The sequence below is a fragment of the Lacticaseibacillus parahuelsenbergensis genome (genome assembly GCF_030770265.1).
Classification (GTDB): domain Bacteria; phylum Bacillota; class Bacilli; order Lactobacillales; family Lactobacillaceae; genus Lacticaseibacillus; species Lacticaseibacillus casei.
This window is the reverse complement of sequence record NZ_CP132482.1, coordinates 692060-748671: the sequence shown is the minus strand read 5'-3', so window position 1 is coordinate 748671 and position 56612 is coordinate 692060. Positions and strand designations below refer to the sequence as shown.

General features: G+C 48.6%; 59 protein-coding genes and 2 tRNA genes (2 of these 61 running past the window's edge). 27 read left to right on the top strand and 34 right to left on the bottom strand.

The window, feature by feature from the left end:
• The 10 genes from LACPH_RS03545 to ruvA all read right to left on the bottom strand — a co-directional run.
• Window positions 1-1295, bottom strand: partial view of a DRTGG domain-containing protein gene (locus LACPH_RS03545; RefSeq protein ID WP_274784531.1) — the 5' portion only. Its footprint begins 19 nt before the window's first position; 1295 of the gene's 1314 nt are visible here — the first part of the coding sequence; it begins with the start codon at window positions 1293-1295; its stop codon lies off the left edge, out of view.
• A 116-nt stretch (window positions 1296-1411) separates the two neighbouring features.
• Complete coding sequence (dinB, locus tag LACPH_RS03540; protein WP_274784530.1) at window positions 1412-2518, bottom strand: DNA polymerase IV; 1107 nt, start codon at window positions 2516-2518, stop codon at window positions 1412-1414.
• A 282-nt stretch (window positions 2519-2800) separates the two neighbouring features.
• Window positions 2801-4288: a glucose-6-phosphate dehydrogenase gene (zwf, locus tag LACPH_RS03535; RefSeq protein ID WP_306387260.1), complete on the bottom strand. Its 1488-nt coding sequence runs from the start codon at window positions 4286-4288 to the stop codon at window positions 2801-2803.
• Window positions 4289-4317: 29 nt separating this feature from the next.
• On the bottom strand, window positions 4318-4962 hold the full coding sequence (locus LACPH_RS03530; RefSeq protein ID WP_274784522.1) for a metal-dependent transcriptional regulator: 645 nt from the start codon (window positions 4960-4962) through the stop codon (window positions 4318-4320).
• A 159-nt stretch (window positions 4963-5121) separates the two neighbouring features.
• Entirely contained in the window at window positions 5122-7728 is a 2607-nt protein-coding gene (gene adhE, locus LACPH_RS03525) for a bifunctional acetaldehyde-CoA/alcohol dehydrogenase (RefSeq protein ID WP_151466767.1), read from the bottom strand.
• Window positions 7729-8056: 328 nt separating this feature from the next.
• On the bottom strand, window positions 8057-8458 hold the full coding sequence (gene yajC / locus LACPH_RS03520; RefSeq protein WP_274784528.1) for a preprotein translocase subunit YajC: 402 nt from the start codon (window positions 8456-8458) through the stop codon (window positions 8057-8059).
• Between the two features lie 90 nt (window positions 8459-8548).
• Window positions 8549-9691, bottom strand: coding sequence for a tRNA guanosine(34) transglycosylase Tgt (gene tgt / locus LACPH_RS03515; protein WP_274784521.1), 1143 nt, complete (start codon window positions 9689-9691; stop codon window positions 8549-8551).
• Window positions 9692-10159: 468 nt separating this feature from the next.
• Window positions 10160-11251, bottom strand: a complete 1092-nt coding sequence (gene queA / locus LACPH_RS03510) for a tRNA preQ1(34) S-adenosylmethionine ribosyltransferase-isomerase QueA (RefSeq protein ID WP_274784520.1) — start codon at window positions 11249-11251, stop codon at window positions 10160-10162.
• A gap of 19 nt (window positions 11252-11270) precedes the next feature.
• Window positions 11271-12302, bottom strand: coding sequence for a Holliday junction branch migration DNA helicase RuvB (gene ruvB, locus LACPH_RS03505; RefSeq protein ID WP_274784519.1), 1032 nt, complete (start codon window positions 12300-12302; stop codon window positions 11271-11273).
• A 79-nt stretch (window positions 12303-12381) separates the two neighbouring features.
• Window positions 12382-12978, bottom strand: a complete 597-nt coding sequence (ruvA, locus tag LACPH_RS03500; RefSeq protein WP_049171578.1) for a Holliday junction branch migration protein RuvA — start codon at window positions 12976-12978, stop codon at window positions 12382-12384.
• Between the two features lie 91 nt (window positions 12979-13069).
• Here ruvA and LACPH_RS03495 point away from each other — a divergent pair, with 91 nt between their 5' ends.
• Window positions 13070-13666 carry a TVP38/TMEM64 family protein gene (locus LACPH_RS03495; RefSeq protein ID WP_049171580.1) on the top strand — a complete coding sequence of 199 codons (597 nt, stop codon included), beginning with the start codon at window positions 13070-13072 and terminating at the stop codon, window positions 13664-13666.
• Window positions 13667-13771: 105 nt separating this feature from the next.
• On the opposite strand, the gene LACPH_RS03490 is transcribed toward LACPH_RS03495, so the two are convergent.
• Both LACPH_RS03490 and LACPH_RS03485 read right to left on the bottom strand, forming a co-directional pair.
• Window positions 13772-14245 carry an S-ribosylhomocysteine lyase gene (locus tag LACPH_RS03490; RefSeq protein ID WP_010493679.1) on the bottom strand — a complete coding sequence of 158 codons (474 nt, stop codon included), beginning with the start codon at window positions 14243-14245 and terminating at the stop codon, window positions 13772-13774.
• Between the two features lie 113 nt (window positions 14246-14358).
• Window positions 14359-15492 (bottom strand): vitamin B12 independent methionine synthase, encoded by a 1134-nt coding sequence (locus tag LACPH_RS03485; protein WP_274784518.1) that lies wholly within the window; start codon window positions 15490-15492, stop codon window positions 14359-14361.
• A 576-nt stretch (window positions 15493-16068) separates the two neighbouring features.
• Between LACPH_RS03485 and LACPH_RS03480 the strand changes: the two genes are divergently transcribed.
• Window positions 16069-16530 carry a DUF3290 family protein gene (locus LACPH_RS03480; RefSeq protein ID WP_049171586.1) on the top strand — a complete coding sequence of 154 codons (462 nt, stop codon included), beginning with the start codon at window positions 16069-16071 and terminating at the stop codon, window positions 16528-16530.
• 9 nt (window positions 16531-16539) lie between these two features.
• The gene (locus LACPH_RS03475; protein WP_049171588.1) at window positions 16540-17187 is read left to right on the top strand and encodes a DUF421 domain-containing protein; all 648 of its coding nucleotides are present in this window, start codon (window positions 16540-16542) and stop codon (window positions 17185-17187) included.
• Window positions 17188-17195: 8 nt separating this feature from the next.
• Here LACPH_RS03475 and LACPH_RS03470 read toward each other — a convergent pair whose 3' ends face one another.
• Window positions 17196-18041 carry an alpha/beta hydrolase gene (locus tag LACPH_RS03470; protein ID WP_274784517.1) on the bottom strand — a complete coding sequence of 282 codons (846 nt, stop codon included), beginning with the start codon at window positions 18039-18041 and terminating at the stop codon, window positions 17196-17198.
• A 78-nt stretch (window positions 18042-18119) separates the two neighbouring features.
• A complete protein-coding gene (locus tag LACPH_RS03465) occupies window positions 18120-18917 on the bottom strand; it encodes a hypothetical protein (protein ID WP_191978412.1) in 798 nt (265 codons plus the stop codon).
• A gap of 218 nt (window positions 18918-19135) precedes the next feature.
• Between LACPH_RS03465 and LACPH_RS03460 the strand changes: the two genes are divergently transcribed.
• Together LACPH_RS03460 and nrdI are read left to right on the top strand one after the other, a co-directional pair.
• On the top strand, window positions 19136-19960 hold the full coding sequence (locus tag LACPH_RS03460; RefSeq protein WP_049171593.1) for an aldo/keto reductase: 825 nt from the start codon (window positions 19136-19138) through the stop codon (window positions 19958-19960).
• A 168-nt stretch (window positions 19961-20128) separates the two neighbouring features.
• Window positions 20129-20602 (top strand): class Ib ribonucleoside-diphosphate reductase assembly flavoprotein NrdI, encoded by a 474-nt coding sequence (gene nrdI, locus LACPH_RS03455; RefSeq protein WP_010493666.1) that lies wholly within the window; start codon window positions 20129-20131, stop codon window positions 20600-20602.
• Window positions 20603-20610: 8 nt separating this feature from the next.
• Here nrdI and LACPH_RS03450 read toward each other — a convergent pair whose 3' ends face one another.
• Entirely contained in the window at window positions 20611-21543 is a 933-nt protein-coding gene (locus tag LACPH_RS03450) for an alpha/beta hydrolase (protein WP_087911706.1), read from the bottom strand.
• 123 nt (window positions 21544-21666) lie between these two features.
• On the opposite strand from LACPH_RS03450, the gene LACPH_RS03445 reads away from it, so the two are divergent.
• Complete coding sequence (locus tag LACPH_RS03445; protein ID WP_274784516.1) at window positions 21667-22125, top strand: MarR family winged helix-turn-helix transcriptional regulator; 459 nt, start codon at window positions 21667-21669, stop codon at window positions 22123-22125.
• A gap of 87 nt (window positions 22126-22212) precedes the next feature.
• On the opposite strand, the gene LACPH_RS03440 is transcribed toward LACPH_RS03445, so the two are convergent.
• The 5 genes from LACPH_RS03440 to LACPH_RS03420 form a co-directional block, all read right to left on the bottom strand.
• A complete protein-coding gene (locus tag LACPH_RS03440) occupies window positions 22213-22884 on the bottom strand; it encodes an HAD hydrolase-like protein (protein ID WP_274784515.1) in 672 nt (223 codons plus the stop codon).
• Between the two features lie 82 nt (window positions 22885-22966).
• Entirely contained in the window at window positions 22967-24121 is a 1155-nt protein-coding gene (locus tag LACPH_RS03435; RefSeq protein ID WP_306387259.1) for a cation:proton antiporter, read from the bottom strand.
• Between the two features lie 24 nt (window positions 24122-24145).
• Complete coding sequence (locus LACPH_RS03430) at window positions 24146-24670, bottom strand: GNAT family N-acetyltransferase (protein WP_274784513.1); 525 nt, start codon at window positions 24668-24670, stop codon at window positions 24146-24148.
• A gap of 157 nt (window positions 24671-24827) precedes the next feature.
• Window positions 24828-25175, bottom strand: a complete 348-nt coding sequence (locus LACPH_RS03425) for a hypothetical protein (protein ID WP_010493652.1) — start codon at window positions 25173-25175, stop codon at window positions 24828-24830.
• Between the two features lie 52 nt (window positions 25176-25227).
• Window positions 25228-26151, bottom strand: coding sequence for a proline iminopeptidase-family hydrolase (locus LACPH_RS03420; RefSeq protein WP_274784512.1), 924 nt, complete (start codon window positions 26149-26151; stop codon window positions 25228-25230).
• Between the two features lie 166 nt (window positions 26152-26317).
• Here LACPH_RS03420 and LACPH_RS03415 point away from each other — a divergent pair, with 166 nt between their 5' ends.
• The gene (locus LACPH_RS03415) at window positions 26318-28666 is read left to right on the top strand and encodes a cation-translocating P-type ATPase (RefSeq protein WP_306387258.1); all 2349 of its coding nucleotides are present in this window, start codon (window positions 26318-26320) and stop codon (window positions 28664-28666) included.
• Between the two features lie 88 nt (window positions 28667-28754).
• The gene (gene ndk / locus LACPH_RS03410; RefSeq protein WP_274784510.1) at window positions 28755-29195 is read left to right on the top strand and encodes a nucleoside-diphosphate kinase; all 441 of its coding nucleotides are present in this window, start codon (window positions 28755-28757) and stop codon (window positions 29193-29195) included.
• Window positions 29196-29298: 103 nt separating this feature from the next.
• Here ndk and LACPH_RS03405 read toward each other — a convergent pair whose 3' ends face one another.
• Window positions 29299-29649, bottom strand: a complete 351-nt coding sequence (locus LACPH_RS03405) for a hypothetical protein (protein ID WP_047107345.1) — start codon at window positions 29647-29649, stop codon at window positions 29299-29301.
• A 136-nt stretch (window positions 29650-29785) separates the two neighbouring features.
• Here LACPH_RS03405 and pepF point away from each other — a divergent pair, with 136 nt between their 5' ends.
• Complete coding sequence (pepF, locus tag LACPH_RS03400) at window positions 29786-31600, top strand: oligoendopeptidase F (RefSeq protein ID WP_306387257.1); 1815 nt, start codon at window positions 29786-29788, stop codon at window positions 31598-31600.
• 422 nt (window positions 31601-32022) lie between these two features.
• On the opposite strand, the gene LACPH_RS03395 is transcribed toward pepF, so the two are convergent.
• A complete protein-coding gene (locus tag LACPH_RS03395) occupies window positions 32023-33606 on the bottom strand; it encodes an ATP-binding cassette domain-containing protein (protein WP_306387256.1) in 1584 nt (527 codons plus the stop codon).
• 114 nt (window positions 33607-33720) lie between these two features.
• On the opposite strand from LACPH_RS03395, the gene LACPH_RS03390 reads away from it, so the two are divergent.
• Window positions 33721-34695, top strand: coding sequence for a helix-turn-helix domain-containing protein (locus tag LACPH_RS03390; protein WP_274784507.1), 975 nt, complete (start codon window positions 33721-33723; stop codon window positions 34693-34695).
• Window positions 34696-34732: 37 nt separating this feature from the next.
• Here the strand turns inward: LACPH_RS03390 and LACPH_RS03385 are convergent, their stop codons facing one another.
• The gene (locus tag LACPH_RS03385) at window positions 34733-35242 is read right to left on the bottom strand and encodes a flavodoxin domain-containing protein (protein WP_274784506.1); all 510 of its coding nucleotides are present in this window, start codon (window positions 35240-35242) and stop codon (window positions 34733-34735) included.
• A gap of 227 nt (window positions 35243-35469) precedes the next feature.
• On the opposite strand from LACPH_RS03385, the gene LACPH_RS03380 reads away from it, so the two are divergent.
• The gene (locus LACPH_RS03380) at window positions 35470-35967 is read left to right on the top strand and encodes a thiol peroxidase (RefSeq protein ID WP_274784505.1); all 498 of its coding nucleotides are present in this window, start codon (window positions 35470-35472) and stop codon (window positions 35965-35967) included.
• 179 nt (window positions 35968-36146) lie between these two features.
• Here the strand turns inward: LACPH_RS03380 and LACPH_RS03375 are convergent, their stop codons facing one another.
• Both LACPH_RS03375 and LACPH_RS03370 read right to left on the bottom strand, forming a co-directional pair.
• A complete protein-coding gene (locus tag LACPH_RS03375) occupies window positions 36147-37133 on the bottom strand; it encodes an AEC family transporter (RefSeq protein ID WP_087911694.1) in 987 nt (328 codons plus the stop codon).
• A 4-nt stretch (window positions 37134-37137) separates the two neighbouring features.
• The gene (locus LACPH_RS03370; RefSeq protein WP_274784504.1) at window positions 37138-38805 is read right to left on the bottom strand and encodes a malolactic enzyme; all 1668 of its coding nucleotides are present in this window, start codon (window positions 38803-38805) and stop codon (window positions 37138-37140) included.
• Between the two features lie 349 nt (window positions 38806-39154).
• Between LACPH_RS03370 and LACPH_RS03365 the strand changes: the two genes are divergently transcribed.
• Window positions 39155-40039 carry a LysR family transcriptional regulator gene (locus tag LACPH_RS03365; protein ID WP_274784503.1) on the top strand — a complete coding sequence of 295 codons (885 nt, stop codon included), beginning with the start codon at window positions 39155-39157 and terminating at the stop codon, window positions 40037-40039.
• Window positions 40040-40118: 79 nt separating this feature from the next.
• Here LACPH_RS03365 and LACPH_RS03360 read toward each other — a convergent pair whose 3' ends face one another.
• Window positions 40119-41054, bottom strand: coding sequence for a magnesium transporter CorA family protein (locus tag LACPH_RS03360; RefSeq protein WP_274784502.1), 936 nt, complete (start codon window positions 41052-41054; stop codon window positions 40119-40121).
• Between the two features lie 83 nt (window positions 41055-41137).
• Here LACPH_RS03360 and LACPH_RS03355 point away from each other — a divergent pair, with 83 nt between their 5' ends.
• From LACPH_RS03355 to LACPH_RS03330, 6 genes are all read left to right on the top strand, one after another.
• Window positions 41138-41494: a DUF488 domain-containing protein gene (locus LACPH_RS03355; RefSeq protein WP_191978419.1), complete on the top strand. Its 357-nt coding sequence runs from the start codon at window positions 41138-41140 to the stop codon at window positions 41492-41494.
• Between the two features lie 8 nt (window positions 41495-41502).
• Window positions 41503-42063 carry a 5-formyltetrahydrofolate cyclo-ligase gene (locus tag LACPH_RS03350; RefSeq protein WP_274784501.1) on the top strand — a complete coding sequence of 187 codons (561 nt, stop codon included), beginning with the start codon at window positions 41503-41505 and terminating at the stop codon, window positions 42061-42063.
• A 190-nt stretch (window positions 42064-42253) separates the two neighbouring features.
• Window positions 42254-43216, top strand: a complete 963-nt coding sequence (locus tag LACPH_RS03345; protein ID WP_274784500.1) for a hypothetical protein — start codon at window positions 42254-42256, stop codon at window positions 43214-43216.
• 220 nt (window positions 43217-43436) lie between these two features.
• The gene (locus tag LACPH_RS03340; RefSeq protein WP_274784499.1) at window positions 43437-44054 is read left to right on the top strand and encodes a flavin reductase family protein; all 618 of its coding nucleotides are present in this window, start codon (window positions 43437-43439) and stop codon (window positions 44052-44054) included.
• Window positions 44055-44075: 21 nt separating this feature from the next.
• On the top strand, window positions 44076-45023 hold the full coding sequence (locus LACPH_RS03335) for an AEC family transporter (RefSeq protein WP_049172475.1): 948 nt from the start codon (window positions 44076-44078) through the stop codon (window positions 45021-45023).
• Between the two features lie 31 nt (window positions 45024-45054).
• Window positions 45055-45516: a hypothetical protein gene (locus LACPH_RS03330; RefSeq protein ID WP_274784527.1), complete on the top strand. Its 462-nt coding sequence runs from the start codon at window positions 45055-45057 to the stop codon at window positions 45514-45516.
• A 100-nt stretch (window positions 45517-45616) separates the two neighbouring features.
• Here the strand turns inward: LACPH_RS03330 and lexA are convergent, their stop codons facing one another.
• Entirely contained in the window at window positions 45617-46243 is a 627-nt protein-coding gene (lexA, locus tag LACPH_RS03325) for a transcriptional repressor LexA (RefSeq protein ID WP_049172471.1), read from the bottom strand.
• Window positions 46244-46369: 126 nt separating this feature from the next.
• On the bottom strand, window positions 46370-46564 hold the full coding sequence (locus LACPH_RS03320; RefSeq protein ID WP_010493614.1) for a hypothetical protein: 195 nt from the start codon (window positions 46562-46564) through the stop codon (window positions 46370-46372).
• A gap of 475 nt (window positions 46565-47039) precedes the next feature.
• On the opposite strand from LACPH_RS03320, the gene LACPH_RS03315 reads away from it, so the two are divergent.
• Entirely contained in the window at window positions 47040-48206 is a 1167-nt protein-coding gene (locus tag LACPH_RS03315) for an AI-2E family transporter (RefSeq protein WP_274784498.1), read from the top strand.
• Window positions 48199-48678 (top strand): hypothetical protein, encoded by a 480-nt coding sequence (locus LACPH_RS03310; protein WP_049172467.1) that lies wholly within the window; start codon window positions 48199-48201, stop codon window positions 48676-48678. The genes LACPH_RS03315 and LACPH_RS03310 overlap by 8 nt, the downstream gene beginning before the upstream one ends.
• Window positions 48679-48766: 88 nt before the next feature.
• Here LACPH_RS03310 and LACPH_RS03305 read toward each other — a convergent pair whose 3' ends face one another.
• Window positions 48767-49129 (bottom strand): hypothetical protein, encoded by a 363-nt coding sequence (locus LACPH_RS03305; protein WP_010493605.1) that lies wholly within the window; start codon window positions 49127-49129, stop codon window positions 48767-48769.
• 265 nt (window positions 49130-49394) lie between these two features.
• On the opposite strand from LACPH_RS03305, the gene LACPH_RS03300 reads away from it, so the two are divergent.
• On the top strand, window positions 49395-50420 hold the full coding sequence (locus LACPH_RS03300) for a zinc-binding alcohol dehydrogenase family protein (protein WP_274784497.1): 1026 nt from the start codon (window positions 49395-49397) through the stop codon (window positions 50418-50420).
• A 41-nt stretch (window positions 50421-50461) separates the two neighbouring features.
• On the opposite strand, the gene LACPH_RS03295 is transcribed toward LACPH_RS03300, so the two are convergent.
• Window positions 50462-50761: a hypothetical protein gene (locus tag LACPH_RS03295; protein ID WP_010493601.1), complete on the bottom strand. Its 300-nt coding sequence runs from the start codon at window positions 50759-50761 to the stop codon at window positions 50462-50464.
• A 153-nt stretch (window positions 50762-50914) separates the two neighbouring features.
• On the opposite strand from LACPH_RS03295, the gene LACPH_RS03290 reads away from it, so the two are divergent.
• The 5 genes from LACPH_RS03290 (at window position 50915) to LACPH_RS03270 (ending at window position 53030) form a co-directional block, all read left to right on the top strand.
• Window positions 50915-51220: a SemiSWEET family transporter gene (locus LACPH_RS03290; protein WP_010493599.1), complete on the top strand. Its 306-nt coding sequence runs from the start codon at window positions 50915-50917 to the stop codon at window positions 51218-51220.
• A gap of 173 nt (window positions 51221-51393) precedes the next feature.
• Entirely contained in the window at window positions 51394-51714 is a 321-nt protein-coding gene (locus LACPH_RS03285) for a PadR family transcriptional regulator (RefSeq protein WP_274784496.1), read from the top strand.
• A gap of 34 nt (window positions 51715-51748) precedes the next feature.
• Complete coding sequence (locus LACPH_RS03280; RefSeq protein ID WP_274784495.1) at window positions 51749-52759, top strand: permease prefix domain 1-containing protein; 1011 nt, start codon at window positions 51749-51751, stop codon at window positions 52757-52759.
• Between the two features lie 100 nt (window positions 52760-52859).
• A tRNA-Ala gene (locus tag LACPH_RS03275) sits at window positions 52860-52932 on the top strand.
• A 25-nt stretch (window positions 52933-52957) separates the two neighbouring features.
• Window positions 52958-53030 (top strand) — tRNA-Ala (locus LACPH_RS03270).
• A 142-nt stretch (window positions 53031-53172) separates the two neighbouring features.
• Here LACPH_RS03270 and LACPH_RS03265 read toward each other — a convergent pair.
• Genes LACPH_RS03265 through LACPH_RS03255 form a run of 3 tightly spaced genes read right to left on the bottom strand, consistent with a single transcriptional unit; the run spans window position 53173 to window position 55233 of the window.
• Window positions 53173-54279, bottom strand: a complete 1107-nt coding sequence (locus tag LACPH_RS03265; RefSeq protein WP_274784494.1) for an L-lactate oxidase — start codon at window positions 54277-54279, stop codon at window positions 53173-53175.
• Between the two features lie 51 nt (window positions 54280-54330).
• Complete coding sequence (locus LACPH_RS03260; RefSeq protein WP_274784493.1) at window positions 54331-54990, bottom strand: nitroreductase family protein; 660 nt, start codon at window positions 54988-54990, stop codon at window positions 54331-54333.
• Window positions 54991-55008: 18 nt separating this feature from the next.
• On the bottom strand, window positions 55009-55233 hold the full coding sequence (locus LACPH_RS03255; RefSeq protein ID WP_306387255.1) for a hypothetical protein: 225 nt from the start codon (window positions 55231-55233) through the stop codon (window positions 55009-55011).
• On the opposite strand from LACPH_RS03255, the gene LACPH_RS03250 reads away from it, so the two are divergent.
• Window positions 55222-55602: an iron-sulfur cluster biosynthesis family protein gene (locus LACPH_RS03250; RefSeq protein WP_025012277.1), complete on the top strand. Its 381-nt coding sequence runs from the start codon at window positions 55222-55224 to the stop codon at window positions 55600-55602. The genes LACPH_RS03255 and LACPH_RS03250 overlap by 12 nt on opposite strands.
• A gap of 123 nt (window positions 55603-55725) precedes the next feature.
• Here the strand turns inward: LACPH_RS03250 and LACPH_RS03245 are convergent, their stop codons facing one another.
• On the bottom strand, window positions 55726-56612 hold the 3' portion of the coding sequence (locus LACPH_RS03245; protein ID WP_306387254.1) for a sensor histidine kinase. Its footprint extends 406 nt past the window's final position; only the last 887 of its 1293 coding nucleotides appear in the window; its start codon lies off the right edge, out of view; the stop codon is at window positions 55726-55728.

Sequence of the window (56612 nt, the reverse complement as noted above, 5' to 3'; positions counted from 1 at the left end):
TGACAGGTCACAACCGCCTTAGCCACCTGCACCCCATCGCTGAGGACGTCGACATCGACGGTGGCATCATGACGTGTCAGTTCAAGTACGCGTAGCAAAACGGTCACAATGCTTTCCAGTTGTACAGGGCGGAAAGTGGTCAGATTCACACCTTCAACCAACACATTTCGCCGCCCGCTAGCGTGGAGATAGCTTGTCGTGCAGCTATTGATGGCTTCGGCAAGAACCCCAAAACTCATCGTCCCCAAAGCATTGGTCATCGCCGGCACCGTTTTGAGTTCAAATCCACCACCGTACGGCTTTTGCGGCGTGATCGCCGTCAATTGGGCACTGACTTGATCCGCAATGGTATTGGACAATTCCCGACTATGCGCAATCCCGGTCAAACTGGAAAAGACTGCATTGCGCGTCACGATTCCGAGTAGATTCCAACTGTCATCGACCACCGGCATCGCATTCATGCCATTATCCTGCATCGTGTGTCCGACTGTGGTAACACTCAAATACGGTTTTACGGTTTGCGGATCTTTTTGCATTAACCGCTCGATCGGCACGGTTGGTTTTTTGCCAGCTGCCAATGCCGGTCGCATCAATCCAACTAGGCGACCGTTGCGGGTGATGACCGGTAGCGGATAGTGCGGATCCGTCATGGCCAGATAATCGCCCACTGTTGCTTCGACGCCGATCGTCTCGATCTGGGAAAGTGGGGTATAAATCGCAGCAACCGTTAAAATATCCTGCTTAATCGCTTGATCGGACAGCGCCCGATTAATCATTGTCGCCACGGTAAAAGTGTCATAAGCGGTCTGCAGCACTGGTAGCTGCTGATTATCTGCTAAAGCAATAATCGCCGGACTGGTTTCAAATCCCCCAGTGATTAACACTGCGGCACCGTCTTCAAGTGCCAGGCGCTGAACGTCTTCACGATTTCCGACAATCAGCAATGAATTACGCGTAATATATGGCCGCATGGCAGCCGGCGTCATCGCACCAATCACGAATTTATCGAGCTTCTTATCCATGCCGGCATGACCGCCTAAGACGTTAGCATCAATCAAATCAACTAACGTCTTAAACGTGACGGATTCAATTGGATTTAACGGTTTTTGCTCGATTCGTATCGTTCCGACCCGGGCAATTGTGGAAACGAAACCGGTATTCTCGGCTTCCTTAATCGCCCGATAGGCAGTACCTTCACTGACCTTCAAATGTTTAGCAATTGATCGAACCGAGATTTTCTTGCCGACCGCTAAATTCGCAATATAATCCAGAATCTGCTCATGCTTTGTTGCCATACCATCACCTCATTGCAATCTATCGTTAGTATACCATAGCTTTGGCTGTACTATGACAGTATGGGAACAGTACCATTCGGCCACAGGCGGCATGACAATGAAAACAGTTCCAATCCTCATCCTAATGGCAAATCAATATTTTCATACTGTTTAGGATCGAGGCCGGTCACGGTAATGCCCAGCAGGCGAATCGCTAACTTTGGTAACTTGACGCTCTGCCAAAGTTGCCATGCAGCGGCAAAAATATCCTGTTCATTTTCAAAATAATGATCCTGGGTTAAGCGTTTTGTCTGAGTGATAAAATCGACATCCCGAACTTTAAGGACAACGGTCTTGCCATGCATGCCTTTTTGATTCAAGGATGTCACCACCATCGCTGCCAATTTACGCAGCTGGGTCTGGACACTCGTGCTGTCAGTCAGTGGTGTGCCATACGTTCGTTCCTTGCCAATCGACTTGGCGGTCCGCACAGCCACCGGGCGATTATCGACGCCACGGGCATGTTGGTACAGCACAAAACCCATTTTGCCAAACATTCCCAGTAGCTGATCCTGCGATAACGCACGCAACGTTTTGCCATCAGTCACGCCTAAATCCGTTAATTTCGGCAACGTCTTTTTTCCGACGCCGCGAAACTGTTTAATCGGTAAGCGATCCAAAAACAGCAATGCCTGCTCCGGCAACACAACGGTCCGGCCGTTGGGTTTGTTATAGTCAGAAGCCTGCTTGGCAATAAATTTGTTGTAGGAAATGCCAATGGAACTGGTTAGTTGCGTAACCTGACTGATTTGATCCTGCAACCATAATGCCAGTGCAATGGTGCTGGGAAAAACGTGATTGGCCGTCACATCCAAATATGCCTCGTCAAAGGCAACCGGTTCAATCAAATCAGTGACTTGATGAAACAAGGCATGAATTTGGGCTGAGACAGCCTTGTATTTAGGAAAGTCCGGCGTTTTAAACACCAGTTCCGATCGTGGCACCAGTTGCAAAGCTTCATTGGCAGGCATGGCCGAGTGCACGCCATAGCGCCGAGCCACGTAATTAGCCGTCGTCACGACGCCTTTCCCACCGGTCGTGCGCGGATCACGGGCAATCACCAAGGCTTTGCGTCGCAGTTGCGGGTCATCGCGCATTTCAATCGAGGCGTAAAAAGCATCCATGTCGAGATGGATAATCTTTCGGGACATATCATTTTGTAAAGGCAATTCGAATAGTGCCATGTGTCCCTCCTTACGGTGATTGAAAAGCGATTGTGCTTACTTGGCTATGATTGGTGGACGGGAAGCTTTCTATGTTGGACGAATAAGTCTGGCTGAGTTTGGCTTTCTATAACGCGTTCGCTGGCGCAGAAGCCTGCGTGTAAGGACCTCGAACCCAAATGGCCAAAGACCAGCCGGTTCGAGGCCACTTACACTCCGGCTTCTAACCGCGCCAGCTCACGCTTACAAAAAAGGAACTCTGACCACTTCCCGGCCACAGTCCCTTCTCACTGTATATTAGTCTTAATCAGCCATTTGAACACGGTGCGGCTGCCAGAACCATTCGCGACCGTCGCGCGACAACAAATCAAACGCTGCCTGTGGTCCCATGGTTGCGGCCGGATACGTTGGCATGTTCGGTTCTTGCGACCACGCCGCCTGAATGGCATCAATGAAGTGCCACGAAGCCGACAATTCGGACCAATGGGTAAAGTTAGTCTGATCGCCTTCCAACACGTTGTTGATCAACCGTTCATAAGCCTCGGGTGCTGCAGCCGCTGCCTTTGGATCATGACGGTAACGCAATTCATCCGGTTCAATGGTGAGGCCAGTTCCCAACGCCTTGCCGTTTAGTTGTAACGAATAGCCTTCACTTGGCTCGATATAAATCGTCAAAGTATCCGGTTTGCTGTCGGCGGATTGGCCGAACAACGGCGCAGCGACTGGCTTGAAGGTCAGTGTCAGCTGCGTCGATTTGCGCGTCAAACGCTTGCCGGTGCGAATATAAATCGGAACGCCTTGCCACTGCGGCATATCCAACATAATTTTTCCGGCCACAAATGTCGCGGTTTGTGAATCAGCCGCCACGCCTTCTTCCTCACGGTATCCGCGAACGGCTTTCCCATCGACTTCAGCGCCGACGTACTGGGCGCGGACAAAATTGGCTTTTGCTGTTGCCAGATCATAGGGCTTCAACGCCGCAAACACTTTATCCTTTTCCGCCAAAATATCATTGGTCGTAAAGGATTTCGGCTTGTCCATGGTGAGATAAGACAGCACCTGCATCACGTGGTTTTGCACCATGTCCCGCAGTGCACCAGCCTTTTCATAATAGCCGGCCCGTTCCTCAACACCGACCGCTTCTGCCAACGTAATTTGAATGTTGTCGATATACTTCTTATTCCAGATGCCTTCAAAAATCGTATTGTCAAACCGAAACGCCAAAAGATTCTGAATCATCTCTTTGCCTAAGTAATGATCAATCCGGAAGATCTGATCATCGGCAAACGTTGCCGTTAACGAGTCATTCAGTTCTTTGGCACTGGCGTAGTCATGGCCAAACGGTTTTTCGATAATGAGCCGATTAAACCCGGCATCCGTCAACAAATGTTCGGACTTGAGATGGCTGGCAATGGTTTCAAAGAAGTCCGGTGCCATCGCCATGTAAAAGACCCGGTTGCCACCCGTCGCAAACTGATCATCCAACTTAGCCGCCAGATTTTTTAGCGTGATGTAATGATCCGCATCGGTGACATCATGGCTTTGATAAAAGAAATGTTGGGCAAACGCGTGTGCTTGCGCCGGCTCGGGGTTAAGCCCGGCAATCGCGGTTTCAACCACCTCATGGTAATGTTCATCGCTCCATGGTCGCCGGGCAGTCCCGATCACGGCAAAATGTTCAGCCAACACGCCGCGGCGATAAAGATTAAACAATGCGGGATATAGCTTACGCGAAGCCAGATCCCCTGATCCTCCAAAAATAATGATCACAGCGCGTGATTCTTCTGGCATGTATACGACCCTGCTTTCTCAAAACCTGATTACAATTCAACAAATATATGAGCAGCGCGATCAGCATCGACCGCCAATTCTTTTCCAGTCCGATCCAATTTAATGACCACCGCATCCAGCGTTTTAGCCGTCACTGTAAAGGCATCATCAAGTCGCAAATCAATTTTGACGGTGTAATCAATTAACGAGACTTCATCGATTACCCGCTCGATATGACCGCGTTGGCCAACTTCCATTGTACCCAAAGTGACGCGACTCTGCTGGATATAGTGGCCTTCCGCATCCGGAATCACGCCACCGTGCGGACAGTATTCGGGATTTCCCAACATGGCAGACAGCCGTTTTGCCATCTCCGGTGTCAGCGCATGCTCGAGTTTCTCCGCCTCCTGATGAACAGCGTCCGGCGAATACTTCAGGCACTTAACTAAAAACACTTCCCAAAGACGATGATTACGCACCAAAATAGCCGCTTTTTTCCGGCCTGCCGATGTCAATTGGATGCCCTGGTAAGGCGTGTGCGCGACCAGTTTTTCTTCACCCAGTTTATTGATCATCTCACTGACCGAGGCAGCAGAAACATGCATCCCCGCAACGATTTGCTTATTAGAGACCAGTTCGGTGTCACCACCGATCTCAAAAATCAACTTAAGATAATCTTCTTTATTCGGTGTCATTTTACGTCCTTACTTTTAATTTGCAGTCACTGTACTACATTATGCCATGACTTGCACAAAAAAACACGTCAATTTCATGACGTGTTTTGACAGATCGGCGCAAAAGGTTAATCTGATGAACCTTCGCCGATCATCGTGAAATGATTAGCATATGCTCGCCTAGAAAGTCGATTCCGTGCCTTCATATTCATCGAGAATGATGTGCTTCAAATCACTGATTAATGGTTCTTGTGGATTGGTGACTGTGCAGTTGTCTTCGTAAGCAAGTTCGGCAAGTCGATCAACCTGCTTGTCCAGATCGGCTTTTTTAACCCCTTGATCCTTCAGACTCAACTTGATGCCAACGCTGTGTGCCAGTTTGATGAAGGCCTGAACGTAGCTTTCTACCAGTTCATCGGTGGTTTTACCTGGCAAGCCAAGATAACGGGCAATTTCTGCATAATCTTCGTTAGCGCGGAAGTAACTGTACTTAGCCCAGATAGCGCGCTTCTTCGGCTGACTGGCATTGAAACGGATCACGTGGGGCATGGTGATCGCAATGCAACGGCCATGAGGGAGATGGAACGCCTGACCCAACTTGTGGGCAATACTGTGGTTAATTCCCAGCAGTGCGTTGGCAAAGGCCATCCCGGCAATCGTTGAAGCATCATGCATCTTGGATTTCGCAGCGATGTCGCCGTGATAACTCTTTTCGAGGTTTTCAAATACCAACTTGATTGCTTCGAGGCTCAAACCCTTGGTGTAATGGGTCGCCATGGTGGATACATAGCTTTCAGTTGCATGGCAGAGAACATCGAGACCGGAGTCGGCAACAACCACTGGGGGTACGGATTCAATGAATTGACTGTCCACAATTGCGATATCCGGGGTCAGCGCATAATCGGCTAAGGGATACTTGATGCCTGCTTTCGAATCTGTGATAACCGCAAATGGGGTAACCTCAGAACCGGTACCGGAAGTCGTCGGGATGCAAACCAGTTTGGTCTTGTTCAGTTTCGGGAAGGTGTAAGTCCGCTTACGAATATCCAGAAACTTTTGCTTAGCCCCGAAGAAGTCGGCATCTCCGGCATCATTGAATAAACACATACCCTTGGCAGCATCCATCACCGAGCCGCCACCGATAGCAATCACGGTGTCTGGACCAAATGATCGCATGATATCGGTTCCTTTGAAGACAGTGTCAGTTGATGGATCAGGTTCAACATCAACGAAGGTCTGCACCTGAACCGGATTTTCCCGGCGTGCCAGCACATCTTCAATGATCTTCACGAAACCCAGCTTTTCCATGCTGCGGTCGGCAACGATGAACGCCCGCTTAATGCCTTCCATGTGTTCCAGATAGCGAACCGAGTTTTTTTCAAAATAAATCTTTGGCGGCAATTTCATCCATTGCATATTGTTGCGCCGTTTTGCCATGGTCTTGATATTCAGCAAATCAACTGTCCCCACATTGTGCGAAATCGAGTTGCCGCCGTAAGAGCCGCAGCCCAGCGTCAGGCTAGGAATCATTTCGTTATAAAGGTCCCCGATCCCGCCGACAGAAGATGGCGTGTTGATCAAGATCCGGCAAGCCTGCATGGCATCGGCATACTTCAAAGCCAAGTCTTCATCTGCCGTATGAATAACCGCTGTGTGCCCTAACCCGCCAATGTCCAGCATAGTTTCGCATTTCTTGAAGGCATCTTCATGTCCGTCAGCTTTGACCATGGCCAAAACCGGACTCAGCTTTTCGCGGGAAAGTGGATACTTCGCGCCCACGCCTTTAAGTTCAGCAATCAGAATCGTGGTACCTTCCGGAATTTGAATACCGGCCCACTCAGCAATCTGCTTCGGACTTTGACCAACAATGCGCGGATTGACGCTTTGCTTTTCAAGATTGATCACGGTGCTTTCAAACTTCTTCATGTCCTTAGGTTGGACAAAATAAGCGCCTTGGGCTTCGAATTCTTTCTTCACGGCATCGTAAATGCTAGAATCAACAATCGCTCCTTGTTCGGAAGCACAGATCATACCATTGTCAAAACTCTTGGAAAGTACTAGGTCATTGACGGCCTGTTTGATGTTGGCACTGGCTTCGATGTATGCCGGGGCATTCCCTGCACCAACCCCTAAAGCAGGCTTGCCAGAAGAATAGGCGGACTTAACCATGCCCGGGCCACCTGTTGCCAGGATCGTAGCAATGCCTGGATGATCCATCAGAGCCTTGGTCGCTTCCATGCTTGGTACCGGAATATACTGTAAAGCGCCTTTTGGCAATCCGGCTTTTTCAGCTTCTTCACGGATGACTTCCAGCGCACGCGCTGAAGACTTTTGGGCACCCGGGTGGAAGGCGAAAATAATCGGATTACGCGTTTTGATTGAAATTTCGGATTTGAAGATTGTGGTAGAAGTCGGATTGGTCACCGGTGTTACCCCGGCAATGACCCCGATCGGTTCGGCAATTGATACCAAACCGCGTTGCTTATCTTCATTGATCACGCCAACCGTCTTATTGTTCTTAATTGAATGCCAGATTTCTTCGGTGGCAAACATATTCTTGATGGCTTTATCTTCCCAAACCCCACGGCCGGTTTCATCAACGGCGAGTTTTGCCAATTCCATATGATGATCCAAGCCGGCAATCGCCATCCGATGAACGATGTGATCGATCTTTTCTTGATCAAAGGTTTTCATAATCTTCAAAGCTGAGTGCGCATTGGCAACCAGTTCGTCGATCATTTGCTTCACATCAACTTCAGTAGCAGTTTTCGCGGTATTTTTAAGCATGAGCTTACCTCCAAGCATTTCGCAGAATTTTTGTTAACCATTTCACAAGAAGATCATAACTGATTCATGTGAATTTGTAAACAACTTTGGTGAACTTTTTCACGAAAAATTTCCTTGCTCATTGCCATTAGCGGAGTACCAAGGGTTAAAAGCGCTTTTCACTTTGTATTTTTTTGAACTTGGTCGCCGGGAATTACGAGTAATTGACAATTTGATCAGAAATTACGTGCTCGTAGTCACAGAAAACTCTATGTAAGCGCTTCCGTTCTTGCTCAAAAAAAGAGCCAGCAAGTGCCCGCTCTTGTTTGATTCAGCAATGAATTGCCGATTAATCCTGTTTGTTGTCTGCTTCCGAAGTCGTATCGTCTGAGGCAGCTGCTTGGCTATCAGCCTCTGATGCAGTGTCATCAGCTGCTTTGGCTGCTCGTTGTTCATCCGTATTGGCAGCTTCTTCTGACTTGGCTGCCGGCGCCGGTGTTGCGGGACGAGAAGCTACGCCACGAACCGCGTTTAAGTTGAACGTCAGATAAATCCCGTCAGAATCGATGACAACTGTTCCTGCTTGCTGGTCAATGGAGTCGATAACCCCGTGCAGGCCGCCAATTGTCACAATTGGATCACCTTTTTTTAACTGATTCAGCATTTCTTGACGCTTCTGCTGCTGCTTTTTTTGCGGACGAATCATGAAAAAGTACATGAAGGCAAAAAAAGCAACTAACAGAACGATCATTGAAACATTACCATTTCCCAAATTAGGCACCTCTTATTTTTAGTTTGTCAATGCATAGTGTACCAGAATTTCGCGTTGTGCTCCAATAATCTAGAAATTCTTTGCCTTTTCCTTGTTATACCCGTAAGCTTCAAAAAAGTCTTCACGGAAAGCCAAGAGGTCGTCATTCGCAATGGCCTCGCGAACCTGCTGCATCAGGTGTAACAGGAAATACAGGTTATGGTAGGTCGTCAACCGAATGCCGAACGCTTCGCCAACGTGAATCAGATGGCGAATATAGGCGCGGCTGTAATTGTGGCACGCATAACAGTCACAATTAGGATCGAGCGGGCCAAAGTCATGGGCATACTTCGCGTTTTTGATGACAAGGCGGCCACGACTGGTCATGCAGGTGCCGTTGCGGGCGATCCGCGTTGGCAAAACGCAGTCAAACATATCAATGCCGCGCAATGCCCCGTCAATGAGCGCATCCGCCGACCCCACACCCATCAGATAACGCGGTTTATTCTCCGGCAGCAGCGGCGTTGTGAAGTCCAAAACGTGATTCATTTCATCCTTTGATTCACCAACCGACAACCCGCCAATCGAATAGCCTGGAAAGTCCATGCTGACCAAGTCCTTGGCACTTTGCTCACGCAGATCCCTGAAGCCAGCTCCTTGGACAATGCCAAACAACGCCTGCCAATCCGGATTCTTGTGGGCTTTTAACCCCCGCTCCGCCCAACGACTGGTTCGCGCCACACTTTTTTTGACGTAATCGTAACTTTCAAAAAATGGCGGACACTCATCCAGACTCATCATGATATCGGGACCCAGCGCATTCTCAATGGCAATGGCTTTTTCTGGTGACAGAAACATTTCCGCCCCGTTAAGATGGTTCTTGAACGTAACGCCGTCTTCCGTGATATGTCGGGTATCGGCGAGCGAAAAGACCTGAAAACCGCCTGAGTCAGTCAAAATGCCTTTATGCCAGTTCATAAATTTGTGCAACCCACCGGCTTCTTCAATTAGCTCTGGTCCCGGGCGCAACCACAGATGGTACGTGTTAGCTAAAATAACGGTGGCACCCATCGTATCTAGTTCCTCCGGCGCCATCGTTTTAACGCTTGCCTGCGTCCCCACTGGCATAAACATAGGCGTCGGAAAAGTCCCGTGTGGCGTGATTAATTCACCTAAACGGGCACCGCTATGCTTATCTTGATGGATGAGACGATATTTAACAGCTGGTTCCATGAACAAACTCCTTATTCATCGCAGTGCCTTCGCAGCATTGCTGTTCCATTTTCTCGTTATGCCAGTTTAACAGAGTTACTTGTGATTTAAAAGTAAGGGACTTGTTTTAAATCGCAAAACGAAATGCGCTCAAAGTTTGGCAGATTTAGGCCCGTTTGCTTTTTTCGGATCGCGATTCCTGTTAAAATAAACCTAAGGACGGGATCACCGTTACCGTAGTTTTCGCACTTCCCGGGTTTTGACCCGGCCATTGTGATCGTCTATGAATACGTTGTTCCACGCAGCGATGCGTTAAAAGAAAAATCGAGACATGTCTGTAGGTGTGTGTTGATGTGATCCCGTCCGTTATAAAGCCGGCTTGCGTTGGGCAAGCCGGCTTTTTGCGTGGTGTGGTGTTTGTTGAAAAAATGTTCTCTGATGCTTTCCGTAACGCGTTCGCCGGCTTCTAAAAGCGCCGGCTCACGCTCATCAATAGATGAACATGGCATCCCCAAAACTAAAGAACCGATATTTTTCTTCAATCGCATGCTTATAGGCATTCAAGATGGTGTCGCGACCGGTGAAGGCAGCAACTAGCATAACTAGGGTTGATTTTGGGAGATGGAAGTTGGTGATGAAGGCGTCGACGACTTTCCACTGGTAGCCTGGCTTGATGAAGATGTCGGTCCAGCCAGAGTCCGGTTTGATTTCACCGTCGAACTTGGTGCCGATAGCTTCGAGAGTCCGAATCGAGGTTGTCCCAGTTGCGATGATGCGGCCGCCATTGTCGCGAACCTCATTTAACGTTGCCGCGGCTTCCGGGGTTAAGCGGTAAAATTCGCTGTGCATTTTGTGGGCTTCAATATTTTCTTCAACTACTGGCCGGAACGTGCCGAGGCCGACATGCAAGGTCAGATAAACTAATTTGACGCCTTTATCCTGCACTTTTTTCAGCAGCTCTTTAGTCCAGTGCAACCCGGCTGTTGGGGCTGCTGCGGATCCTAGTTCCTTAGAATAAACTGTCTGGTACATCTCCGGATCGTCAAGTTTTTCTTTGATGTAAGGCGGGAGTGGTGTTTCGCCAAGCTTGTCCAGAATTTCCATGAAAATGCCATCGTAATCAAAATGAATCATGCGGCCACCATGACCATGATCCAGTTCTTTGGTGACCGTTGCCTTCAACAAGCCGTCACCAAAGTCAATCACGGTGCCAACCGGTGCCTTACGCGCTGGCTTCATCAAAGTTTCCCAGTCATCGCCGGACGTGTTGTTAAGTAACAAGACTTCCATATGTGCGCCGGTTTCCGGCTTAACACCATAAAGCCGCGCCGGCATCACCCGAGTGTCATTCATGACCAGTGCGTCCCCTGGTTTGAAATAATCCAAAATATCATAAAAATGCCGATCCTGCATGGCACCGGTGTCAGCATTCAGTACCAGTAACCGACTGGCATCGCGTTCCTTCAACGGTGTCTGCGCAATTAATTCATGTGGCAGATCATAATCGAAATCCGAAAGTTGATAATTTTTATTTTCTACTTGACGATAACGTTTTTTGTCTTGCACCTTGTTCGCTTCCATTCATTTTAATCGTTTTGACTTACTGCGCCCGGTTATCAGGTTCCGGCGCCGTCATCCCCATATGCACAAATCCGGCCGGCGTCACCATGCGGCCGCGTGGTGTCCGTTTTAAATAGCCAATCTGCAGCAAATAAGGTTCGTACATTTCTTCAATGGTGGCCATTTCTTCGCCGATGTTCGCGGCGATCGTGGATAAGCCGACCGGACCGCCTTGGTAGTCGCGGATCATGAACATCAATAGTTTTCGATCAATTTGATCGAGTCCTTGCGCATCAACCTGTAATTGATCCAAGGCATGATCGACCATTTGCAAATCAACCGGACTTTTACCGGCAACTTCCGCAAAATCGCGCACCCGTTTCAGGAGACGATTGGCAACGCGCGGTGTGCCCCGCGACCGCCGCGCAATTTCATGAGCACCTTCAGCATCAATCGCCATGTTAAAAACCGTTGCCGACCGCTTGACGATTTCGCTCAAGTCGTCAGGCGAATAATACGCCATATGTTCGCTGATGCCAAATCGATCCCGCAATGGCGCTGACAGCATGCCCGCACGCGTCGTCGCACCGATTAGCGTAAACGGCGGCAAGGGAAAATGAACCGGATGCGCGGTTGGCCCTTGACCCACCACGATATCAATATAGAAGTCCTCCATCGCCGAATAAAGCATTTCTTCAACGATTTTGGGTAAGCGGTGAATTTCATCGACAAACAGCACATCGCCAGGGCGCAGTTCATTCAACAATGCCACTAAGTCGCCCGGCTTTTCGATGGCCGGTCCGGAAGTCGTGCGAATGTTGACGCCTAGCTCATTGGCAATAACTAATGCCAATGTTGTTTTCCCTAGTCCAGGCGGCCCGTAAAGCAACACGTGATCCAAGGACTCTTCGCGTTGTTTGGCCGCGGTGATATAGACCTGCAGCTGATGTTTAACCCGATCCTGGCCAATGTATTGCGCCAGCATCCGCGGACGTAAGCTCTTTTCAATTTGCGCTTCGTTCAGGTCATCAATGTCGCCTGAAACTAGCCGATCCTTGTTTTCGTCTGCCAAAAAGGTTCACCCCCTATTCTTAACCTATTCATAAGTTCCTTCATGTTGTCGGCCGAGAATGGCTCCAGTATAATCAATGCTACGCACGTCCGCTTAATAATCGCAAGCCTTCGCGCAAATAGGCATCAGTCGTTGTGGCATCAAATGCCTTCAAAGCATCTGTGATACCGTCGACTGCCCGTTGGGTGTATCCTAAGGCAACCAAGGCCGCCAATGCATCGGCCAACGCCGGTGCCACGTCACTAGCTGTCGGCGTGATGGCGGCTGGCGACGGCTCGGCATCCGCTGAAATTTTTCCTTTTAGATCGAGAATGATCTGAGCGGCAGTTTTCTTGCCGATACCCGGAAACTTGGTCAGGAACTTAACGTCGTCCTGAGCGATAGCGGTTGCCAGGCCGCCGCTGGAGACATTCGCCAAAATAGCCAGCGCACTTTTCGGGCCAATCCCGGTGACGGTCAGCAACTGGTTAAACGTGCGCTTATCCGCAGCAGATTCGAAACCATACAAGGCTTGATCATTGTCGCGGATAATTAGTTGCACATAAATTCGCATCTGCTTACCGGCTTCAAAGTCATATGGGTTGGCAACCAGCAGACGAAACCCGATCCCATTGACATCAATGACAATGTAGGCCGGGGTAATTGCTTGAATCGTGCCTTCAAAATATTCGTACATATAGCTCTCCATTCAGTACATACGTTTGGTACGCTTGACTCATTGTAGCATAGATGTTTTCGTGATGATAAATCGTTTTGAGGTTTAGGATATGACTCCCAAAAATATTCGCCATTTGATTAACTTGGCAACTGTCATGGTTGTCATCGCTTTAATTGCCGTGACCATCTATTGGTACGATCTTGGCATTCTTTCCGATGTTAAGGTCTTACAAAACTATATTGCGCAACTCGGCCTAACCGGAATTTTGTTTTTTGTGATCATCCAGATTATTCAAGTCGTCATTCCGATCATTCCCGGAGGTGTCAGCACAGCTGCCGGCGTCATTCTTTTTGGCCCGTGGTTTGGCTTTCTTTACAATTACGTCGGCATTGCGATTGGCTCTTTTATCAACTTTTTCCTGGCCCAACGTTTCGGCAAACCGCTGCTGACTTATTTGATTTCCGAAAAAACTTACGACAAATACATTGGGTATACAAAAAATCAAACGCGTTTCGACCGATTATTTACGCTGGCAATTGTGTTACCGGTCGCACCTGATGATGTTTTGTGTCTGCTGGCCGGGCTCACAAAAATGACCTTCACTAAATTCTTCTGGATTATCGTACTAGGCAAACCCATTACGATTTTCGCCTATAGCATGAGCCTGCTATATGGCGGTCGCTGGTTGATCGATTTATTCAGTTAAACTAGTTACCATAAAAATGGCGCTGCCAAGTTCGCTTCACAAACTTGGACAGCGCCTTTTTTGCGCACACGGACGCGCAATCATTCGTTGATCATTTTGACAAACTCAGACAACCTGACGCACATATGGGTCGTCGGAAATGCCGCGGCTCAGAATCAGCTTTGCCCATTCCTTTGCAGAAAATAGACTGTGATCTTTGTAGTTGCCACAACTCTTGATATCAACGCCCGGTACATCATCCCAGGTAATATCATTGGCAATTGCTTCCAAACTGGACTTGAGAGCCTTGGCTACTTCGGTGGTGCTGTGCGTGCCCCATGTAATCAGATGGAACCCGGTCCGGCAGCCAAATGGTGAACAATCAATGACGCCGTCCATCCGGTCGCGCAACAATGACGCTAACAAGTGCTCGATCGTGTGCAAACCAGCTGTGTCGATGGCTGCGGTGTTGGGTTGAACTAACCGCAGATCATAATTCGAAATTTCATCGCCTTTGGTACCTTTTTCAGTCGTAATCAAACGTACGTAAGGTGCCTTGACTGCCGTGTGATCCAATGTGAAGCTTTCGACTTTTGCCATAACTCAAAGATCTCCTTCTCAATCGTTTACATATTCATCATATAACACAATAGCCGGAGGTGCGTAAAAAATTCGGTCACGATTCGACTTTCATCATCAAAGCGGCTGGCAAGTTAGGCATCGGCCCAAACACGATGGGCAATGCGTTGAACCAACGCCAACTTGGCCCATTGATCGTCTTCTGTCAGCTTATTGCCTTCTTCGGTCGACGCAAAGCCGCATTGAGTGGACAAAGCCAGATTGTCTAACGGCACGTAAGCAGTTGCGGCGTTGATGCGTTCGATCACCGCTTCTTCATCTTCTAATTCCGGAAACTTCGAGGTGATCAAACCTAATACAATTCGTTTGTTGGGATCCCCGTTCCAAAGTTGCGGCAACGGTTCAAACGACCCGGCCCGTTGACTGTCATATTCAAGAAACAAGCCGTCGTATGGCAAGTCCCCAATATCATCAGCCACATATTGATAGCCGCCGGAGAACAAAAACGTCGACTGGAAATTGCCGCGACAGATATGTGAGGTAACCGTCAAATCTTCCGGCAATTTCACCAAAACTGCTTTAATCACGCGGTGGGCCAGCTTAGCTAATGCCACAAAATGTTCATGTTTCTTCGGATCGTTTTCGGTGTCCTTCAAGTTCTGAATCAAATATGCCCAGTTCGTGTCATCGATTTGAAGGTACCGATCGCCTAAATCATAAAAGTGCTGGATCGTATCGACATAAGCCTGGACAATATCGGCTAAATAGTCGTCAAAGGTGTCATAGTACTTCGGCCAGTTATCACTGCGATGATCCCGAAACAGCAAGGCTGGACTGGGAATCGTCTGCTTAGGAAGTACCCCGTCCGGCACGATACTTTTAAGATACTCAAATGCCGCAAAGAACGGATGTTGCGGATTAAAGCTGACTTTTCCCGCTAAATGAACGTTTGCCGCCGCATTAATGCCGCCTTTAAAATCATGCTCATATTTCCAGGAGTCATCTTTTTCATAGCCATTTAAGCCCCAGAAGAAATCCAGATGCCAGTAACGGCGGGAAAATTCCCCATCCGTGACCGCATTGAAGCCTAATTCGAGCTGCTTTTTCACAATGTGATCAATTGCTTCGTGCTGAATCGCCAGCTCCTGATCCTGTTGAATCTCGCCGATGTCCAGTTGCTGATGCGCCACTTTCAATCTTTCCGGACGTAACAAACTGCCAACTAAATCGGCGCGAAAGGGTGCTTTGATTTTAACTTCTTCTGTCATGAGAATTCCTCCCGTTTTATGAAAATGACGATCCTCAAACAACATTGACCACGCGGCAACGAAAGAGGCGGCAATCGCGATAACGCGTTCTCTGGCGCAGAAGTCTGCGTGTAAGGACCTCAGGCACAATGGCCTAAGCCCGGGCCATCACGCCTGAGGCCACTTACACTCCGACTTCTAACCGCGCCAGTTCAAGCTCATAAAAAAAGGCGCCCCTTGATCTTTAAAGATCAAGGGGCGCCTGACGCGCGTTACCACCCTTATTCGTGTCGGCATAGTGCCAACACCTCACCAGTACCAAATTCGATACCTGGCATGGTAACGGATGCACCCGTTTCAATGGCGTGAACCACTGAAAAGCTATTTGGAGCTCATCTTCTCCGATTAACCGATCACCTGCTTCCACTGTCCAGGCTCGCTTGGGATCCGCGCTTCAGATACTCTTCTCCGCAAAGCAATGTTGTCTGTTTTGAGTTGCGATTATCATAACACCGTCATGTTTCGTGTCAAGAATAACTTCAAACAGGTTATCATTCTGTTATGATTTGACCAGATTATTATTTTTGGAGGCGTCTCATGGGAACGACTTTTTTTGCGTATTCAGCGCTGACTCATCAAGACAATTGGCAAAACACCTTGCGTTACAGCATCATCATCATCGGAGCTGTGGCGATCATTGCCTACCTGGTTTATTTTCTCCGTCACAAGCGCAGCAACAAATATCGTGACCTTCTAATCCTGGTGGCTCTCATCGAGTTGTTGACCATCGGCATTCAGATTCGCGATCTTCAGGCAAGTCGTACCGCCACTGCTGATTCACAGGCAGTCGCGACTTTATTGCGCAGCGTTGCCAAGCAGAAGCAAGTGCCCGTCAATCAACTATATGCCAACAGTAGCACGGTTCACACGGGAATGCTGGTAACGATTGGCAAGTCCACGAAAAGAATGTACACCGTCACGATCAACGCCGATAACAATAGTTACCAACTCACCAAGACGACTTTAATTGTCCCGCAAGTTCAATTTGTCACCAAGTAGGAGGCACACATGGCACTTTTTCAGGATTTATATTTTGTGACCGCAATGAAACTGCTCTTAGGCTTTATCGTGTTTGTTGTCCAGATTAAGCTCACCGGTAAAGGCAATCTAGCCCCGGCCACAATTGTTGACCAGATGCAAAACTATGTCCTCGGCGGCATTATCGGGGGTGTCATTTATAATACCGATGTCAGCATTTTGCAATTTGTCAACGTCTTACTGATCTGGACGCTCATCGTCTTCAGCTCGAAATACCTGACAAATCATAATCGCTGGCTCAAGCGGGCTATCGATGGCGAGCCGCTATTAGTGGTCTCACACGGGAACATTCGCGTCGAAACCGCCACGCAGGTTGGTTTATCAGCTAACGACCTCGCCTATCGCTTACGTACCGCTGGTGTGAAAGATCTGCGCGACGTTCGCCAAGCCTATCTTGAACAGAACGGACAGTTGAATGTTATTTTCAAAGGCGATGAGACCATCAAGTATCCGCTTATTTTAGACGGCCAGATTGATCCGGCAGCACTCGATGCGATTGACCACGATGAGGACTGGCTCAAAGCCCGCCTTGCCGAACAAGGCTATAAACCAGAAGACGTGTATATGGCAAGTTTCCTGGGTGGTAAAGTCGTCATTGCGCCTTATGACCGTGACTAGTCGCAAGTTTACCAGATGAACGAATCGACGGCTTTGGCTACTTGCGGATTCTCATGTAATGCACTGTGCTGGGCATCACGGCCAAAGTATTCCTTTTCCTGATAAGTGGCTGCTCGTGTGCTGACAAGATAACGCAAGGATCGCGAAGAGTTATTGGCTACGCGACCATCAGAATCGCTGCCATCGTGTAGATCACCATAAATATTCAATACCTTAACGCCCTTAGGAAAATGATCCCGTAAACGTGCCAATTCGCCGTAGTTCTCGTCCATGGGTGACGGGTAACCGTTTGCCGCCAACTTAATCTGGTGAGGTTGATCACCCATGCCAATAATGCCGTCAAAATGCCCGGCAATGGCAACATAGTGCTTCATTTTTGGCAACTTCCCTTGATCCTGATTGCGAACCGCGTAAAACATCACCGCCATGTTGCCCATTGAATGCGCCACAAAGTTAACATTGCGCACACCATAGCGCTGGTAAAGCTGCCGATTAATCGTTGTCAACCAATCAGCCAGTTTCACGACGTCAGGATTCTTGTTGTCTTGAAAGATCACCTGAACAATGGGCTTGCTGACACGATGTGGATCACCGGTCCAGTGAACTTTGCCGTTTTTAGCAACCGTTGCCGTCAGCACTTTGGTCGCACCGGTCCCCTCAGCCCGGCGAATCAACGTATTCGTCGACCCGGCACCGCCAGAATAGCCATGCAAATAAAGTGTCGCCGTGCGTCCAATCGTGGTTTCTTCTTTAGTTGGCGGCGTATCAGGCTGGTTGTTATACCAATACCACCCGGCACCGACAACAAGCACCACAACCAATAACGCCAACCAAAGCCACTTATCTCGTTTCATGAAACCTCCCTTTCTAGTGAGCGTGAGCCAGCCCGGTTTCTGGGCTGGCGAACGCGTTAATGCGATTCAATAAACCCGTCATGCCGCATTCACCGACTCACTTTCATCAACGGCCGGCCGCGGCAGGAAATGACTCAGCGCCGCGATCACCAATCCAATGACAATGGTCCAACCGGCCACGCGCTGCCACAACGGTGAATACGCAAGAAGCAAATCGCGCGCCAGTTCAGCATTGACCGGCATTCGGGCACTAATGGCACCTAAGAACGGGCTAGCGGTTGTTAAAACTGCCATAAAGCCGCCCATATAGCCCATGATGTAAGTGGAGCGACCCGTGACTGCCAAAAATCGGCGCCAAGAGTGGGCAGTTTTTAGCATAATCAATAAAACGATCACCATCAGGATCGCCGCCACAATGACCGCGGTTTGGGTCATGAGCACCAGTAACGGATAAGCCCGTCCCCAGCCTTCGGACATCACGAGCTGATTGATTTCGCGATCAAGGAAGGCTGTAAGGCTCGTCAGCACTTTCTTTTGATCAAAATTTTGCCCTTGATCGGCAGCGGCTTTCTGCAGGCGACTTGCTATGCTCTCTTTAATCGTATCCAGTGACACACGCATTTGATTGTCCGCACTGGCAGTCACCATTTTTGAAGCCAATCGTTGCGTGTCATCAATGGTCACCAACGTCGACTGCGGATTCAAAGTGGCGCCGTTCTTGTTCGCCGTGTCGATTAATTCTTTATTTAGGGATTGGGTCATCTGCACCAACCCTTTACTTTTAACAATCACATGTTCAGTACGTGCCGGTGTCCCAACCGTCAGCATCATTCCCGTGCTAAAGGCTTCAACAAAAAGAAGCACCCAGAAAATCATGGTGAAAAATGCAAACCAACTTCGGGAAATGGCTCGCCATTGTTGTGTTCTCGTTTTGACCACCTGCTTCCTTATATGGCATTCATTATACACGATGCACCATCGTGACTTGTACGCATCCTGACATTTGGACTACACTAAATGAAGCGGCAACGACATCACCTGTTATTGCACGATAAACCACCAGCGATTTCGTATTTCACAAGGAGGTTGTTTGCATGCACTATACGTTAAACGACGGCAACGTCTTGCCGGCAGTCGGGTTTGGGACATATAAATTAAATGGCACGAACGGCGTCAGAGCCATGGTCGGTGCCCTTAACTTAGGGTATCGCCTGCTCGATGCAGCGTTTAATTATGAAAACGAAGGTGCTGTGGGCGAAGCGGTTCGCCAAAGCGGCATTCCCCGCAGCCAATTGATCGTTGCATCTAAGTTACCCGGCCGTCATCACCGTTATCAAGAAGCCATTGACACCATCGAAGAAAGTCTATACCGCGCTGGTCTGGATTATTACGACCTTTATTTGATCCATTGGCCTAATCCAAAAGAAGGGCTCTACGTTGAAGCCTGGCAGGCACTGATTCAAGCCCAACGGTTCGGCTTAATTCGCTCAATCGGTGTTTCCAACTTCTTGCCGGAGCACATTGATCGACTGATTAAAGAAACCGGCGTCACGCCAGCGGTTAATCAAGTGGAGCTACATCCTTACTTTAACCAGCAAACCCAACGTGAGTATGATGACGCCCATAACATTCAAACAGTTGCCTGGAGTCCCTTAGGTCGCGGTGCCGTTTTAAAAGAACCTGTCATCAAGCAAATTGCTGCGGAACATGGTAAAAATGTCGGGCAGGTTATCCTGCGCTGGGATCTCCAACACCGTGTCTTGCCAATTCCAAAATCGGCGCATCTTTCCCGGCAACGCACGAATCTTGATATTTTTGATTTTAGCCTGACGAAGGAAGAAATGACAGCCATTGATCAGTTAAGTAAGCCTGATGGCCGCTTAAGGGATCAGGATCCGGCTGTTTATCAGGAGTTTTAATTTGTTCCCATAACGCGTTCGCCGGCGCAGGGGTCTACGTATAAGCGCGCCAGGTCACGCTCACCCAAAAGGAGTCGCGGCGTTTTCGACGACACCACGACTCCTTTTTCCGGCATTATTATGGCCACTAACCAGCAATTTTACTTTTAAACGAAAGAGGCAATCATCATGACTGAACCTATTCGCGTTTTATTTATTTCAATCTCCGGCAACACGCGCGCTTTTGCTCACCGCTTGGCTGACTATGCCGAAGCCCAGCACCAGCAGAATCCCGACAATCCACCGATTCAGCTGAAAGAAATTTCTGAAGCCACCCAGAGTGATGGAGAAACCAAGCCTTTTTTTGTCATGGTGCCCACGTATCTTGACGGCGGCAACGGTATCGACAATGGTGTCAAGGAACTGATGACCAATGCGATGGGCGATTACCTTGCTGAAGGCGAAAATGCCGAGTATTGCTTAGGCATCATCGGTTCGGGCAATCGGAATTTTAATGAACAATACTGCCTCACCGCCAAACGCTACGCTAAAGAATTCGACGCCCCGTTTTTAGCCGACTACGAACTTCGCGGCACACCAAGCGATGCGCAAAAGATTTACACGATCCTGACCCGTGTTGCTGCCAATGAAGCGCAGCATTAAACGCACACTCACCAGTTGGCGTTAAACCAGCCGACTACGCGTTTGGCGTAAACCTGGGGATGATCCGGAAAACTCCGCGCATGAGCAGCACCCTTAACCACCCAGAGCGCTTTTTTCGCCTTGGTGGCTGCGCGATAATTCTGGTAAACCATTTTAGTCGGGACAAATGTGTCTTTGGCTCCGTGGATAAAAAGAATCGGCCGTGTATTCTTGTGCAAAGCCGTGATCGCACTGGCATCAAAAACGTTGTAACCGGCTTTAAGCGTTGCGGTCAGTGCCACTGCCGGCACCAACGGCCATTTTGGCAAATTGAACATCGACTTGGCTTGATAAGCAAGTTCGTCAATAATGCTGGTGTAGCCGCAATCTTCGACAATGCTCTTGACTTGCGACGGCAGTTTCTCGCCGCTGATATACATCACCGTTGCGCCGCCCATCGAGACACCATACAAGGCAATTTGACTCTGTTTGCCTTGTTTTTTGATGATTTGATTAATCCATTTCAGATAATCTAGCCGGTCTGGCCACCCATAACCGATATAATTGCCTTCCGATTGGCCTTGGCCACGATCATCAGGAGCCAGAACATTGAAGCCGGCATCATGAAACATCTTGATTTGCGGCGCCATATATTCTTTGTTCGTCATATAGCCATGCGCCACCACAACGGTTTTGGTCGTTGGTTTAGCCGCCGGAACATAATCCGCCACCAGCTTAAGCTTGTCGCCCACCGCCTGCTGTGTCCAGGTTTCTTTATGTACGGATTTAAGCCACGCCTTCCCGTCCGTAATGATGCGACTCTCTTTGCCACTCAAAAAAGACTTCTTTGAGGGCACGAAGGCATATTGGTAAAAATAAAGACTGGCACCGATCAAGCCCACCACAATAACCCCAACAACTGATAGTAGCCCGATCAACCACGCTTTTTTATGTTTTCGCACGTTCTACAACCTCCATAAGTAGTTCAAGTCCTTTACATAACTAAAAAAGTGTACCGCAACTTTTCAGAATTTCAAGTTACATGTAGCCTGTGTTTTGTTAAGATAATGTCTGGAGGAAGAAAAATGACTGATAAACCCTTACTAGAGGCATATGTGGATGCTTATTTTTCAACATTCAAAAATATCAACGAACTAATCTCGGAACCCATGGCCCAATACCATTTGAGTTTCGAGCAATATCGGATTTTGTCCGACATTGCCAATGATCCCACCATCAGCTTGACTGCCATTGTTGCCAAACGCGGCGTAACCAAGCCGGCTGTTGCGCGGCAAATACGCGTGTTGCGCAACTTGAATTACGTGACGCAATCCAAGTTCGAAGCTGATCGGCGGCGTAATACACTGCAGCTGACACCGCTCGGCAAACGGGTAGAAGCCGCGATTACCAAAGAAGCCAGCGAGCGTTTCAACGAATGGGTGAACGCTTTAGGCGTACGCAAAGCCAAGCAATTTGTGAAACTTTTAAATGAAATCGGCGCAAAAGTCATCCAGCCGCAGCAGGCTGCCAAAAAAGAGCAGTAGGCTGCACCGTCTGGATATAAAAACGACGTCAAAGTTCGGAACACCGAACTCTGGCGTCGTTTTGTTACCTGCGGATGTACCACACGTTCAGGATTTGGCGTTAAGTTTGGTAACCTTTTTCAAGCCTTCCGGAATTGCTTCCGGCTTGTCGGCCAAGACTTTGGCGCCGGCATCTTGCAACTCCTTGGCTGAACCAAAGCCATAGGTAACGCCCAGCAGCTGAACATGATTATCCAAGCCGCCGGTCATATCGTTTGCCCGATCACCAATCATGACACTGACAGCCGGATCCGTTTGGGTCGCCTTCAGCGCATAAGCCAAAACATCAGTCTTTGTCACTCGCGTCTGCTCATCATCGCTGGCACCGTAAGCACCGGCAAAATATTGATCCAGTGAAAAATGCTTAACCAAACGATGCAACATGGTCTCTGGTTTTGCCGAAGCAATATAAAGCTGATCGCCTTGTTGCTTCAGATTAGCCATGGTATCCAGAAACTTAGGATAGAGCTTTGCCTGATACAGTCCTTCTTCCTCGTAGTAATGATGGAAAGCGTCAATTGCCCGTTTAACTTCGACATCATCCAATTCCGGCCAGACTTTCGGCAACATATCCACCAGTGCCGGACCAATAAATTGCACATACGCCGAATTATCCAAAGGCCGCAAGCCGCGATCCTGAACCATATATTTTAATCCCGCGACAATGCCGGCTTCCGAATCTGCCACGGTCCCATCAAAATCAAAAAATAAAGTTGCCATTGAAATCCTCCTTATTTTCAACCGCCCATAAGCGCCTCAAACCGTCATAATCGCTTATGTCTTGGTGAGCTTACCACTTACATTATACAAGTTCCTGTTCCCGATGGAGGGCATCCTTTAGAATCACGGGCGCAATTAGCGTTGTGAGGACAATGACCACGATAACCGCCGAATAATACTCGGCATCCATCAACTTAGCCTCAAAACCGATTTGAGCCACAATTAACGCCATCTCACCGCGGGACACCATGCCGGCGCCGACCACGTTACTTTGCAACCAAGTGGCCCCAGCCAAGCGATCGCCGAGGCCGCACCCGACCCACTTGGTCACCAAGGCCAACAAGGTCAAAATGGCGATAAACCCGATATCCCGGCCAAACGTATCAAAGCGCATGTTCAAGCCAACGCTGACAAAGAAAACCGGAATGAACACCGCATAGCCGATCGCACTCAGATTACTGTCAACTTCCTGCCGATAATGGGTCTGCCCAACCGCGACTCCGGCAAAAAAGGCGCCGATAACCGCGGACATCCCGACAAGATCCGCCACATAAGCCATCCCCAAGCAAATCAGCAGCGACATAATGGTAACAGCCGAAGACGGGAACAGTTTTTCCGCCAGCCCCATCAAGTACGGCGCCGCCCAGCGAACCACCAGATAAATCCCGATGAAGTACAGCAACTGTTCGACAATTTGCAGCCAGAACGGTACGCTGGCTGTTTTTTGTTCCCCTAACACCGCCACCGTGAAACTCAAAATCAAAACGGTCAGAATATCGTCGACCACCGCCGCACCCAAGATGGTCGCCCCATTGCGGCCATCCAGCGCATGCAGTTCTTTTAAAACCTCAACGGAAATCGAGACGGATGTTGCTGCAAAAGTGATGCCGAGAAAAAGGCTGCTGGTCAAATTGAATCCCCAAACGTGAGCAAAGCCGAACACGACGACCACAGGCACGATCACCCCGATCACCGCCACCAGCATGCCGGGTTTGAAGTATTTTTTCAGCAAATCCAAATCGCTTTCGAGCCCGGCCAAAAACATCAAAATAATAACGCCAATTTCGGCAAATAATGAAACCGTATGGCTAGGTGTTAGCCAACCCAATAATGCCGGTCCAATTAAAATTCCCGCTAACAACTCACCGATCACGGCGGGCATTTTCAGCAAGCGACTGATATGCGCCAGTATCAATGTTGTTACCAAGATGAGTGCTAAGTTGCCAATATCCTGCATATTTCTCCTCCATTTTGAAAATCGTCAACCCGTTGTCAGTCGCACCTCGTAAGCATTCCGTTCCGGCACCGGCTCATCCATGTACACAATCCCGCGAAAATCAAAGCCCATCCCGGTAATCGCATGTTGCATAATCACGTTTTGTGCGTGCGTATCGACCCGTAAGTCGGTAAAACCGCGGCGATAGGCTTCACTCATGATGTTGCTGAAGAAAACCCGACTCAGTTGTTTGCCGCGAATGCTGCCATCAAGCGCAAACCGATGGACGGCCAGGTACGGCACATCGGCCAGCCAGCCTTCCCCATCGATCCGGAGATAGTGCGGGTCCGGACCCACAACCAGCGCCGCCAGTCCGGCCACCCTGCCGTCAACCACAAGCACCCGGCCGATCCCGGTGGCAACGTCCTGCTCAATGGCTGCCTGATCCGGATAAGTGCCTTGCCATTGAGGAATGCCCTGATCGCCTAGAAACTTGCGAGCAGACGCAATCACCCGCATCATATCAGGAATATCGTTGGTCGTCGCCGCGCGCATGAAAATGGTTGACATCAGCTTCATCTCCAAAAAATAATTGTATTGCTTTATTTTCCCGCATCTGACCGCAAGTTTCAATCTGCCCGTCAAAAGTTAAGGCCCTTGCTCAAATTTAGTGACAAAAACGCCCCCGCAAAATAAACTGCGAGGGTCATTTTCGATGCTAACAACCTTAATGTCGGTGATGCATATGATGCTTCTTGTTCAAAGGCACCTCTTCATACTCCGGTGCAAAGACGTCATGGGCGCCGCGATGTTCTGGCGCCAACCGCCAGTTGTGGCGACCATGATGATGCTTGTGCATTTGTAACTTAAGACTCAACTGTTTGGTTCGCTCTTTTTCGATGCGCAGCTTCTGGTGACCGCGAATGATCATGATGCCGCCGCCTAATGCCAACGCAATTGGAATCAAATGCACGACGGCCATCGGGATCATCAGTTCCGGTTGTTCCTCAATCGCCTTATCAAACGCATGAACCGGTTCAAATAGATCATCTTTTAATTCATCAATGCTTGCCATGAAAGCACCTCCATTACCTAAGCAACTTTAAATTACCACTTTTATTATAACGTTAATTGTCACTTAAAGGTGCTTTTGCGTCGGTTTGCGTGAGCCACTGGCCTAAATGGCTGAAATAATCGGTCGGATTGTCCAACATCTGCCCGTGCCCGGCGTTTGGGGTAACATGCAACGTGGCATGTGGGATCGTTTGGGCCATCCGTTCCGCTGCGGTCAATGGCATGGTTTCATGCCCGCCAAATGTCAAATAAGTCGGCACCGTGATTCGGTGAATATCGGCCCGGCGATCCCAATTTTTAAGCGCACCGACCATCACAAATTCGTTGTCACCTTGAAAATAGTGATAGACCGGCGTTGCCAATGTTGAAATTAAGTGGCGTGACTGGGGATCGGCTGCGTGGTGCAGATAATGCTCGCCTAATTCGTTCACCAACGCCTGGTATTTGGCATCGTCAAACGCATGGCGGGCTTCGACTTGCTGCATATACGCAACGTCTTCAGGCGAAAACATCTTTTCGCGAATCTTGTTGATATTGACTAGGTATTCATCCAGATTATCAATCATCGAGCTTAGAATCAGCCCCTTAAGGTGTTCGCCATATTTCAACGCGTACTCGATAGCCAATACCCCGCCCCAAGACTGTCCAAGCAGGTAAAAGTGATCAATCCCCAGCTGCTGCCGGACATTTTCCACCTCATCGACGTAATAATCGATGTTGAGGAATCGTTTTTGATTGGCCGGATCCGAAAAGTCGGGTTGATCGGAAAAGAATGAACCCAATTGGTCGTAACGGGTGACGCGGACACCATACGGCGCCAGTTCTTGCGCAAAGCTTTCAAACACTTCGTTGGTGCCGCCGGGTCCGCCGTGCAAAGTCATCAGGCGAATCTGGCCTTGGCCTTGCGTCTGGGTCCATAGATGATAACCGTTTGGCAACGTTACAAAGCGGGTTCCGTTCGGATTTAGTTTTACCATGCAATCGCTTCTTTCCTGTCATTTAGCCTTTATTATGACGGTTGCCATGGCACCAGACAATAGCCGGCAACCGGTATAACTTCAAAGATTCGTAAAAACAAGTTTGATATTCGGCATCTCGTTGCATAGATTGGTAAAATAAATAAAAAGAACTGGAGGGCATGCGATGGCAGCGCAAAACATTTCACCTGATCAGGGTTTATCGGCACAACAGGTTCAGCAGCGGTTTGAGAGCGGTCAACACAACCTTCCGCTTAAGCCGCTGACCCGTTCCATTAGCCAGATTATCCAAGTCAACACGTTTACTTTATTTAATTTGGTCAATGTTGTTCTGGGCGCGCTCATCATCACCACCGGCAGCTACAAAAACCTGTTATTCCTTGGCGTGGCCATCATCAACACTGCCATTGGTACCATTCAGGAAATTCAAGCAAAGCGGCAGATCGATAAAATGTCCATCCTCGCCGCTGCTCATGCCACCGTCATTCGTGACGGCCAGCGCCAAAAAATCGATCTCGAGCAACTGGTCATGGATGATATGGTGCTTCTCAAACGCGGCGATCAAATTCCGGTTGACGGTACCGTTGTTGCCACCAACGGGCTTGAAAGCGATGAAAGCCCGCTGACTGGTGAGTCGCGGCCGATCACCAAAAAAGTGGGCGATCCGTTGCTTTCCGGTGCCTTTGTGGTTTCCGGCCAAGCTACCATGCAAGTGACCGCTGTCGGCAAAGATACCTTTGCCGCTAAACTTTCCTTGGAAGCCAAAGCCGAAAAAGCCAGTCAAAGTCAATTACTGGCAACAATCAATCGCATCATTCGGGTTTTAACCTACGTGCTCATCCCGATTGGTATCATTCTTTTTTCCGTTTCCATGATTCGCCGCGGCAATTATAATCGGGCTATTTTAACCACCAGTGCGGCCATGATCGGGATGATTCCGGAAGGTTTGGTGTTGCTGACCAATGTGGCGTTAGCTGTTTCTGCCCGCAACATGGCCGTCAAACGCGTGTTGGTTCGAGCCTTGCCTGCCATCGAAGCCTTGGCGCGTGTCGATACGATTTGCCTGGATAAAACCGGCACCATTACCAGCGGAAAACTTAAAGTTGCCAACACATTGCCGGCAACTGGCCACAACGCCGAAGATGTCACTAGTGCTGCGGCAGCCATCGTGTATGCCCTCAATGATGATAACGAAACCGCCTTAGCCATCAAAGCCGCAATCGACGCTGACGCCAACCAGCAGGTCACGCAAACCATGCCGTTTTCATCTGCGCGCAAATGGTCCGGTGCCGTGGTTGACGGACGTGCCTTGTTTATGGGTGCCCCGCAGTTTACTTTTGGTGAACAACTGCCTGCGGACATTGCGACCCAAATCAAACAAGCCGCTGCAAACGGCTACCGTGTTCTGGCGGTGGGGACCGTCAAAACACTTGCTCAGCCGCTGGTGAACCCAGAGTTGCTCGGGCTCATTTTGATCACCGACGAATTACGCCCGACTGCCATTAACACCTTTGATTTCTTCAAGAGTCAAGGCGTGGCATTAAAAGTGATCTCCGGTGATGACCCGATCACAGTTGCCAATATTGCCAAACAGGCACACCTTGAAGGCGCCGATCGCAGTGTCGACATGAGCACAATTGCTGCGGATGCCACTGAAACCGATTTTCAGGCATTAGTCAAGCAATACAACGTTTTTGGCCGCGTCACTCCGGATCAAAAGAAACAGCTCATCATGGCTTATCAAGCATTAGGTCATACCGTTGCGATGACCGGTGATGGGGTCAATGACGTCTTGGCCTTGCGTCAAAGTGACTGCAGCATTGCCATGGCTTCCGGTGCCGATGCCGCCAGCTCGATTGCGGATTTCGTTTTACTGGATTCTAACTTCGATGCCATGACCGGTGTGCTCAACGAAGGTCGCCGCGTCATCAACAACATCGAACGCGTGGCATCGATGTATCTTGTCAAAACCATGTACTCCGTCATCTTGGCCACCATTTTCGTCTTTTTGCCACTCGACTACCCCATTGTACCGATTAACCTCACCCCAGTTTCGGCCATCGGTGTTGCCATTCCTTCCTTCTTCCTGACGCTAGAGCCTAACTTTGAACGCGTCACCGGACAATTCATGCAAAAAGTCATGACCGTTGCCGCGCCAGCCGCCATCAGCGTGGTTATCTATACTCTGTTGCTAACCTGGATGGAATCTTTCCTGAACCTCAGCTTCGACACCACTTCAACAATGGTCGCTATGCTGATTGGCACGATTTCCCTTAATGTGTTGCTGGTCGTCGCCCGTCCTTTCAATCGGCTCAAGGTCGGCTTGCTGGCTGGTCTAAGCGCAGCGTTATTCCTGGTATTCTTTATTTTCAACCATGTCTTTTCGCTCGCCAGCTTGTGGCAGTGGCAACTCGCATTGATTTATGTACCCCTCATGGTCTCGACTGTACCGTTTTATCTGCTCATCCAGGAATTCCTTGGTCGGCGAGTGTTATCAAAAATCAATTGGCGCTAGACAAAAATTCCATCCGCCATTTGGTTTGACTCGTGTATACTGAATTTGGATGAATTTTCTGAAAATATTTAGGAATCGAGGCACACGCATGGCAGAGGAACAAACTTTAGTTTTGGTCAAACCCGATGGCGTCGCGAACGGGCACATTGGTGAGGTCATTACCCGTATTGAGCGGCGTGGCTTCACCATTGAAGCCTTAAAAGTCACTCAGGCAACAACTGCTCAACTGCACCAGCATTACGCCGCACTTGTCGGCAAACCTTTCTTTCCAAAGGTCGAACGTTTTATGACCAGCGGCCCGCTTGTGGCCATGATTGTCAGCGGCTTTAACGTTATTGAGGCCATTCGCAAAATGACCGGCGCCACCAACCCGGGAGAAGCTGCACCCGGTACCATTCGCGGCGATTTCGGCCGGGAATGGGCCGACCAGGCAATCCGCAACGTCATCCACAGCTCCGATAGTGAAGAAAGTGCACGGCGGGAGATCCCGATTTGGTTTGCGGATAAGCAATACGCACCTAAGCCATAGCCACCATGCGGGTACATACTAATAACCGAAAAAAGCCGCAGTACGATCTTTGTAACAATCGCACCGCGGTTTTTTTATGCCAACACGTTGACGACAGGCAAGCTTAATAATACGTACGCCGATTACCAAAATTCAGCTTGGCAATAATTGTATTCGGCTCCGTCTGATCCGGCGACTGGATCCACAGGCCGCGCGAAGCCAACTCCTTAAACAAGTAATTCGCGGCAGCAATTTCTTCAGCAGCCGGATCATCAATCGTTGCCCCGGCCTGATGGGCTTGGGCAATAGCGTCGTCAACGGACAATACCACTGTGTCGGCAAAGGTCGTTTCCAAAGTCGCATACAATTGTCCCAGTTTATCGTCAAGATAGGTCTCTAAAGCTTTGAAAAACTCCGCATGGTCGGCTTTTCGATCAAAGTAGCGCGCCACTAGCTGATTGTTGTCGATACCCATTCATAACACATCCTTTTTATATAATTCTACCATGAGCAGTTAGCCGAAAGAAATAATCGGTTCAGCAGGAGGCCGGCACGCACCTTAAGCGCGATCAATGCTATACTTTAGCCACCATGTGAAGGAGGCTTTTTATATGAGCGAAACTGAGTTACCTAAACGCCAGGCGGTTGATCCGAAGCTGACTTGGGATCTAACCCCGATTTTTCATGACGACTTTGCTTACGGTGAAGCGGTCAAACAGGTCCGCGCCTTGACCAAGGATTTTGTCCGCATGTATCAGGGAAAATTGACCGAACCGGCCGTGATTGTCGATGCATTGGCCGACTACGGCACGATTGTGACCCTTGATAGCAAAATTGCCCACTGGGGATTTATGCCGTATTCAACCGATACCACCGACCCTAAATTGCGGGAACGCCAGGCACAGGTCACCGCATTGGGCGGCGAAATCGGCGGTCAATTGAGTTTCTTCCAAGCCGAACTCACCCAGTTGTCCGAAACCGTGCTTGATGCCGTGGCCGACAAGGCGCCTGATTACGCCGGCTTCATTCGCCAAATCAAGGTGGCCAAGAAAGGTGCCTTGCCACCTGCTGCCGAAAAAGTTTTAGCGGAATTGTCCCCGGTCTTTCAGGCACCCAGCAACATTCGCGACCAAACGATCTTCGGCGACATGGACTTCGGCACGTTTACGGCTCACGGTAAAACTTACCCGCTTTCATTCGTGATGTACGAAGAGAATTACCAAAAGCATCCCGACACCGAAATCCGCCGCGCCGCCTATGCTCAGTTCAACAAGACGTTGCGCCGCTATGAAAACACCATGGCTGCCGGCTACTTAGCACAAGTCACCCGCGAAAAAATTACGGCAACCATGCGCGGTTACGATTCCGTCATCGATTACCTGCTCGCTGACCAAGAAATCAATCGGGAAATGTTTAACCGCCAAATCGATGTGATTATGCACGACCTAGCACCTATCATGCGCAAATATGTGACCCACGTTAAAACGCTTTGGGGACTGGATCACATCGGTTATACCGACCTGCAAATCGACATTGACCCGAGCTATGCGCCGACCATCACTTTGGCGCAGGCGCAGGAAATGATCAAAAACGCGACGGCTTTGATGGGCAAAGATTATCAGGATCAGATGATGCAGGCATTTTCGGATCACTGGATTGATTTTCCCGCCAATCAAGGTAAAGACTCAGGCGCTTACACGGCCGGGCCTTACGGTGTCCATCCATATGTTGAAATGACTTGGAGCAACACACTGCCAGCAGTGTACACGCTGATTCACGAGCTGGGGCACACAGCGCAGATGGTCCGCTCGCAGCAAGCGCACAATGTTCTTGATGCGGACTTCAATGATTACTTAGTTGAGAGTCCTTCGACTTTCAATGAATTATTATTGACCCACTATCTGGAAGAAACTGCCAAAGACCCGCGGATGAAGCGATTTGCTTTGTCACGCTTGTTGAATGACACCTATTTCCACAACTTTGTCACCCACTTGCTTGAAGCAGCTTTTCAGCGTGAGGTTTATACGCTGATCGACAATGGTGAAAGCTTTGATGCTGCGCGCCTTGATGCGATTAAGCGTAAAGTGTTGACTGACTTCTGGGGACCTGCTGTCGAGCTTGAAAAGGGCGCTGAGCTGACTTGGATGCGACAAAGCCACTACTACATGGGGCTGTACTCGTATTCTTATTCCGCCGGTTTGACCGTGGCCACTCAAGCGTTTCAAGCTATTGAGCAGCAAGGTCAGCCTGCTGTTGACCGCTGGCTCCGGTATCTGAGTTTGGGTGACTCACTCGATCCCACCGCCGCAGCCCGCGTTGCTGGCGTCGATGTCACCACAGACGCTGCCTTGAAACACGCTATCAGTTTCTTAGGTAATACGGTGGGTGAAGTCGTGGCTTTGAGTAAGGAAATTGGTCAGGATTAATTATAGATTTACACAAGAGGCTGAGCCATAATTCCGTAAGATCATTAACAGTTTAAGAAATTCCGAACGATACAGAAAAGGTTTAGCAATTGGTTCCAGGCCGCGCCAAACTCCGCAATCTCCGGCCAGCTGGGTCTGGAACGCTGTGGGCACGACTTAGAGCCTCTGCAAAACCGGCAGAGTCTCTAAGCTCGGCCTTGATGTAGGCGGGGCAAAAAGCGCTCCACCAACATCAATTTCACAGCTGAGCCCCATCTGGCCTACGATTGCTCCGCCTTGGCACTCATATCTTAAATAATCTCACCGAATTACCCCATAGAAACAAAAGATGAACATACTCTCGATAACGACAAGAGTACGTTCATCTTTTTAGCGTGGCTATGAATTATGGCTCAGTTTCTTCATACGATTAGGCAATCAACTCACACATCTGCATCAAGTCGAATCACCTGATCATATTTTTGCTGCCACGATTTGCTGATGTGATGGGCAACCTCGATTAACGTTGCCGGTCCCTGCAGTAAACGTGCGTGCAGTTGATCACTTAACGCTTCATCTAGCGCAGAGGTCACTTCATCAGCCAATAAAATCGGTCGGTGCCGTAATAATGCCCGGGCAATTTCGAGCCGTTGAATCTGGCCGCCTGACAGATTATGCCCACCGTCGCCAACCTGATAGTCCCAACCTTTTTGCGCAATCAAAGTTGTGAGCCCCGCGTCAGCCACCGCTTTGTCTAAATCGGCCTGTGAAAAATGACCGCCTAATGTCAGGTTAAAACGGACCGTATCATCGAACATAAAAGGCGATTGCTTGATCAATCCGAACAATCGGCTTAATTTTCCACGGGTTTCGTCAGTGATTTGCGTGTCCCCGAGCCAGTATCGGCCAGCAGCTAACGGTAATTCACCCGCCAATAATCGCAACAAAGTCGATTTGCCATAGCCAGACGGCGCCATGATCAAAACTTTTTGGCCAGGCATGATCGTCAGATTTCGGTCATTAAGAATTTTTTGGTTACCAATGACCACTGAAGCATCTTTTAGCTGAATCGTCCCGCTCGCCAAACCGACACTAGCGGATGAATGAGGTTTTGGCGTCGCCGGGTGAACTTTTTCAACCAGCGGCTTTGTCGTTTGCCATTTGTTTAACGCCTCAATCATCATGATCAAGGGATTGCGCATGTCGTTGGAAAGCTGAACGATCCCCATAAATAAAGCCAAGGTTGAAGCGCCTGCCATGACGCGATAGATGCCGACGCCAAATGGTAAAAGAACGCCAAACCAAAGTGCCAGCAACATTCCTAAGACGTTCATGTTACCCGTCAGGATCGACAACCTTTTCAGCTGGTCTTCCAGGCCCCTTGCCAGCCGGTCGATTCTTGTTTTGACCACTGCCTGTGCCTGATAAATTCTGATCGTGTCCCTGCCTGCCAAATAATTCTTGATGCCAGTTGTCCAGCGGCTATTTGCGGTCGACCAGTCTGCTGAAGCGGTGTGCAAAGCGCCTTGGGCAACCCGGGCCACCGCGAGCGGCACCAAATTGCCAATGAAAAAGGCCAAAGCCGTCATCCAGTCAAATGCGAACGCCCCGATCATGGCGCCAGCAAACACAATAATTTGGTTAATGATGGTCAGTTCACTATTAATCCCATTGGTTTCGATCATTTTCAAATCATTCGTCATAAAAGATAACGCCGACGTCTGAGTGCTGGTTAAATCTGCATCATCTACCAAATAAGCCGCCATCGTTGCTTTAATTCGTAAATTGACCTCACGCGTAATTGCGGCCTGTAAGTACATCACCAGCCAAGCAGCCGCTGATGCGCCAAAAAAGATCACGACACTTGGGCCAACCGCATGCCAGAGTTGCGTCATGGACCGAGCCGATGCCGCTTGAATGAGCATCGTCAAACAAAATGCGACACCGACATTCATCAGGCTATAAAATAAAGCAGCACCGGTATACATCACCAATTGCCATTTGCGGCCATATCGCCACGTTAACATATCAATCACTCCCATTACTTTAACTAACCGAATCTGATCAGATGGCTTGTTGTCTAATATACGCAGGTATATGCTGGGAGATATGATAAATGTCATATATGAAAGGTGATCACCATGGAAATCGGTTCGCTCCTTCGCCAAATCCGCACGAATAAAGCACTGACACTCGCTGACGTAGCAGATGAGAACATCAGCAGTTCTTATCTGTCAAAGGTTGAACGCGGCCAAAACGACATTACGGTCACTAAATTGATTCATTTACTGCGCCGCTTGGAAACCACTCCGGAAGAATTTTTATATCTTGCTGCTAACAGCTTGCGGCTTGGTTACGGCGATCGCGATCGACTTTTGGAGACGTATTTTGGCAAAACCACGTCGATGTCGATTGATCCTAAAAAAATCCCGCAAATTATTAAAGCTTTAAAACGCGAGGAAGAAAAAGCCCGAATCGTTTTTGAAAAGGCACCCTCACTAAAACATAAACTAGCCGTTAACGGGCGCGCGATTTTAGCTGTTCTATTCCAGTCATTGTTTGTTGAAGATCGCCACGAATTGCCGTTGCGCCCCGATCTGACCCATGTTGCGGAACAATATCTGCAACGGTTAGACAATTGGGGTGAGTTGGATCTGTACTTTTTCATGCTCTTCAGTATTGCCATGCCGGCTGCCACGCAACGCCGGTTGTTAACCATTGCCATCAAACGCAGCCATTACTATCGTCACTTCACAAACACCCCGTTGCTTTTACTCAATTTGCTGGAAAATCAGGTCATGTTGGAGATGACGAGGCAAGATAACCAAGCCGCAGCGCATTATTTAGCTCAATTAGAAAAAGCGCTCGACAAACAGCCGAGTGCTGAGTTCGCCTTGTGGGCGCGATTTCACCAAGCGGAGATGTATGTTAGAAATGGCCAGCACAAGCAAGCCGCAACCTTGCTTGATCAAAATATCCAAATGGCCACCACGTTAAAGTTACGCGATCTAGCTGACATGTTTTCTTATGCCCGGCCGATCATTCTGAACGAGCCACCAACATCGGTGTATAAGTATTTTCACATTATGATTGGCACCCTTGAGGAAACTACTTAAGCTATCATCAGCCCCACTCATTCATATTTACCACGAATCAAATTTGGACGACACCATGCGTAAACGGACCGTTCAGTAGGCTGGTCACATCGGCAACTAGTGGCTGAATCGCCTCTTGAACGGCAGGATATGACTCGCTTCCCCAGTGCTTTAACGCGCGGATTGCTCGCAGCCGCCGGAGAAAATTCATTTGGCTGAGCTTGGGATAGCCTTGCACATAATAAAAACTGGTTACTGGGCACTCATGCATAAGCTGATATTGCTTAATTTGCTGGCAATTCACATTGTCACGCCGAACCACGCCGCTGCCAAACACAATGACCATATCAGGCAGCATATCCTTGAATTGACGGAAAAAGGATTTCAAGCCGAGCACCTTATTTCCCACAAGATGCCCGCCGTAAATAATCAAGGTGCGATTTTTTAAGTCCGAGGCTGTCAAAAACTGCACATCAATCACTTCGCAGTGTAAGGTTTGCGCAATACTCAAGGCAAACCGTTGGGTAAAACCGGTTTCGGATGTGTAAACGACTAATGTTTGCTGCATCTGGCATCCCTCCTCGAACGCGTGAACGTTAATATGCATTATTACGGTTGGAATATCCCCGTTAATTTAACCTTACATAAATATTTATATTAGCGTCAATGTATATGCTGATAAATTTGCGCCAATTAAGTTGTGTCCGTGTCACTTATCCTCTAAGCATGATACACTGACTGTGTTGTCCTAAATCTCACCTGTTTCCATCGTATACAGGTAAAGGAGCGTTTTTTATGGAAATAACCCGACACGGCACGGTCATCACGACCAATGGCAATCCAACGGCACTAGGCGAAAAACTACCGGCATTTACGGTCACCGATGCCGAGGGACAGCCGGTTAAGACTGGTGATCTCAGTCACCGCCTGACATTAATCAGTGTTGTTCCCGACATCAACACACGGGTCTGCAGCATCTCAACTAAACATTTTAACCAGGATATGGATGAATTTGACGATGTTGATTTTTATACGATTTCAACCAACACCCCGCAAGAACAACAATCCTGGTGTGCGGCGGAAAATGTGACAAAAATGCAGCTACTTTCCGACCAGAACGCTAATTTTGGCAAGGCGATGGGGCTATTCGTTGCCGACAACCACACCGATGCCCGCAGTGTTTGGATCGTTGACGACACCGGAACGGTTAAATATCGGGAACTCATCACGGAACAAACACACGAGCCTGATTACACCAGCGCCTTAGCTTATTTAGAAGCGCATCAAGCTTAATTTTGGGCAAAAAAAAGAGCCGTTTCGGGCTCTTTTTTTCTTGCTGCCATAACGCGTTCCCCGGCGCAGGAGTCTGCATGTAAGGACCTCGGTCGCAATGGCAAAGACCGCCATCACGCGCAAGGCCACTTACACTCCGACTCCTAAGCACGCCGGCTCACGCTCAAAAAATGTCATGCTCATGCCAGTCCCTGAACCAGCATCATCAAAATCGGAACAACAATCACAAACAGGACTGTCGAAGTCGTCACAACGTTGGTGGCGTACTTCACGTCGGCGTGGGCTTCCGTTGCCAAAATCGGCAGTACGGCAAGACCAGGTGCGGCCGCCTGAATGATCAGGGTTTGTGCTTCGAGACTTGGCACATTGAAGCCTGCCTTCATGCCCAACAGAATCAACCCGGTGATCAATGCCGGAGCGATGACGAACCGGCCAATCAAAGCCACGATGGTATCGCGGTCAAACCGAATCGCTTTCAAGCCGGCATCAGCCAAAATAATCCCGATATAAATCAGCGATAGCGGTGTCACCAGACTACCAACGTAATTTAATGTGTTAACCGCAAATCCTAGCCAACCAACGTGAATGAACGGAATTTTCAGCAACAGGAAGACCAAGGCTACCAAGAAACCAACCAGTGGCGCTGGCAATAATTTCTTCCAGTTAAAGCCTGCACCGCTTTTTTCTGCCTTCTCCTGCGTCGGGTCATCCCATGCCATGATAAAGGCGCCGACTGTCCAGGTTGAGACTGTGTTCACCACGTAATACATCAGGAAGTACGGCACCGCTTTATCACCAAACAGTGCAAGGTTCAGCGGTAACCCGATAAAAATGGTATTGGCATTCACAAACATGTTGATGAACGTTCCACGACGCCCTGGCCGAACTTTAAGCAACCAGACCAGTAAAAAGGCAATCAGATAGCCCAGAATGACGGCACCAAAGCCATAAACCAACCCTGATGACAGGCTTACCAGTTTATCGAGAGTCAATCGTTGCAAGACAGAGATAAAGATTGACGCCGGCAAGGCAATTTTCATCAACAAGTCAGAAATAGTTTTCCCAAACTGATCATCAAACCGCCCTTGCCGCCGCAAGACATAACCCAGGACAATCAGTAAAACGATGGTCAGCACGCTTTGAATCGATGTACTTAATGCAGTCACAGTTTTATTCCTCCAAGTCTAGTTCGAGTGAATTCGGCAGTGGCCGATATTCCGGTTTCCAAGTCATGTCAGCAACGGCCTGTTTGGCATCGCTGATCGGTTCTTGATTCAGTCCATTTTTAATGGCGTCTTCCGCAACCGCAATCGCGACCGTCTGACTAAATTGATCCAGTTTCGACACCGGCGGCAAAACCGCTGCGCCTGGCTGGTCAGGATCCACAATGCCGCCTAAGCTGTGCGCTGCAGCAGAAATCATTGAGTCCGTGAGCAGTTTGGCCGTGGATGCAATCGTGCCTAAACCTAATCCCGGATAAACCAACGCGTTATTAGCTTGGCCGATCGCATAGCTAACACCCTTATACGAAACATTGGCAGCTGGAACGCCAGTGGCAATCAAGCCCCGTCCATCGGTCCACTTAATCAAATCTTCCGCCTTGGCCTCAGCCAGCTTGGTTGGGTTTGATAATGGGAAAATAATTGGCCGTTCCGTATGTGCAGCCATTTCCTTCACAATGCTTTCGGTGAAAGTGCCGGGAACCGTCGAAGTACCGACCATCACTGTTGGATGCACTGCTTTGACAACCGCTTCGAGATTCGTGAGCTCATCCGCATTGGCAAATTCACTGCGCGAACGGGCAAACGGCTTTTGCTCCGGGGTTAAATCGGTCATATCGTCAAACAGCAAGCCTTGCTTATCGACGAGGTAAAAATGCTTCTTAGCCTCTTCAGGACTCAATCCTTCTTCAATAAACGCTTCATACACGCGTGCCGTAATGCCAGCGCCTGCTGTTCCGGCCCCAAAGCTCAAATAAACTTGATCGGTTAGTTTTTGCTTGGAAATATTCATGGCACCCAAAAGTCCGGCTAACACGATGATGCCTGTGCCCTGAATATCGTCGTTGAAGGTTGTGATTTTATCTTTATATTGATTCAAAATATCAGCGGCATTGCTGCGGCCAAAGTCTTCAAAATGCAGATACAAATTCGGGAATAACTTCTCGGCAGTTGCAACAAATTTGTCCACAAACTGATGATATTTCTGGCCATAAACGCGCTTATGACGATTACCCAGATAAAGCTCGTCATTCAGTAGCGCTTCATTATTGGTACCCACGTCCAAGACAACGGGCAGGACCTGACTCGGATCGATGCCGGCTGCGGCGGTATAAACCATCAGCTTACCCACAGAAATATCCACACCTTGGGTACCCCAGTCGCCAATCCCGAGAATGCCTTCAGCATCACTGACCACTAACAACCGAATATCGCGGCCATCAGCACTATGCTTCAACGCACTTTCGATGTGATCCGGATCATCGATCGAAAGATAAGTGGCGTTTTGCGGATTCACAAACAACGCACTGTAATTTTCAATCGTATCAGCAATCGTCGGATCATACACAATCGGCATGAATTCGTTAATGTGTTCGGAAAAAAGCTTATAGAATAGCACATGATTTTCGTTAAACAAGGTCATCAAAAACTGCCGCTTGGCTAAGTCAGTTGGCTTTGTCTGCAGTTGTGCATAAGCCTGCTTGACTTGTTGATCCAATGTCTGCACAGCTGGTGGTAACAAGCCGTTTAACCCGTATTGATCCCGCTCTTCTTGGGTAAAGGCTGTTCCTTTATTTAAAAAGGGATTATTTAAAATTTGTTCTGGTGTATATTTCAAAATGCCACACTCCTCTTTTGTGTTAAACATGGGCCAACTCTTTTTGGTCGGCGCGCGCTAATATGCCGTGAAGCAAACACAACTTTTAAATACAAGTCCAGACATTACGCCGCGTCCAATCTTATAGTCAAACTTGGCAGGAGTGATAAAATCTTTTTATATGCTTTCATGATTATTATTTTCTTTACGTTAACGCGCGCCGGCTCACGCTCACATTAACGCGTTCGCCGGCGCAGAAGCCTATGTGTAAGGACCTCGACCGCAATGGCCAGGCCCGAGCCATCACGGCCGAGGCCACTTACACTCCGGCTTCTAATCGCGCCGGCTCACGCTCACAGGAGGTTTACATGTGAACACCAGAGACTTTGAATATTTTCTCGAACTTACCGATACCCGGAACTTTTCGCAAACCGCCGAGAAATTTGCGGTTAGTCAACCGACTATTACTGCGGCGATCAAACGGCTGGAGGACCATTTTCAGGCCCAGTTGATCATTCGCGATCGCCGGCACCACGAAATCAGTGTGACGCCAGCTGGTGAGCAGCTTGCCAGTCACGCCGCGATTATTCTGCATCAGCTGGATTTGGCCAAGCAGGACATTGCTTGGGATCAGAAGAGTAAGATTCGCTTTGGTCTGCCACCGATTATTGGCAGTTATCTGTTTCCAAAAATTGCGGTCGACTTGATTGCCGCCGGGCTGATGCCGCAACTGGAAACATTCGAAGCGGGCTCGGCCGCACTTCTTGATCAAATCAAAGACGGCAATCTCGACTTTGCCTTACTGGGTGCTAGCGGTCCGTTAGTCGATCCAGAGTTACACGTCATCCAAATCGATACGGCGCCGTTTGTCATCATTACCGCCGAAAATGATCCCTTGGCCCGACAAACACACGTCCCCTTCGCAACACTTGCTGATCGCCAGTTCATCACCTTAAGCGAAGGTTTCGTTCATACCCGAGCATTTTCCTGGTTCCAACAGCAACAAACTTTCACGCCGAAAGTGGTTTATCGTACCGGTGACGTTCTGCTGCTAAAACGCTTAGTCACCCAGAACGTAGGCATCGGCTTTTTAACCAAAGTCGCCATTCAGGCTGACGATCATCTCGCATCGCTCAAAATCGACGACCCCAAACAACCGGCCTTCACGATCTCGTTTGTCTATCGCCAAGATCGCGTCTTGACGCCCACCATGAATCGCTTTGCTCAGATTTTGAGCGCACCAAAAGTAGTTTAGTCTTCAAACAAGTAAAAACGGCCGAAAAGAAAGTTGCCTTCCTTCGACCGTTTTTGCTTACCGAAAAGTCTTCGCTCAATTAAAAGTAATCCTTCCGCCACAACCACCAAGCAGCGATTCCGCACAAGACTGCCGTACCGCCGATTAGCCACCAGAACGCCCAATAGGCATTGGCAAATGGCAGGCGGACATTCATGCCGTAAATGCCGCCAACAATTGTGGGAATCGTTAAAATAATGGTCAGGCTGGTCAAAACCTTCATGATCAGGTTTAAATTGTTAGAAACAATGGCACTGACTGTGGTTGAGTACTGATTCAGTAATTTGTTGGTAATCCGAACCATCGTTTGCGCCTCGACGACCTCGACTTCGACATCATGTAGCCGGCGAAGATAGCCATTGGTATTGAAAAAGCGTTCGCCTGCCCGTAAGGTTTTCAACAAGTTCCCGGAATGATCAAGTGCCGCATCAAAGAACACCAGACTTTTCTGCATCGCCATGAGCTGATACAGCTGCGTATTTTTGGCGGCCTTGCCTAAACTGCCTTCAATCTGTTTCGTTTCGTCATTCAACTTGTCCATGTCGAGGACAAATTGGTGTAAAACCCGCCACAGCACTTCTAGCGCAAATTCTTCCGGCTTAGGTGAAAGCTTCTGCTCCGCCAAGTCATCGAACGCCTGCAAGGGATGATCCATGACGGTAATAACCCGATCCGCTAACAAAATCATGGTCAGTGGCACCGTATTAAATTGCCGGAACCCCATCTCGTTAGTCATCTCAATCGGGTAGCGCAGCACGATTAACCCGGGAACATCATCAGCGGGATCCAGCCCTTCAACCCGAGCATTTTCATGTTTGTCAAGTGCCGCATCCACGTATGTTTTGGGCAGGCCATACTTGGTCGCCAGCGTTTGCAGCTCCTGTGGCAATGGCGACTGCACCCGAATCCAGTTAGCTTGATCATCCGTTGCCACCTGCACATTGCGCTGCTTTTGAATTTGATAGCACGTAATCATGTTGACACCTCTTTTGACTAGTATACCGTATCGCTATTTGAACATTCACGACTTGTCAAAACTGGTATGATAATCATGAGGTGATGATTTTGAAAGTAACACTCGAACGCATCTATCAAAAACCGCAAGCAAGTGGCTTCCGCGTCCTCGTTGATCGAGTTTGGCCGCGGGGCATCAGTAAAGTCAATGCTGCCTTAGATTTGTGGGCCAAAACCATTGCACCGACAGCAGAACTGCGAAAGTGGTTTGGCCACGATCCGGAAAAGTACCCCGAATTCAAAAAGCGTTACTTAGCGGAACTCGCTGCTAATCCTGATTTGCCGGATTTCATCAAGACATTGAAAGCACACGAAAAGGATCCGATTATCATGTTATATGGTGCCAAAGACGAGACCCATAACCAAGCCGTTGTGTTAAGCGAATTTCTTAAAGATAAGTGAGGTTCCCCATGGCCACAAAAGCCGAATTCCGCGCGCGCCAACTGAAACGTCTACAGGAAGCTGCCGCTGAAACCCAAGCAGCTAGCGAAACACTAATGGCGACTTTAATCAAGACAACCGTCTGGCAACAGGCCAAAAGCATCGGCATCACGGTCAGCGGCCCTTTTGAAGTCGCCACAGCCCCAATTATTGCTGCAGCACATGCAGCTGCTAAAGCCGTTTTCTTACCGCGCGTCGTGCCAAAACGCCAGATGGTCTTTCTGCCAGATCCCGGCCATGAGCACCTCGTCAAAAGTGCTTTTGGTATTCCCGAACCTGCCTACCAAGCCGACTTGGTTGAGCCGGCTCCGGATCTTTTAATTGTGCCCGGAATCGGCTTCTCATTGGCAGACAGATATCGTATCGGTTTTGGCGGCGGCTACTATGATCGCTTTTTAGCCGAATATTCCGGCCACACCTTAACACTGGTTCCGCCAGTCATGGCCTTTCCGCAGCCTGATTGGCCAGTTGATCCGTTTGATGTCCCGATTGAAACCTTAATACTGGCTAACGGGGACATGATTAGGTAACAATTGTATTAATCGATTGGCTGAGCGGCATTTGGCTGCACTTGATATCAAGTGGCTGGCAGTTTCGTTTTAACCAGTCAAAAGGCGCCAGGCAAGTTGCTTGCCGGCAGCCTTTTTAATTCTGCTTGTGTTTCAAACCTGCTTACCCTAATATTGGGGAAAGGCTTTCACCATATTTCAGGAGGCAATCATGCGACGTGAACGTATTCGAAAGAATCGAAGGAGGCTTTACCTCACATTAACCGGCATCGGCGCGGTTGTTATTTTCATTGGCGTTTTCGTTTGGCTGGTGTTGCGCGGCGCCAAGGTTCAAGGACCGACAGCTTCGTCTTCCGCCACCAGCATTTCCATTTCATCAACGGTCACCAGTTCATTTAAAAGCGGCACTTACACCGCTTCCGGAGATGTCACGGATACGGATGGCGATCACCATGATCTGACGGTTTATGTGAAGTTAACCTCGTCCAAAACCTATACGCGCTTAATCATTCTTGACGCGGGAAGCCAACCGCAAATTATTAACGATACTGGCGATGTCAAACAAAAAAAAGGCAAGTTAACGCTCAGCTCGGAGCACGCCAATGTTTATACGTATGCCAGTGCGAAAACTTACAAGCACAATCAACCGACAACAACGGTCGAATATGCCGCAGAAGGGGCAACCGGCACTGTGCGTGATTACACAACAGCCTTGAAGAAGGAACTCAACAGCACGATTACCTTAAAAGGCAAAACACCGCACAATTATCGTTACCTAACAACCAGCCTGCCGTTGCAACGCTCAAAGAAGAAGCTTCTCAGCCTTGACGATTTCAAGACGAAACAGACCGCTTCAAGTTCTGAGTCAAGCTCAGCGACGAGTAACTATTCATATAGTGAAGAATCGCAATATAGCAGCGAGCCTACTTCTTCGCAGGTTTCGGTAGCGCCAACGCCTTCTGCTGCGCCAAGTGTGGAAAGTGAACACAGCCAAAGCAATAATACCGGACAAGCTGGTGGTACTGCAGGCAATCATTCGAACGGAAGCACTGGTACATCAACCAACAACGGTGGTGGTAATGGCCAGTCAACCCAGAACAATGTGCCAGACAACAGCCAAACGCCTTCTTCTACGCCACCGTCTAGCACTCCTTCCGCCAATAGCAATCACTAACAGAATTACAATTTGTTTCAGACGATCAATTTAAGCAGTGTTTGAGATCACATTCATCTCTAACACTGCTTTTTTCGTCAACACATCATGGTCATCTAACAAGGCAAAACACACCGCTTTTGACGACACCCCGCGCCTGCGCTAAACTTGCAGTCATGGCGTGCCTTTTACGTCCCCCAGCATTTTCATGATTCTTATTCACCAGCCACCGGAGGCTATTATGATCAACTTATCTGCCAATAAGCTATCACCTCGCGAGCAATACAAACTGCTGTCTGGCAGCATCATTCCCCGCCCCATCGCGTGGATCACGACGCAAAGCACGGCCGGCGTCATCAACCTGGCGCCATTTTCATTTACAACCGGCATCTCCAATCAGTTGCCATTGCTATCTGTGTCCATCTTGCGTGATGGCCAGCAGCCAAAAGACACGGCGGCGAATCTTTTGGCCCGCCATGAAGCGGTCGTGCACATGGTGAGCATCGATCTCACCAAGGCAATGAATCAAACTGCTGCCCGCTTAACACCGGATCAAAGTGAATTGAACCTGATTGATCTGCCATTGGTGGCCAGTACTGAAATTCAGGTGCCTGGGTTGCAAGCCGCGCGTATTCGCTTTGAAACGCAACTTTATCAATATGTACCGATTCGTGATCGTGCCGGGGTGATCGTCACGGATCTCTTTATTCTGGAAGTTCGGCAGTTCCACTTTGCCGATACGGTGCTCGATTTGCCAAGCTTACACATTAATCCTGCCGCTTTAGCACCGGTAGCTCGCCTCGCCGGTCCTACTTATGCCGAACTTGGTCAAACTTTTACGTTACGGCGGCCAAAATAATTTATAAGGAAGTGTTGGTATTTGACCGCATTTATCTCAAGCGTCTTTGGCGTTTTGGAAATTCTCATTTTGATCATTCTCGGCTATTTTCTGACCGCCCGCGGCTGGTTTAATAACCATTCGAGTAAAGTCATTGCCAAAGTTGTCACCCAAGTTGCCTTGCCTGCTTATATGATCGTGACCATCGCATCGAAGTTCACGGCCGGCATGCTGCTGCGGTTATTGCCAAACTTGTTGTTCCCGGTCTTGTCCATGATGATGCTTTTCGCGTTGTCCTTTTTGGTGTGTTACCTGTTAAAAGTTCCAAAGTCGCGAAAAGGCACATTTAAGTCCATGTTTTTCAACTCCAACACGGTCTTTATCGGCCTGCCGGTTAACCTGGCCTTGTTCGGTCCTCGCAGTTTGCCTTATGTCTTGGTCTATTACATGGCCAACACGACAATTTTTTGGACCATCGGCGTCTACCTTATTCAAGGCGATGGCCCCAAACCAGCCCGCTTTAACCTTAAAAAGGCTTTGGGGAAAGTTTTCTCCCCACCTTTACTGGGTTTCATGTTGGGAATTGTGTTGGTCTTGCTGAATATCAAGTTGCCGACTTTTTTGATGTCTGATCTGACTTATATCGGCGATTTGACGGTCCCGGGCTCCATGTTCTTTATCGGCATCGCCTTACACGAAGCCGGGTGGAGCCAACTGCGTCTCAGCAAGGAAGCACTCGGTATCTTCAGCGGCCGCTTTCTTTTTGCCCCACTGTTGATGACGGCACTGGTCGCCTTTGCACCAGTGCCGACGCTGATGAAGCAAATCTTCATCCTGCAATCCTGCATGCCAGTCATGACCAATGCGCCGGTGGTTGCGAAACTTTATGACGCCGACGCTGACTATGCTGCGATCATGGTCACGGAAACCACGCTTCTATCCATGATCGTCATTCCCATCGTCATGACCTGCATTCAATTCATTCACTAGGAGACCGCCATTGAAAAAATTAGTCTGGCTCATGTTATTACTTATCTTGAGTGGTTGTTCTCAAGGCACGCCGACTGCCAAATCATCAACTCGGTCAACCACCAGTGAACGGACATCAAAGCCGGCAAAAGCCCGGAAAAAAGCAAAAAAAGCTGCGCCTAAAGCAACCTTGTCCACCCTGGTCGGTCACGCATTTGTCCAACAGGATGACCAAAAGAAAGCGATCCGCGTGTTGTCGTCCACCAGTGGCTATTACCTCGAAACGCTGTCAAACCAAGACGGTGATTTTGAAAGTACGGATCAAGGTATCTTTGCGGCCCAACTGACTTTAAAAGGGCGAATCTTCACCTTCACCGGCAAAGCCCAACCCCAGGCCACCAGCAACACGGTTCAATTCCAACTTACCAAAAAAGGATTATTGAAGCAGCTTCCGGATGGTCCATTTTACAAAAAGGTACCAAAAGATGACCTTGATCAGCTTAACCGTCCTTGATGGTAGCGACTGTCACCTCAACAAAAAAGCATTTGCCACGCACACTCAATTGAATGTACGCGGCAAATGCTTTTTTAGCTTGGTCTATTATTACTGGCACTTATACAAGCGCAGGACGATACAAACTCACAACGATACCGAGAATCGTCACATCCGGGAAAAACATGTCTTCCATATCGTCATTTTCCGGATGAAGGCGAATGCCGTTCTTTTCTTTGTAAAAGCGCTTGACGGTGGCTTCATCTTCTTCGGTCATCGCCACGACAATCTGCCCATTTTCGGCGTCGTTTTGCTTCTTGACAATAATCTGATCACCATCAAGGATCCCGATCTTGATCATGGAGCTGCCTTGAACCCGAAGCATAAACAGCTCATCGGCCGAGTATGGTAGGTCATCCGGCACCGGGAAATAGTCATCGATATTCTCTATAGCGGTAATCGGCACCCCAGCCGCAACAGTCCCGACAATCGGAATGCCTTCTGCCTGAACGCCAATATAATCGCGTCCTGCTGCAGTCACTTCAATCGTGCGCGGTTTGGATGGGTCTTTTGCAATTAATCCAGCGGCCAACAGCTTCTCTAAGTATGCTGCGACGGTGCTAGACGAACTAAGGCCAACTGACTTACCAATCTCGCGAACCGTGGGTGGATACCCATGATCCTCGATTGCGTCATAGATGGTTTGTAAAATCTGTTTCCAACGTTTTTGACTCGCTTGTGTTGGCATCCGCTCACCGCTCCGTTCTCATTTGTTACACTCAGCATACCAAACCGAACGAACGTTTGCAATCATTTTCGCCGTCGTTACACGAAAAAATCCGCAGTCATCACGGCTGCGGATCATTTCATCAAATTAGTTATGCAATAATGGCATCTTATGCATCTGACGCCGATCACATCTGCTCTTGATGACTGCATAGAAGAAGCTTAGGAAAATATCCAGAGCCATCAACAAGATGCCGGCCGTCGCATAGTTGCTAAATAACAGCAATGTTGCGACCAGGGTCAGAGTTATTAATGTCCATTTAGCCCCGCGAAGTAAATTCATATGGGGTCACTCCTCTCCGTATCGGTAAAACCGACATTGACTCACCGTTTTGGTTATGACTTTATCATACCTGATTTTTTTGATTTGTAAAGCTTTTGTATATGTAAAATTTACATTTTATGCCCTTATTTAGGCATTTTTAATATTTGTAACGGCAAATCGGCGTTTTTGTAAATTTATTGTAACGGCGTCGATACCTTCTTCTGACCATTTTAGTTAACCCGAGCCTCGAAAAATCATGGCTAGTCTAGTATCATTGTTATACAGAAGCATCCGACGTCTGGCGGGTAGAAACTTCGAAAAAAATGACTCGCGTGCAATCAGCTGCCTTGTAAAAAACGGCAACTGCACGTCGAAGTTTTTCTTGGTTCACCACAGATCTCATGCTCGACTTGTCGTCTTTTGTAAAGGTTACCAATGACATCGCTGATTAAATCGCGTCATAACCTTTAACGTCCTTAGAGGAGGATCGCCTGTGAAACGTACCGACTCATGGTTCTACCGCCGCTTCATCAACAACAAGTTCATGGTCTTCTTAATTGACCTGCTTTTGGCCTTGCTGGTTATTTTTGTTTTTACCAAAATTGCCTGGGTGTTCCAGCCTGTGGTCGATTTTCTCGGTATCATCGCACCGCCGTTCATTTTCGCCGGTATTCTCTTCTATTTGACAGTTCCGATCATTAATCGCCTTGAAAAAACCGGGCTGCATCGCGGTTGGGCGATCGCGTTACTATTCGTCGTTTTGATCGGTCTTCTCGTCTGGGGGCTATTGCGTTTCATTCCGGCGGTGAGCAACCAGATCACCAGCATCGTTGATTCAGCGCCGCAAATTTTTACGGAAATCGGTAAATGGCTGGATGATTTGAATGATAAGCAAAATGTTTTATCGCAACATGACCTCAACAACATCGCCAGCGAAGTTCAAACATTCTTCACCGGCAAGCAAGGTGCTTTCGTCACCGGTACCATCTCGCAGCTGCAAAATCTGATTGGCATTGTCGGCAATGTTGTCATCACGATTTCGACAGCACCGATCATTCTCTTCTTCATGCTTAAAGACGGCGACAAGTTCACGCCGATGGTGCTGCATATTATCCCCACCAAGTTACGTGGATCCGTGAAACAAATGCTGCACGAGATGAATGAAAAAGTCGGTTCATATGTTCAGGGCCAAATCACGGTTGCGCTGTGTGTGGCCATTATGTTCATGATCGGTTATTCGGTGATTGGCCTGCGTTATGGCTTGATTTTCGGCTTGCTGGCTTGCCCATTGAACCTAATTCCTTACTTTGGTTCGGCACTGGCAATGATCCCGCCACTTATCATGGGCGCGTTGACGTCGCCAAAAATGATTCTCGCGGTCATTGTCGTTTTCTTCATTGAATGGCTAATTGAAACGCAACTTATTTCGCCACTGGTAATGGGCAGCAAGCTCGAGCTGCATCCCATTACCATCGTGGTGGTCTTGCTCACGGCCGGCAATCTCTTCGGTTTAGTCGGTGTTATCCTTGGCATCCCGGGTTTTGCCGTTTTGAAAATTGTCGTGACCCGATTCTTCAGTTGGTACCAGCAGGTTTCCGGTTTGTACGAATCTGACAGTCCCACTGATGATGTCGATCAAAAAGGAGTCCCTCATGAATAGTTTTGATGTTTTACTAATCGGCCTTGATGTCGTCTTGATTGCACTCGCCGGTTATTATCTGTATTGGCAACATAAAATCAATTTTGCTTCACGTTATGCGGTTTCGCAACTCGTTTGGGCGGTGTTGCTTGGCTTTTGGTTCATGACAACCCGCGTCAACAACATGCCGTATATTGTGTTCATTTCAATCTTCCTAGTGTTATCCATTATGGCGGGCACAGGTGGCTTGGCCCCAACGCGACTCATTGCAAATGGGTTGCTGGCCCGGGTTATTCCGTACACCAACATGTCCAGTATCACGTTGACACCTGTCAGTCTGCCTAATGGCCAGGAATGGGTCGTTGCGGTTTTCGCCCTTAGTAAGCGCCGCATGGTCCGGCTAACGTTTCAGGCAAGTCTTCAGAACCTGATGACTGAATTAACAAAAGTACTTCCTAAAACAGTCCCGGTTACTGTGCAGCGGATGAACTAATCGCGAACTAACCATTGCTGCCACTTAAAAAACGCTTCGGAAATTTTCCGAGGCGTTTTTATCATTGATCAGCCGGGACAAAGCCCGTTTATTCATCTAATTTTCTAATGGCCAGCAGTGCAACCAGTGCTAATGCCAATCCGGCACCGGCGATCAGCATCTGCCACGGCGTTGTCGTATCGAGGAAGAAGTAGTCGATGAGCGCCAACATCAGCGCCGCAAACAAAAGATCGACCCAGAATCGGCGCCACCGAGTTGTCGCCGCCGCATCCAAAAATAACGCAATACCAATCAAGGCAGCCAAAACAATGCCGAAACTAATCGTTGCAATGGTACCAATGACATCATCCGGCCGCATCGTATACCACGCGAAGAATGCAAAGCCTGCCGCTGCCAAAACCAAAACAACGATCAGGCCGATCAATTCACGCTTTGTACTCAATTTTTTCACGAGCTGCCTCCTTCGTCATTGAACGTCCTTTTTTATGAGAGCGTGGGCAGGAGCGTTTAGAAATCTACATGTAAGTGGCCTCAAGCCTAAATGGCTGGGCTGTGGCCATTTAGGCTTGAGGCCCTTACATGTAGATTTCTGCGACTGCGAACGCGTTTTCTACAATATCCTGCACATTTTACCAAATAACCACTGCATTTCCAACTCTCTTAATAAAAAGGTTACAATAGCAACAGATAACCGATCAAACGAAAGGACGATTCAGATGCCAAAAAATATTGCCATCGGCTTCACTGAAGGTCTACCCATTACTGAACCCAATAGCTTTCAAAGCTTCACGCTACCAGTACCAACACCGGAACCCAATGAAGTCATTGTACAAGTGGCTGGGGTCTCGGTTAATCCGGTTGACACCAAACGCCGCCAAACCGCACCACGACAAACAACGCCACAGATTCTCGGGTACGATGCAGTCGGCACCATTATCCAAATTGGCTCTGCCGTCACTGCCTTCCACGTTGGCGATCGCGTCATCTATGCCGGAACTACCCGCAAGCCCGGCAGTGATCAACAATTTCAGGCAGTGGACGCCGATCTGATCGCATTAGCGCCGAAACAAGCACCCACCGCTGATCTCGCAGCACTGCCGCTTGTCGGTTTGACCGCGTGGGAACTGCTTTTTGAAAAAATGGGCTTCATCCCGGAATATAATGCCAACAAAGGCCAGCAGTTGTTGACCATTAACGGTGCCGGTGGCGTCGGTTCGATGCTGAGTCAACTGGCGCGATGGAGCGGGTTAAATGTTTTGGCAACCAGCAGTCCTAAAAATCATGACTGGTTGCGGGCCCACGGCGTTGCAACGCCACTTGATTATCATAAAGATCTTGTGAGTCAGGTTCACCAGGCTGGCGTTCAAACCGTTGACGGCGTTGCTTTGCTTTATCATCCGGAACCGTATCTTGCCACCGCGAGTCAGTTAATTCGTGCTTTTGGCCACATCGGCTGCATTGTTGGTCCCCAAAGCGGTCTTGATCTGGCCGTTGTCAAAGACAAAGCGGCTAGTTTTGACTATGAGTACATGTTTGCCAAAACCGATTTCGACTATCGGACTGCCACGCAAGGTGCGATTCTCAGCAAGCTCTTGACGTTGTATCAAGACGGCCAAATTAAAGCTTCAGTGACCAAAGAATTTACCGGCATTAATGTTGCCAACTTAAAAGCTGCCACCAAACTCGTTGAAGATGGTCACATGGTTGGCAAAGTCGTTTTAACCGGAGCCTTTAGCGACTAAAACCAGTTTTCAAGCGTTAGCCATTGCACGTCGAATGTCCACTACTTCCGGAAACCTAATGCGTGTTGCAACGCAATCTTGGCCCCTTCCGAGTTAAGTTGTCCCGGATCATAAATAATTGAGCCATCGCCCATATAATAATGGAACCGTTGTAACACAGCGCGATTGCTAACAGTACGCAACCGCAATTCGTCATTAATCGCCGCCAATAGCTTTTCACTCCAAGACGCCGCCATCATTTCGGGAATATCCCGTTCGGTCACAAATCCCTTATCCATGATGGCATCGGCGCCTTCTTGTTTTTGCACGCGTGTGACCGTATCTGCTTCTTGTTCTGCCATGATGTTCCCTCATTTCATTCATTTTCAGAAAAATCAAATAAGCTGCCAACCTAAGTCAGGCCGCTTATTTGATTCTATCACACGTTAATGTCTTCCTTGGTTTTCACGTTCGATCGTGTTACGGTTATTTTATTCCAAAAGGAGGCATTTTTGATGCAAGCTGACAATGGAAAATATCACAGTGGTATTGACCCCGTTAAAGCAAAGCGACTTAATCTCCTCAGCAGACTGGCAACTTTTACCTGTATTTTAATGTATGTTTCTTACATTCCGGAAATCATGGCTAACTTTTCTGGAACACCGGTGAATCCGATTCAGCCGTTGGTGGCAATGATCAACGCTACCCTGTGGACCGGTTATGGCTGGATGAAACCTGCCAAAGATTGGCCGATCATCATCGCCAATGTACCCGGGATCCTGTTTGGTTTAATCACCTTTGTCACGGTTTTTGTTCACTAATCAAGTAAATCTGACGACACCTTCTTGATAGGAAGGTGTTTTTTTGCTTTACCTAATGGTTACATCATGTTAATATTACTCCAACAGATGAAGTAATCAGCCAGCAAAATCAAGATGAGTCTCATCTGTATTCTCGCGCACACCAGTATAAAACTCGCAAAAGGAGGAGCGCCGTGATCAGTAGTGATGCCATGCGTGGTTACAACGACGCACTCGTCCTTGCCATTTTGCAACAAGGTGATTCTTATGGCTACAAAATTGGCAAAGAAATCCGCGAGCGCACCCATGACCAGTATATGATTCGCGAAACCACACTTTACGCCGCCTTCACTCGCTTGAGCAAAAACGGCTATATTGAAGCTTATCCGGGTGATGTTACGAACGGTAAACCCCGCACTTATTATCGCATCACCCCCAGTGGCCGCGCTTTTCTTGCTATGAAGGTCGAGGGATGGCATCAGGTTAAGCATGTGGTCGATTTATTTTTGAACTAATTGCTTGTCAAAATTGAACCTTGGAGGATCGCCCATGGATACAATTACAGCTTATTTAGACAGTCTATTTGCTTCTTTTCCGGATAACCCGAAAACGCGCCAAGCCAAAGCCGACATGCTTGCCAATATGCGCGATTATTATCGCGATTTGTTGCGCGAGGGTAAAAGCGAAGAAACCGCAATTGGTGCCGTCATTCGTGCTTTTGGCTCCGTTGATGAATTACGGGAGGATCTAGGACTAGCCCCTCAGGCTGACCAAGCAAATACCGACGCAACTGCGGAACCTGATAATGCAGTTTCTGAAACGGAGCTCAGTCATTTTTGGCACATTGCCGACCGGTTTGCAACGCAAATTGCCTTCGGTGTTTTACTTTGTTGTATCAGCGTCGCCTTGCCCGCCTATACAACGGATTCCTCGCTTGAGGTCTTCGGCATCATCGGCATGTTTCTGCTCGATGCTGTCGCAGTAGGGCTCTTCATTTGGGCCGGCAGCATGTTTAGCCTCCAAAAGAAGCGGCTCAATGGCCGGCCCTTGTCTGAGAGCGCCAAAAGATTTGCCCAAGAAACAACCGATACGTATCAGCGGCAATTTTCTGCAGGTTTAATCGTGGGCATAATGATTTGTATTGTCGCGTTGATCCCACCAATTCTGTCCACTTACTTATCACATTTTATCAGCGACGATGCCGGTGGTGCCTTATTCCTCATCATTGCTGGACTAGGAACCTACTTAATTGTGTATGTCGCCATCAATTATTCGCAAATAAAGCGCTACACTGACGTAACAGCTGTGCCGGATCCTGAGCCACACCTTCATCATAGCCATCGCGACAACTTCCACACGTCACAGCACCACCGCAATCAACGCACTAACCAAGACATCGCGCTTTTCCGTCAGATTTACTGGCCCCTTATCCTAGTGACCTACTTCTTAGTTTCTTTCCTTTTTCACACATGGACCTATTCTTGGGTCATCTTCATCATCGGCGGTGCATGCCAAAATATCATCATTTCACTAATCGCTCGGCGAGATGAATCCTTATAAAATTTGCCGTTTATAGCAAGGGTGGCAACCCTCTACCATGTATCAAGGACAATCCTCTTTACACAACCGCAGAAGTTCAGTACAATTGTCTTTGTGTTTTGGGTCCATAGCTCAGTTGGGAGAGCGCCTGCTTCGCATGTAGGAGGTCGACGGTTCAAGTCCGTTTGGATCCATTAGCTTTGAAGCTACTTAATTAGCGGGTCTTTAGCTCAGCTGGGAGAGCGCCTGCATGGCATGCAGGAGGTCGACGGTTCAAGTCCGTTAAGATCCAGAAAAAGCGCCACACACGAAAGACATGCTTTCATGTGTGGCGCTTTTTACATGGTATGAAGTTGCAACGGGTGCGGGCTCTCAAAAATGGCTACGTATGTTCCGTTTGCTGGTGCCTATTCGTAAGGGTTCCCGCTGATCCATTAAGCAAACCGCGTCTTAAGTTTCATCCGTTTGACGTCCTCAATCGTTTGGCATCCGGTTAGCTGCATGGCAATATTGATTTCCATTTTCAGATGGTCGGCTACCGCCTTAACGCCTTGCCAGCCGCCAAGCGCCAAGCCATAACTGAATGGCCGGCCAACGCCGACAAGATCTGCGCCAAGTGCCAAGGCTTTGAGCACATGCGTTCCACGCTGCACGCCGCCATCAAAGATAATCGGTACTTGATGATCGACCGCAGCTGCAATGGCTGGCAACTGTTCAATCGCTCCAGGGGCACCATCTAGTTGGCGGCCACCATGATTGGAAACATAAATTCCTGCTGCGCCTGCATTTATGGCTGCAACTGCGTCATCAGGATGCTGAATGCCTTTGATAATAATGGGTAAGCCTGAGTAACTGGCAAGTTTATCGATAAGTGCCAAATCCAGTTTTTGCATGGATTCTTTGAACAACCCACCTGCGCCAACACCGGTTTGACCGCTATTATAGCCTTCTAGATTGGCTAGTCGGCCTTTCAGATGATAATGATTCATGACATCTTTTTCGCGATACCCGCCCAGTGTTGAATCCGCTGTCAAAATAATCGCCAACGCACCGGCATTTTTGGCCTCATCGAGCAAGTATTCGCAATATGACCAGTCTTTGGGCATGTATAGCTGAAACATATAAGGCGCACCATCACTGACTGCAGCGGTTTCGGCAATGGGTTTGGAGGCAAAAGTACTTTGTGACATCATAATACCGGCTTCTTTTGCGCCTTTTGCCAAACCCAGTTCACCGCTCGAATGGGCCAGCGTGTTTCCGGCAATGGGTGCCGTCAGTAACGGCGAAGCCAGCTTAGCGCCCATGAAGGTTGTTGACTGATCTGGTTTTTCAACGCCTTGTAAAACACGCGGGAGCATCTCCACATCTTGAAACGCGGTGGTGTTCCGGCGCATTGTATAGCCATCATCGGAGCCTTCACTAATGTAGCCAAATTCGCCACGACCGAGCACCTTCTCTGCGCGGCCTTCCAGGCTTGCCAGATCCAACACGTCAATCGCGTTTACTTCACCGAAAGGATCGGTTTTAACTGCATCGATCATTGTTTGTTTCCTCTTTTCCCTTGAGATCGGATCGTATGGTTTGTCAACGACTTATGCCAAGTAGTCAATTAACTGATTGACATCGTAACGGTCGGTTTTCAGCGGTTTTTCCGCTGCTTTCCCGATTGCAATCGCCATAACTGGCACAAACCGTTTTGGATCCAGTCCCAACGTCGGAATAATTGTTTTAAAGTCATAACCAGACCAAGGATTGGCATCATACCCGTGAGCGCGCGCCAGCAAAAGCAGTTGCATGCCGACCATCGCGCCATCAATGGTTGCATCTAGGGTCAGGAACTCCGGTGAAGCGTGTTCATAAAGTGGCAAGAACGTATTGAAAATCTGGTCGAGTTTTTCTTTGCTGATCTTGCCGGCCTTGTAAACTTTAGTCCAAACATCGCGATAAACTTCATGCGATTGCTTATCCCCTGCAATGAAAATAATCGCGGAACTCGTATCGATTTGCGGATAGTTGAACTTCATGGCCGCCTTCTTCAACTTTTCTTTTGCTTCCGGTGTATCGATGATGACAAAATGCCATGATTGCAAATTGCATGCTGAGGGTGCGGTGGTTGCCTGCTTGATCATCTCCTGCAATTCATCCCGACTGATTTTGACGTTGGGATCAAATTTCCGGACCGAATGACGGTCAAACATCACATTGCCCAAATCATTGTTCGTTAACTTTGGTGCTGCTACTGTATCTGTCATTTTGAATTACCTCATTTCTTATATAAATATATTAATCGCTTTCATCGAAATAATGTAGTCCATAATCAAAGGATTCTCCATGCTATGCGGCGGGTGACTGAACACCGGCAACTTCTCACCCATCATCCCAAGTAACACCGCATCCACAGCGTCGTTGAGCCAATCACCGAGTCGAATCAGTTGCTTTTGCTTCCTAATCAGCCTATGTTTACGGCGAAGGGAGTTGATTGCATGCAAATTCATTTTGACGAAGGTGCCATCGACAAGATCAAGCCTCATTTGGATCCGGACAAGAAACTGCTTTTGACCTTTGAAGACGGCGTTGGCCCTTATTCACAGCACGCTATGATTCATATGCAGGTGCAGTTTTCACTGAATGTTGTCAAAGCCAGTGATCCGGCAACCGACTATGATACAAAAATTGATAGCAACCTCGGGCCGATTCTGATCAAGGGTTACTCACAAGAAGATTTAAATGCGAATATGAATGTTCACTTCAATAAGACACTTAATACGTTGATTTTAAGCGGTGATGGCGGCGATATTGATACGAACATGGGCTTTATCGATTTCACGGAAGCCAATGGGGTTCGCAATAATCCAGCCCGTTAATCGTCGTATCAGGATTTTGTCACCAAACGTTGTTTAAAAAGTGATTGAAATTTAAAAGCAGCCGTTCCAAAAGCTAATTCAAGCTTCGGAAACGACTGCTTTTCGTTTGCCATCATTTGGCAGCTAAGCCCCACGCGGTTTATTGGGTAGCGTCACAACAAATAAGGCACCGTGGGGATGAACGTCTTTGACCTCAATCCGACCATGGTGAATGGTGACAATCCACCGCGCAATGGCCAGCCCCAAGCCACTGCCGCCGGTTTGCCGGCTGCGCGAAGCATCTTCGCGATAAAAGCGTTCGAAAATTCGGGATTTGTCGGCATCGGCAATATTCGGTCCTGAATTGCCGACAATCAGTTGCCAGTCCCGCGGCGTTTGCGTGACTTCAACCCAGATTGAATCACCTGCCTGCGTGTATTTGAAGGCATTGTCTAGCAGAATCACCAGCAATTGCTTGATTCGGGCGGCATCAAACCAGGCATGGCCTTCTGGTGGCAGCTTGGTCGTGAAGGACTTGTCCTGACTTTTAGCAATGTCATGATAAGACGCCAGCTGTGGCGCTAAAGCTTGATCAAAACGCAGATCAGTTAACTCGATTTCGATGGTGTTGCTGTCAGCCTTGGCGATCGTCAACAAATCATCGGTCAATTGCCGCAAACGCTTGGTCTCGCCTAATGAAGTCGCTATTGCTTCGCTTTCATCGATAATCGTGGCTTGCGGTTTTGTCAGCAGAGATTCCTGTTTGCTTTGAATCACGGCCAGCGGTGCCCGCAATTCGTGGGCGGCATCCGCAACAAAATCCTGTTGCCGTTGCCACGACCGCACAATCGGCCGCATTGCCCGCGTCGATAACCAATAAGATAACCCCAATGCCAACGCCCAGAATAAAATAATCGTCACAATCAAAACCTGCCGAAACGAGCGAATAGCTGCTTCCTGGGCATCGGTGTTCTGCAAAATCAGTACATAATGACCGGCATACTGCGGATCCGCAACTGTCTGCGGCACTT

Coding starts and splice junctions, on each gene's coding strand:
- LACPH_RS03350 (WP_274784501.1), top strand. CDS start 41,503: ATGGCCACAAAAGCCGAATTCCGCGCGCGCCAACTGAAACGTCTACAG.
- LACPH_RS03330 (WP_274784527.1), top strand. CDS start 45,055: ATGTTATTACTTATCTTGAGTGGTTGTTCTCAAGGCACGCCGACTGCC.
- LACPH_RS03255 (WP_306387255.1), bottom strand. CDS start 55,233: ATGAATTTGCATGCAATCAACTCCCTTCGCCGTAAACATAGGCTGATT.
- queA (WP_274784520.1), bottom strand. CDS start 11,251: ATGGAAGCGAACAAGGTGCAAGACAAAAAACGTTATCGTCAAGTAGAA.
- LACPH_RS03425 (WP_010493652.1), bottom strand. CDS start 25,175: ATGGCAAGCATTGATGAATTAAAAGATGATCTATTTGAACCGGTTCAT.
- LACPH_RS03360 (WP_274784502.1), bottom strand. CDS start 41,054: ATGATTACGTGCTATCAAATTCAAAAGCAGCGCAATGTGCAGGTGGCA.
- LACPH_RS03295 (WP_010493601.1), bottom strand. CDS start 50,761: ATGGCAGAACAAGAAGCAGATACGGTCACACGCGTGCAAAAACAAGAA.
- LACPH_RS03320 (WP_010493614.1), bottom strand. CDS start 46,564: ATGAATTTACTTCGCGGGGCTAAATGGACATTAATAACTCTGACCCTG.
- zwf (WP_306387260.1), bottom strand. CDS start 4,288: ATGCCAGAAGAATCACGCGCTGTGATCATTATTTTTGGAGGATCAGGG.
- LACPH_RS03440 (WP_274784515.1), bottom strand. CDS start 22,884: ATGGCAACTTTATTTTTTGATTTTGATGGGACCGTGGCAGATTCGGAA.
- ruvA (WP_049171578.1), bottom strand. CDS start 12,978: ATGTACGAATATTTTGAAGGCACGATTCAAGCAATTACCCCGGCCTAC.
- LACPH_RS03310 (WP_049172467.1), top strand. CDS start 48,199: ATGAATAGTTTTGATGTTTTACTAATCGGCCTTGATGTCGTCTTGATT.
- LACPH_RS03495 (WP_049171580.1), top strand. CDS start 13,070: ATGACTCCCAAAAATATTCGCCATTTGATTAACTTGGCAACTGTCATG.
- LACPH_RS03340 (WP_274784499.1), top strand. CDS start 43,437: ATGATCAACTTATCTGCCAATAAGCTATCACCTCGCGAGCAATACAAA.
- yajC (WP_274784528.1), bottom strand. CDS start 8,458: ATGATCGTTCTGTTAGTTGCTTTTTTTGCCTTCATGTACTTTTTCATG.
- LACPH_RS03300 (WP_274784497.1), top strand. CDS start 49,395: ATGCCAAAAAATATTGCCATCGGCTTCACTGAAGGTCTACCCATTACT.
- ndk (WP_274784510.1), top strand. CDS start 28,755: ATGGCAGAGGAACAAACTTTAGTTTTGGTCAAACCCGATGGCGTCGCG.
- LACPH_RS03460 (WP_049171593.1), top strand. CDS start 19,136: ATGCACTATACGTTAAACGACGGCAACGTCTTGCCGGCAGTCGGGTTT.
- lexA (WP_049172471.1), bottom strand. CDS start 46,243: ATGCCAACACAAGCGAGTCAAAAACGTTGGAAACAGATTTTACAAACC.
- LACPH_RS03470 (WP_274784517.1), bottom strand. CDS start 18,041: ATGAAACGAGATAAGTGGCTTTGGTTGGCGTTATTGGTTGTGGTGCTT.
- LACPH_RS03290 (WP_010493599.1), top strand. CDS start 50,915: ATGCAAGCTGACAATGGAAAATATCACAGTGGTATTGACCCCGTTAAA.
- nrdI (WP_010493666.1), top strand. CDS start 20,129: ATGACTGAACCTATTCGCGTTTTATTTATTTCAATCTCCGGCAACACG.
- LACPH_RS03380 (WP_274784505.1), top strand. CDS start 35,470: ATGGAAATAACCCGACACGGCACGGTCATCACGACCAATGGCAATCCA.
- adhE (WP_151466767.1), bottom strand. CDS start 7,728: ATGCTTAAAAATACCGCGAAAACTGCTACTGAAGTTGATGTGAAGCAA.
- LACPH_RS03445 (WP_274784516.1), top strand. CDS start 21,667: ATGACTGATAAACCCTTACTAGAGGCATATGTGGATGCTTATTTTTCA.
- LACPH_RS03420 (WP_274784512.1), bottom strand. CDS start 26,151: ATGGTAAAACTAAATCCGAACGGAACCCGCTTTGTAACGTTGCCAAAC.
- LACPH_RS03385 (WP_274784506.1), bottom strand. CDS start 35,242: ATGCAGCAAACATTAGTCGTTTACACATCCGAAACCGGTTTTACCCAA.
- dinB (WP_274784530.1), bottom strand. CDS start 2,518: ATGGCACTATTCGAATTGCCTTTACAAAATGATATGTCCCGAAAGATT.
- LACPH_RS03405 (WP_047107345.1), bottom strand. CDS start 29,649: ATGGGTATCGACAACAATCAGCTAGTGGCGCGCTACTTTGATCGAAAA.
- LACPH_RS03355 (WP_191978419.1), top strand. CDS start 41,138: ATGATTTTGAAAGTAACACTCGAACGCATCTATCAAAAACCGCAAGCA.
- LACPH_RS03280 (WP_274784495.1), top strand. CDS start 51,749: ATGGATACAATTACAGCTTATTTAGACAGTCTATTTGCTTCTTTTCCG.
- LACPH_RS03430 (WP_274784513.1), bottom strand. CDS start 24,670: ATGTCAACCATTTTCATGCGCGCGGCGACGACCAACGATATTCCTGAT.
- LACPH_RS03260 (WP_274784493.1), bottom strand. CDS start 54,990: ATGACAGATACAGTAGCAGCACCAAAGTTAACGAACAATGATTTGGGC.
- LACPH_RS03530 (WP_274784522.1), bottom strand. CDS start 4,962: ATGACACCGAATAAAGAAGATTATCTTAAGTTGATTTTTGAGATCGGT.
- tgt (WP_274784521.1), bottom strand. CDS start 9,691: ATGGAACCAGCTGTTAAATATCGTCTCATCCATCAAGATAAGCATAGC.
- LACPH_RS03250 (WP_025012277.1), top strand. CDS start 55,222: ATGCAAATTCATTTTGACGAAGGTGCCATCGACAAGATCAAGCCTCAT.
- LACPH_RS03395 (WP_306387256.1), bottom strand. CDS start 33,606: ATGTTAACGTGGCGATATGGCCGCAAATGGCAATTGGTGATGTATACC.
- LACPH_RS03475 (WP_049171588.1), top strand. CDS start 16,540: ATGGCACTTTTTCAGGATTTATATTTTGTGACCGCAATGAAACTGCTC.
- LACPH_RS03485 (WP_274784518.1), bottom strand. CDS start 15,492: ATGACAGAAGAAGTTAAAATCAAAGCACCCTTTCGCGCCGATTTAGTT.
- pepF (WP_306387257.1), top strand. CDS start 29,786: ATGAGCGAAACTGAGTTACCTAAACGCCAGGCGGTTGATCCGAAGCTG.
- LACPH_RS03415 (WP_306387258.1), top strand. CDS start 26,318: ATGGCAGCGCAAAACATTTCACCTGATCAGGGTTTATCGGCACAACAG.
- LACPH_RS03465 (WP_191978412.1), bottom strand. CDS start 18,917: ATGATTTTCTGGGTGCTTCTTTTTGTTGAAGCCTTTAGCACGGGAATG.
- LACPH_RS03265 (WP_274784494.1), bottom strand. CDS start 54,279: ATGATCGATGCAGTTAAAACCGATCCTTTCGGTGAAGTAAACGCGATT.
- LACPH_RS03435 (WP_306387259.1), bottom strand. CDS start 24,121: ATGCAGGATATTGGCAACTTAGCACTCATCTTGGTAACAACATTGATA.
- LACPH_RS03480 (WP_049171586.1), top strand. CDS start 16,069: ATGGGAACGACTTTTTTTGCGTATTCAGCGCTGACTCATCAAGACAAT.
- LACPH_RS03490 (WP_010493679.1), bottom strand. CDS start 14,245: ATGGCAAAAGTCGAAAGCTTCACATTGGATCACACGGCAGTCAAGGCA.
- LACPH_RS03390 (WP_274784507.1), top strand. CDS start 33,721: ATGGAAATCGGTTCGCTCCTTCGCCAAATCCGCACGAATAAAGCACTG.
- LACPH_RS03345 (WP_274784500.1), top strand. CDS start 42,254: ATGCGACGTGAACGTATTCGAAAGAATCGAAGGAGGCTTTACCTCACA.